The 57,269-nt window shown below is 51.1% G+C and carries 57 protein-coding genes and 1 riboswitch (2 of these 58 running past the window's edge); of the genes, 28 read left to right on the top strand and 29 right to left on the bottom strand.

The window, feature by feature from the left end:
* From ACU8YC_RS03695 to htpX, 4 genes are all read left to right on the top strand, one after another.
* Positions 1-270: the 3' portion of a GAF domain-containing protein gene (locus ACU8YC_RS03695; RefSeq protein WP_151225567.1), read on the top strand. It extends 228 nt beyond the left edge of the window; 270 of the gene's 498 nt are visible here — the last part of the coding sequence; its start codon lies off the left edge, out of view; it ends in the stop codon at positions 268-270.
* A 96-nt stretch (positions 271-366) separates the two neighbouring features.
* The gene (gene proQ / locus ACU8YC_RS03690) at positions 367-1,053 is read left to right on the top strand and encodes an RNA chaperone ProQ (RefSeq protein WP_003833781.1); all 687 of its coding nucleotides are present in this window, start codon (positions 367-369) and stop codon (positions 1,051-1,053) included.
* A gap of 19 nt (positions 1,054-1,072) precedes the next feature.
* Entirely contained in the window at positions 1,073-3,121 is a 2,049-nt protein-coding gene (gene prc / locus ACU8YC_RS03685) for a carboxy terminal-processing peptidase (RefSeq protein WP_151219469.1), read from the top strand.
* A gap of 193 nt (positions 3,122-3,314) precedes the next feature.
* Positions 3,315-4,196 carry a protease HtpX gene (gene htpX, locus ACU8YC_RS03680; protein ID WP_003034964.1) on the top strand — a complete coding sequence of 294 codons (882 nt, stop codon included), beginning with the start codon at positions 3,315-3,317 and terminating at the stop codon, positions 4,194-4,196.
* A 45-nt stretch (positions 4,197-4,241) separates the two neighbouring features.
* On the opposite strand, the gene ACU8YC_RS03675 is transcribed toward htpX, so the two are convergent.
* Complete coding sequence (locus ACU8YC_RS03675; RefSeq protein WP_187252288.1) at positions 4,242-5,615, bottom strand: MFS transporter; 1,374 nt, start codon at positions 5,613-5,615, stop codon at positions 4,242-4,244.
* Positions 5,616-5,790: 175 nt separating this feature from the next.
* Here ACU8YC_RS03675 and kdgR point away from each other — a divergent pair, with 175 nt between their 5' ends.
* Positions 5,791-6,582 carry a DNA-binding transcriptional regulator KdgR gene (gene kdgR / locus ACU8YC_RS03670; RefSeq protein WP_003833778.1) on the top strand — a complete coding sequence of 264 codons (792 nt, stop codon included), beginning with the start codon at positions 5,791-5,793 and terminating at the stop codon, positions 6,580-6,582.
* A gap of 111 nt (positions 6,583-6,693) precedes the next feature.
* Here kdgR and ACU8YC_RS03665 read toward each other — a convergent pair whose 3' ends face one another.
* Complete coding sequence (locus ACU8YC_RS03665; protein WP_003841988.1) at positions 6,694-6,933, bottom strand: YobH family protein; 240 nt, start codon at positions 6,931-6,933, stop codon at positions 6,694-6,696.
* Positions 6,934-7,097: 164 nt separating this feature from the next.
* Here ACU8YC_RS03665 and mgrB point away from each other — a divergent pair, with 164 nt between their 5' ends.
* The 6 genes from mgrB (at position 7,098) to rlmA (ending at position 11,438) form a co-directional block, all read left to right on the top strand.
* Positions 7,098-7,241 (top strand): PhoP/PhoQ regulator MgrB, encoded by a 144-nt coding sequence (gene mgrB / locus ACU8YC_RS03660; protein WP_151219467.1) that lies wholly within the window; start codon positions 7,098-7,100, stop codon positions 7,239-7,241.
* A gap of 74 nt (positions 7,242-7,315) precedes the next feature.
* Entirely contained in the window at positions 7,316-7,600 is a 285-nt protein-coding gene (locus tag ACU8YC_RS03655) for a YebO family protein (protein WP_151219466.1), read from the top strand.
* A 634-nt stretch (positions 7,601-8,234) separates the two neighbouring features.
* Positions 8,235-8,378 (top strand): DUF2627 domain-containing protein, encoded by a 144-nt coding sequence (locus ACU8YC_RS03650; RefSeq protein WP_151219465.1) that lies wholly within the window; start codon positions 8,235-8,237, stop codon positions 8,376-8,378.
* Positions 8,379-8,390: 12 nt separating this feature from the next.
* Entirely contained in the window at positions 8,391-8,600 is a 210-nt protein-coding gene (cspE, locus tag ACU8YC_RS03645; RefSeq protein ID WP_001062678.1) for a transcription antiterminator/RNA stability regulator CspE, read from the top strand.
* Between the two features lie 219 nt (positions 8,601-8,819).
* Positions 8,820-10,565, top strand: a complete 1,746-nt coding sequence (ftsI, locus tag ACU8YC_RS03640) for a peptidoglycan glycosyltransferase FtsI (protein WP_187252289.1) — start codon at positions 8,820-8,822, stop codon at positions 10,563-10,565.
* A gap of 63 nt (positions 10,566-10,628) precedes the next feature.
* Positions 10,629-11,438 (top strand): 23S rRNA (guanine(745)-N(1))-methyltransferase, encoded by an 810-nt coding sequence (rlmA, locus tag ACU8YC_RS03635; protein WP_151219463.1) that lies wholly within the window; start codon positions 10,629-10,631, stop codon positions 11,436-11,438.
* Here the strand turns inward: rlmA and mntP are convergent.
* The 5 genes from mntP to manX form a co-directional block, all read right to left on the bottom strand.
* The gene (gene mntP / locus ACU8YC_RS03630; protein WP_151219462.1) at positions 11,435-12,001 is read right to left on the bottom strand and encodes a manganese efflux pump MntP; all 567 of its coding nucleotides are present in this window, start codon (positions 11,999-12,001) and stop codon (positions 11,435-11,437) included. The two genes, rlmA and mntP, sit on opposite strands and share 4 nt — an antisense overlap.
* Before the next feature lie 130 nt (positions 12,002-12,131).
* A riboswitch (yybP-ykoY riboswitch) is annotated at positions 12,132-12,236 on the bottom strand.
* 197 nt (positions 12,237-12,433) lie between these two features.
* Positions 12,434-12,892 carry a DUF986 family protein gene (locus ACU8YC_RS03625; RefSeq protein ID WP_187252292.1) on the bottom strand — a complete coding sequence of 153 codons (459 nt, stop codon included), beginning with the start codon at positions 12,890-12,892 and terminating at the stop codon, positions 12,434-12,436.
* A 60-nt stretch (positions 12,893-12,952) separates the two neighbouring features.
* Positions 12,953-13,804, bottom strand: coding sequence for a PTS mannose transporter subunit IID (locus ACU8YC_RS03620; protein WP_151219461.1), 852 nt, complete (start codon positions 13,802-13,804; stop codon positions 12,953-12,955).
* 12 nt (positions 13,805-13,816) lie between these two features.
* Positions 13,817-14,617, bottom strand: coding sequence for a PTS mannose transporter subunit IIC (manY, locus tag ACU8YC_RS03615; RefSeq protein ID WP_151219460.1), 801 nt, complete (start codon positions 14,615-14,617; stop codon positions 13,817-13,819).
* A 61-nt stretch (positions 14,618-14,678) separates the two neighbouring features.
* The gene (gene manX, locus ACU8YC_RS03610) at positions 14,679-15,644 is read right to left on the bottom strand and encodes a PTS mannose transporter subunit IIAB (RefSeq protein WP_187252293.1); all 966 of its coding nucleotides are present in this window, start codon (positions 15,642-15,644) and stop codon (positions 14,679-14,681) included.
* Positions 15,645-15,906: 262 nt separating this feature from the next.
* Between manX and ACU8YC_RS03605 the strand changes: the two genes are divergently transcribed.
* Both ACU8YC_RS03605 and yoaE read left to right on the top strand, forming a co-directional pair.
* Positions 15,907-16,116: a protein YoaL gene (locus ACU8YC_RS03605; RefSeq protein ID WP_373276875.1), complete on the top strand. Its 210-nt coding sequence runs from the start codon at positions 15,907-15,909 to the stop codon at positions 16,114-16,116.
* Positions 16,104-17,663 carry a CNNM family cation transport protein YoaE gene (gene yoaE, locus ACU8YC_RS03600; RefSeq protein WP_151225566.1) on the top strand — a complete coding sequence of 520 codons (1,560 nt, stop codon included), beginning with the start codon at positions 16,104-16,106 and terminating at the stop codon, positions 17,661-17,663. Before ACU8YC_RS03605 ends, yoaE begins: the two co-directional genes overlap by 13 nt.
* Before the next feature lie 6 nt (positions 17,664-17,669).
* On the opposite strand, the gene ACU8YC_RS03595 is transcribed toward yoaE, so the two are convergent.
* From ACU8YC_RS03595 to pabB, 4 genes are all read right to left on the bottom strand, one after another.
* Positions 17,670-19,271, bottom strand: coding sequence for an EAL domain-containing protein (locus ACU8YC_RS03595; protein WP_446895009.1), 1,602 nt, complete (start codon positions 19,269-19,271; stop codon positions 17,670-17,672).
* Between the two features lie 130 nt (positions 19,272-19,401).
* On the bottom strand, positions 19,402-20,766 hold the full coding sequence (gene sdaA / locus ACU8YC_RS03590) for an L-serine ammonia-lyase (protein WP_003833765.1): 1,365 nt from the start codon (positions 20,764-20,766) through the stop codon (positions 19,402-19,404).
* A 183-nt stretch (positions 20,767-20,949) separates the two neighbouring features.
* On the bottom strand, positions 20,950-21,528 hold the full coding sequence (locus ACU8YC_RS03585; RefSeq protein ID WP_151219457.1) for a CoA pyrophosphatase: 579 nt from the start codon (positions 21,526-21,528) through the stop codon (positions 20,950-20,952).
* Between the two features lie 3 nt (positions 21,529-21,531).
* Positions 21,532-22,893, bottom strand: coding sequence for an aminodeoxychorismate synthase component 1 (pabB, locus tag ACU8YC_RS03580; RefSeq protein WP_370607477.1), 1,362 nt, complete (start codon positions 22,891-22,893; stop codon positions 21,532-21,534).
* 83 nt (positions 22,894-22,976) lie between these two features.
* On the opposite strand from pabB, the gene ACU8YC_RS03575 reads away from it, so the two are divergent.
* Positions 22,977-23,156, top strand: a complete 180-nt coding sequence (locus tag ACU8YC_RS03575; protein ID WP_003020986.1) for a YoaH family protein — start codon at positions 22,977-22,979, stop codon at positions 23,154-23,156.
* A 6-nt stretch (positions 23,157-23,162) separates the two neighbouring features.
* On the opposite strand, the gene ACU8YC_RS03570 is transcribed toward ACU8YC_RS03575, so the two are convergent.
* Entirely contained in the window at positions 23,163-23,507 is a 345-nt protein-coding gene (locus tag ACU8YC_RS03570) for a RidA family protein (protein WP_151219456.1), read from the bottom strand.
* 141 nt (positions 23,508-23,648) lie between these two features.
* Between ACU8YC_RS03570 and ACU8YC_RS03565 the strand changes: the two genes are divergently transcribed.
* From ACU8YC_RS03565 to rnd, 5 genes are all read left to right on the top strand, one after another.
* Positions 23,649-25,559, top strand: a complete 1,911-nt coding sequence (locus tag ACU8YC_RS03565) for an ATP-dependent DNA helicase (RefSeq protein WP_151219455.1) — start codon at positions 23,649-23,651, stop codon at positions 25,557-25,559.
* A gap of 58 nt (positions 25,560-25,617) precedes the next feature.
* Positions 25,618-26,313 carry a tRNA (adenosine(37)-N6)-threonylcarbamoyltransferase complex dimerization subunit type 1 TsaB gene (gene tsaB / locus ACU8YC_RS03560; protein WP_151219454.1) on the top strand — a complete coding sequence of 232 codons (696 nt, stop codon included), beginning with the start codon at positions 25,618-25,620 and terminating at the stop codon, positions 26,311-26,313.
* A 94-nt stretch (positions 26,314-26,407) separates the two neighbouring features.
* Positions 26,408-26,992 (top strand): Slp family lipoprotein, encoded by a 585-nt coding sequence (locus ACU8YC_RS03555; protein ID WP_151219453.1) that lies wholly within the window; start codon positions 26,408-26,410, stop codon positions 26,990-26,992.
* 204 nt (positions 26,993-27,196) lie between these two features.
* Positions 27,197-28,882: a long-chain-fatty-acid--CoA ligase FadD gene (gene fadD, locus ACU8YC_RS03550; protein ID WP_151225563.1), complete on the top strand. Its 1,686-nt coding sequence runs from the start codon at positions 27,197-27,199 to the stop codon at positions 28,880-28,882.
* Between the two features lie 84 nt (positions 28,883-28,966).
* On the top strand, positions 28,967-30,082 hold the full coding sequence (gene rnd / locus ACU8YC_RS03545; protein ID WP_151219513.1) for a ribonuclease D: 1,116 nt from the start codon (positions 28,967-28,969) through the stop codon (positions 30,080-30,082).
* A gap of 49 nt (positions 30,083-30,131) precedes the next feature.
* Here rnd and ACU8YC_RS03540 read toward each other — a convergent pair whose 3' ends face one another.
* The 4 genes from ACU8YC_RS03540 to ACU8YC_RS03525 all read right to left on the bottom strand — a co-directional run bounded on the left by ACU8YC_RS03540 (position 30,132) and on the right by ACU8YC_RS03525 (position 35,272).
* A complete protein-coding gene (locus ACU8YC_RS03540) occupies positions 30,132-31,097 on the bottom strand; it encodes a PDR/VanB family oxidoreductase (RefSeq protein ID WP_446895008.1) in 966 nt (321 codons plus the stop codon).
* Between the two features lie 70 nt (positions 31,098-31,167).
* Positions 31,168-32,292, bottom strand: coding sequence for a carnitine monooxygenase, oxygenase subunit YeaW (yeaW, locus tag ACU8YC_RS03535; RefSeq protein ID WP_151225561.1), 1,125 nt, complete (start codon positions 32,290-32,292; stop codon positions 31,168-31,170).
* Positions 32,293-32,336: 44 nt separating this feature from the next.
* Positions 32,337-33,938, bottom strand: coding sequence for a BCCT family transporter (locus tag ACU8YC_RS03530; RefSeq protein ID WP_187252301.1), 1,602 nt, complete (start codon positions 33,936-33,938; stop codon positions 32,337-32,339).
* Positions 33,939-34,189: 251 nt separating this feature from the next.
* The gene (locus tag ACU8YC_RS03525) at positions 34,190-35,272 is read right to left on the bottom strand and encodes a tartrate dehydrogenase (RefSeq protein ID WP_446895007.1); all 1,083 of its coding nucleotides are present in this window, start codon (positions 35,270-35,272) and stop codon (positions 34,190-34,192) included.
* 103 nt (positions 35,273-35,375) lie between these two features.
* Here ACU8YC_RS03525 and ACU8YC_RS03520 point away from each other — a divergent pair, with 103 nt between their 5' ends.
* Positions 35,376-36,293 carry a LysR substrate-binding domain-containing protein gene (locus ACU8YC_RS03520; protein ID WP_151225560.1) on the top strand — a complete coding sequence of 306 codons (918 nt, stop codon included), beginning with the start codon at positions 35,376-35,378 and terminating at the stop codon, positions 36,291-36,293.
* Between the two features lie 86 nt (positions 36,294-36,379).
* Here ACU8YC_RS03520 and minE read toward each other — a convergent pair whose 3' ends face one another.
* Genes minE through minC form a run of 3 tightly spaced genes read right to left on the bottom strand, consistent with a single transcriptional unit; the run spans position 36,380 to position 38,193 of the window.
* Entirely contained in the window at positions 36,380-36,646 is a 267-nt protein-coding gene (gene minE / locus ACU8YC_RS03515) for a cell division topological specificity factor MinE (RefSeq protein WP_001185666.1), read from the bottom strand.
* 3 nt (positions 36,647-36,649) lie between these two features.
* Entirely contained in the window at positions 36,650-37,462 is an 813-nt protein-coding gene (gene minD / locus ACU8YC_RS03510) for a septum site-determining protein MinD (protein WP_003020956.1), read from the bottom strand.
* A 23-nt stretch (positions 37,463-37,485) separates the two neighbouring features.
* Positions 37,486-38,193 carry a septum site-determining protein MinC gene (gene minC / locus ACU8YC_RS03505; RefSeq protein WP_187252302.1) on the bottom strand — a complete coding sequence of 236 codons (708 nt, stop codon included), beginning with the start codon at positions 38,191-38,193 and terminating at the stop codon, positions 37,486-37,488.
* Between the two features lie 126 nt (positions 38,194-38,319).
* Here minC and ACU8YC_RS03500 point away from each other — a divergent pair, with 126 nt between their 5' ends.
* The 3 genes from ACU8YC_RS03500 to ACU8YC_RS03490 all read left to right on the top strand — a co-directional run bounded on the left by ACU8YC_RS03500 (position 38,320) and on the right by ACU8YC_RS03490 (position 39,881).
* Positions 38,320-38,613, top strand: coding sequence for a YcgL domain-containing protein (locus ACU8YC_RS03500; protein WP_151219449.1), 294 nt, complete (start codon positions 38,320-38,322; stop codon positions 38,611-38,613).
* Between the two features lie 69 nt (positions 38,614-38,682).
* The gene (locus ACU8YC_RS03495; RefSeq protein ID WP_446895006.1) at positions 38,683-39,342 is read left to right on the top strand and encodes a fumarylacetoacetate hydrolase family protein; all 660 of its coding nucleotides are present in this window, start codon (positions 38,683-38,685) and stop codon (positions 39,340-39,342) included.
* A gap of 92 nt (positions 39,343-39,434) precedes the next feature.
* Positions 39,435-39,881, top strand: coding sequence for a YcgN family cysteine cluster protein (locus ACU8YC_RS03490; RefSeq protein ID WP_151219447.1), 447 nt, complete (start codon positions 39,435-39,437; stop codon positions 39,879-39,881).
* 29 nt (positions 39,882-39,910) lie between these two features.
* Here ACU8YC_RS03490 and ACU8YC_RS03485 read toward each other — a convergent pair whose 3' ends face one another.
* Complete coding sequence (locus ACU8YC_RS03485) at positions 39,911-40,252, bottom strand: DUF1971 domain-containing protein (RefSeq protein WP_187258841.1); 342 nt, start codon at positions 40,250-40,252, stop codon at positions 39,911-39,913.
* Positions 40,253-40,435: 183 nt separating this feature from the next.
* Here ACU8YC_RS03485 and kch point away from each other — a divergent pair, with 183 nt between their 5' ends.
* A complete protein-coding gene (gene kch, locus ACU8YC_RS03480) occupies positions 40,436-41,608 on the top strand; it encodes a voltage-gated potassium channel protein (protein ID WP_151225558.1) in 1,173 nt (390 codons plus the stop codon).
* Positions 41,609-41,750: 142 nt separating this feature from the next.
* Here kch and ACU8YC_RS03475 read toward each other — a convergent pair whose 3' ends face one another.
* From ACU8YC_RS03475 to nhaB, 6 genes are all read right to left on the bottom strand, one after another.
* Positions 41,751-42,464 (bottom strand): MgtC/SapB family protein, encoded by a 714-nt coding sequence (locus ACU8YC_RS03475; RefSeq protein ID WP_187252303.1) that lies wholly within the window; start codon positions 42,462-42,464, stop codon positions 41,751-41,753.
* A 63-nt stretch (positions 42,465-42,527) separates the two neighbouring features.
* Positions 42,528-43,511, bottom strand: coding sequence for a nucleoside hydrolase (locus ACU8YC_RS03470; RefSeq protein ID WP_151225727.1), 984 nt, complete (start codon positions 43,509-43,511; stop codon positions 42,528-42,530).
* A gap of 10 nt (positions 43,512-43,521) precedes the next feature.
* A complete protein-coding gene (locus ACU8YC_RS03465; RefSeq protein ID WP_151219444.1) occupies positions 43,522-44,553 on the bottom strand; it encodes a LacI family DNA-binding transcriptional regulator in 1,032 nt (343 codons plus the stop codon).
* 106 nt (positions 44,554-44,659) lie between these two features.
* Positions 44,660-46,054 carry an MFS transporter gene (locus tag ACU8YC_RS03460; protein ID WP_151219443.1) on the bottom strand — a complete coding sequence of 465 codons (1,395 nt, stop codon included), beginning with the start codon at positions 46,052-46,054 and terminating at the stop codon, positions 44,660-44,662.
* 491 nt (positions 46,055-46,545) lie between these two features.
* Positions 46,546-47,076: a disulfide bond formation protein DsbB gene (dsbB, locus tag ACU8YC_RS03455; RefSeq protein ID WP_151219442.1), complete on the bottom strand. Its 531-nt coding sequence runs from the start codon at positions 47,074-47,076 to the stop codon at positions 46,546-46,548.
* Positions 47,077-47,217: 141 nt separating this feature from the next.
* Positions 47,218-48,762: a Na(+)/H(+) antiporter NhaB gene (gene nhaB, locus ACU8YC_RS03450; protein WP_286544655.1), complete on the bottom strand. Its 1,545-nt coding sequence runs from the start codon at positions 48,760-48,762 to the stop codon at positions 47,218-47,220.
* Positions 48,763-48,998: 236 nt separating this feature from the next.
* Here nhaB and fadR point away from each other — a divergent pair, with 236 nt between their 5' ends.
* Complete coding sequence (gene fadR / locus ACU8YC_RS03445; RefSeq protein WP_252837660.1) at positions 48,999-49,718, top strand: fatty acid metabolism transcriptional regulator FadR; 720 nt, start codon at positions 48,999-49,001, stop codon at positions 49,716-49,718.
* 31 nt (positions 49,719-49,749) lie between these two features.
* Here fadR and ACU8YC_RS03440 read toward each other — a convergent pair whose 3' ends face one another.
* Positions 49,750-51,282 (bottom strand): SpoVR family protein, encoded by a 1,533-nt coding sequence (locus tag ACU8YC_RS03440; protein WP_187252304.1) that lies wholly within the window; start codon positions 51,280-51,282, stop codon positions 49,750-49,752.
* Positions 51,283-51,604: 322 nt separating this feature from the next.
* On the opposite strand from ACU8YC_RS03440, the gene ACU8YC_RS03435 reads away from it, so the two are divergent.
* Positions 51,605-52,903 carry a D-amino acid dehydrogenase gene (locus ACU8YC_RS03435; protein ID WP_043016065.1) on the top strand — a complete coding sequence of 433 codons (1,299 nt, stop codon included), beginning with the start codon at positions 51,605-51,607 and terminating at the stop codon, positions 52,901-52,903.
* A gap of 12 nt (positions 52,904-52,915) precedes the next feature.
* Positions 52,916-53,986: a catabolic alanine racemase DadX gene (gene dadX / locus ACU8YC_RS03430; protein WP_151219439.1), complete on the top strand. Its 1,071-nt coding sequence runs from the start codon at positions 52,916-52,918 to the stop codon at positions 53,984-53,986.
* 104 nt (positions 53,987-54,090) lie between these two features.
* On the opposite strand, the gene ACU8YC_RS03425 is transcribed toward dadX, so the two are convergent.
* Positions 54,091-55,824, bottom strand: a complete 1,734-nt coding sequence (locus tag ACU8YC_RS03425; RefSeq protein ID WP_286544656.1) for a potassium/proton antiporter — start codon at positions 55,822-55,824, stop codon at positions 54,091-54,093.
* A 97-nt stretch (positions 55,825-55,921) separates the two neighbouring features.
* Positions 55,922-56,836: a muramoyltetrapeptide carboxypeptidase gene (gene ldcA / locus ACU8YC_RS03420; protein ID WP_286539811.1), complete on the bottom strand. Its 915-nt coding sequence runs from the start codon at positions 56,834-56,836 to the stop codon at positions 55,922-55,924.
* A 98-nt stretch (positions 56,837-56,934) separates the two neighbouring features.
* Here ldcA and emtA point away from each other — a divergent pair, with 98 nt between their 5' ends.
* Positions 56,935-57,269: the 5' portion of a membrane-bound lytic murein transglycosylase EmtA gene (gene emtA / locus ACU8YC_RS03415; protein WP_151225551.1), read on the top strand. The gene runs 277 nt beyond the window's last position; the window shows 335 of its 612 coding nt (coding positions 1-335); the start codon lies at positions 56,935-56,937; its stop codon lies beyond the right edge, outside the window.

The raw sequence follows: 57,269 nt of genomic DNA, 5'->3' as shown, positions 1-57,269 counted from the left end.
GGTACCGCCGTGGCGCAGAACCAGGTTCAGCGTATTGAGGACGTACATGCTTTTGACGGGCACATCGCCTGCGATGCCGCCAGCAACGCTGAAATCGTCCTGCCAATCACCGTCGACAATCAGATCATCGGCGTGCTGGATATTGATAGCACGGCGTTTGGCCGCTTTACTGAGGAAGATGAACAGGGGCTGCGGACGCTGGTGGCACAGCTTGAAACCGTGCTTGCAACGACGGATTACAAAAAATTCTTTGCGCGCGTCGCAGGATAATCAACGGATAACGTAGCAATTACTGATGACGTCATTATAATGTCGCCTGTTCATGCCTGCGCTTGTTGGCTACGTCCGTTGTAATCAGGAAATTTCATGGAAAATCAACCTAAGTTGAATAGCAGTAAAGAAGTCATCGCGTTTCTGGCCGAACGCTTCCCGCAGTGCTTTAGTGCGGAAGGCGAAGCGCGCCCACTGAAAATTGGCATTTTTCAGGATCTGGTAGAGCGTGTTGAGGGCGAAATGAACCTCAGCAAGACACAGCTCCGTTCAGCCTTACGTCTCTATACTTCAAGCTGGCGCTATCTGTATGGCGTTAAATTGGGCGCAACGCGTGTGGATCTCGACGGCAACCCTTGTGGTGAGCTGGATGAACAGCACGTGGAACATGCTCGCAAACAGCTGGAAGAAGCTAAAGCCCGCGTTCAGGCGCAACGCGCTGAACAACAGGCGAAAAAACGCGAAGCGGCCGCTGCTGCCGGGGAAAAAGAAGACGCACCGCGTCGCGAGCGCAAGCCGCGTCCTGCTCCGCGTCGTAAAGAAGGTGCTGAGCGTAAACCTCGCGCTGAAAAACCAGCAGCAAAAGCACCGCGTGCTCCTCGTGAAGAACAGCATACCCCGGTATCTGATATTTCAGTGCTGACGGTAGGGCAGTCTCTGAAGGTGAAAGCAGGAAATAATGCGATGGATGCCACCGTATTAGAAATCACCAAAGATGGCGTCCGTGTACAGCTGAATTCGGGTATGTCTTTGATTGTACGCGCAGAACACCTGGTGTTCTGAAACGGAGGCCAGGCCTGGCATGAACACTTTTTTTAGGCTTACTGCGTTAGCTGGTCTGCTTGCATTAGCAGGCCAGGCACTTGCTGTGGAAGACATCACGCGTGCCGATCAAATCCCCGTCTTAAAGGAAGAAACCCAGCATGCGACGGTAAGTGAGCGTGTTACATCGCGTTTTACGCGTTCACACTATCGTCAGTTCGATCTGGATCAGGCGTTTTCGGCGAAAATTTTTGACCGCTATTTGAATCTGCTCGACTACAGCCACAACGTGCTGTTGGCGAGCGATATCGAACAGTTTGCAAAGAAGAAAACGGTTCTTGGCGATGAATTGCGTAGCGGCAAGCTGGATGTCTTTTACGACCTCTATAATCTGGCGCAAAAACGCCGATTTGAACGTTATCAGTACGCATTAAGCGTGCTGGCACGGCCAATGGATTTTACCGGTACCGACACGTTTAACCTCGACCGGAGCAAAGCTCCGTGGCCAAAGAGCGAAGCAGAGCTTAACGCGCTGTGGGACAGCAAGGTTAAATTTGACGAACTCAGCCTGAAGCTGACCGGTAAAACCGATGCGGAAATTCGTGAAACGCTGACTCGCCGCTACAAGTCTGCGATTCGCCGTCTGGCGCAGACCAATAGCGAAGATGTGTTTTCTCTGGCGATGACGGCTTTTGCCCGTGAAATCGACCCGCATACTAACTATCTCTCTCCACGCAATACTGAACAGTTCAATACTGAAATGAGCCTGTCTCTGGAAGGTATTGGCGCGGTTCTGCAAATGGATGATGACTACACCGTCATCAATTCCATGGTGGCGGGTGGCCCTGCAGCCAAGAGCAAAGCGATAAGCGTTGGTGACCGTATTGTCGGCGTGGGTCAGACCGGTAAAGGCATGGTCGACGTGATTGGCTGGCGTCTGGATGACGTGGTGGCGCTGATCAAAGGACCGAAAGGCAGCAAAGTGCGCCTTGAAATCCTGCCTGCTGGTAAGGGTACCAAAACGCGCATCGTAACGTTAACGCGTGAACGTATTCGTCTCGAAGACCGCGCTGTGAAAATGTCCGTGAAAACCGTTGGCAAAGAAAAGGTCGGCGTACTGGATATTCCCGGCTTTTATGTTGGCCTGACGGATGACGTCAAAGTTCAGCTGCAGAAGCTGGAAAAACAGAACGTCAGCAGCGTCATCATCGATCTGCGCACCAATGGTGGCGGCGCGCTGACTGAAGCAGTTTCGCTTTCCGGTCTGTTCATTCCATCCGGTCCGGTTGTTCAGGTTCGTGACAATAACGGTAAAGTGCGTGAGGACAGCGATACCGACGGCGTCGTGTATTACAAAGGCCCGCTGGTGGTGTTAGTCGATCGTTTCAGTGCTTCGGCATCAGAAATTTTTGCTGCGGCAATGCAGGATTATGGTCGTGCGCTCATTGTCGGTGAACCGACCTTCGGGAAAGGTACCGTCCAGCAATATCGCTCCCTGAACCGTATTTACGATCAGATGCTGCGTCCGGAATGGCCGGCGCTGGGCTCTGTTCAGTATACGATCCAGAAATTCTACCGTGTCAACGGTGGCAGTACGCAGCGTAAGGGCGTTACGCCGGATATCATCATGCCGACAGGTAATGAAGAAACAGAAACCGGTGAGAAGTTCGAAGATAACGCGTTGCCGTGGGATAGCATTGATGCTGCGACCTACACCAAATCAGAGAATCTGACGCCGTTTGGACCTGAATTGTTGAAAGAGCACAATGCGCGTATCGCCAACGATCCTGAGTTCCAGTACATCATGAAGGATATTGCGCGTTTCAATGCGATGAAGGATAAGCGCAACATCGCTTCTCTGAATTACGCTCAGCGTGAAAAAGAGAATAACGAAGATGACGCAATGCGTCTGGCGCGTATCAACGATCGGTTTAAGCGTGAAGGCAAACCGCCTTTGAAGAAACTGGACGATCTGCCGAAGGATTACCAGGAGCCGGATCCGTACCTGGATGAAACGGTAAAAATCGCGCTTGATCTGGCGCATCTTGAGAAAGAGAAGCCAGCGGAACAGCCCGCAACCCGTCAATAACCTCAAACAGGCACAAGAAATTGTGCCTGTTTTTTTTAACAAACGCATGAAGACGTCAGTCTGATACGATAAAATGTAAAGTTGTGTTTTTCTGGTGACTTAGCACCGATGGATGCTTGAAAATAGCCGTAAGACCCATACGATATGGGTAATCGCATAGTGCGTTTTGTTAAATTGAGGTTAAAAGAAAATTATGATGCGAATCGCGCTCTTCCTGCTGACGAACCTGGCTGTGATGGTCGTTTTCGGGCTGGTATTGAGCCTGACAGGGATTCAGTCAAGCAGCGTTCAAGGCTTGTTGATCATGGCACTGCTGTTTGGTTTTGGTGGTTCCTTCATTTCTCTGCTGATGTCCAAATGGATGGCGTTAAAATCCGTCGGTGGGGAAGTGATCGAACAGCCCCGCAATGAAAGAGAACGCTGGTTGATGAATACGGTAGCGAATCAGGCCCGTCAGGCCGGGATCGCTATGCCGCAGGTCGCAATCTACCATGCGCCAGATATTAACGCATTTGCTACCGGTGCGCGCCGGGATGCTTCGCTGGTGGCTGTGAGTACTGGCCTGTTGCAAAACATGAGCCCTGATGAAGCCGAAGCCGTTATCGCGCATGAGATCAGCCACATTGCCAATGGTGATATGGTGACCATGACGCTCATTCAGGGGGTTGTAAACACCTTCGTTATCTTTATCTCACGTATTCTGGCGCAAATTGCCGCTGGCTTTATGGGTGGAAACCGTGATGAGGGTGAGGGTAGCAACGGTAACCCGTTGATCTACTTTGCGGTGGCGACGGTGCTGGAACTGGTGTTTGGTATTCTGGCGAGCATCATTACCATGTGGTTCTCACGTCATCGTGAATTCCATGCGGATGCCGGTTCTGCAAAATTGGTAGGGCGTGAGAAAATGATCGCCGCGCTGCAGCGTCTGAAAACCAGCTATGAGCCGCAGGAAGCGACCAGCATGATGGCGTTTTGCATCAACGGCAAATCCAAGTCGTTGAGTGAGCTGTTTATGACTCACCCGCCGTTGGATAAACGTATTGAAGCGCTGCGCAGTGGAGAATATCTGAAATAATCTGCAGCAGACTAACTGAAGAGCGCGTCGACAGACGCGCTTTTTTTATGCCTGAATTCGCGGTTGCGTAATACGCAGGCCGCTCACGATGGCTGCCAGCGAGGCCAGAATGCCAGCTGTTATCAGCGAGACGTGCGTTCCGCTGTCACCGAATTGGTTGAGCATTAGTGCGACCAGCGCGGCCCCTGTACTTTGACCTAGTAAGCGCGCCGTCCCCAGCATACCGCTTGCCCCACCGCTGCGTTCACGCGGCGCGGAGGTGATGATAGTGTGGTTGTTCGGTGACTGAAACAAGCCAAAGCCCGCGCCGCACAAAATCATTGGCCAGATGATATTAAAATCAGAGGGCGAAGTGGGTAGCAGTACCAGCGAAAACAAACCGCTCGCCATCACTGCCATGCCCAGCGCACCCAATAGTCCGGCGTGAACGCGTTCAATCAGATATCCCGCGAGAGGAGCCATCACCATGGTTGCCAGTGGCCATGGCGTCAACAGCAGACCCGTTTCGACTTCGCTGCGCCCGAGTACCGTTTGCATAAAAAAGGGCAAGGAAACTAATGCCAGCATTTGCGCGCTGAAAGAACAGATTGAGGTACAAATCGAGAGTGAAAACAGCGGAATGCGTAGCAGATCAACCGGCAATAAGGGTACTGGCAAGGCGAGCTGACGGCGGATAAAGAAAAAACCTACAACGATCAGTGCCACAATCTCAGCACCAATCAGTTTTAGCGACTGTCCTTGTGCAAAACCGCTGAGGGCGGTGATCAGCAAACCAAACGTTAAGGCATTCATCACTGCACTCGGCAGGTCAAAGCGTGGTTTATTGCTGCGGGACGCATTGGGGGGTAAAAAGCGCATAGCCAGCAGCAGTGCGATTATTCCCAACGGGACGTTAATCAGAAACAGCCATTTCCACGAGGCGATAGAGAGAATTGCCGCGGCAATAGTTGGACCCGCTGCCGAGGAGACTGCAACAATAAAGGAGTTAATACCCATCCCACGCCCAAGCTGATGCTGTGGGTAAATGAGTCGGATCAATGCCGTATTCACGCTCATTAGCGCCGCGCCGCCAAAACCCTGGGCGATGCGCGCCAGCGTCAGCATGTGTAACGAATCAGACAAGGCACAGAATAGCGATGCCAGCAAGAACACGACCAGACCACACTTATAAATGCGTCGGTAACCAAACATATCGCCTAAAAAAGAGAGTGACAGAAGCGAAACGACGATAGCAATTTGATAGGCGTTCACGATCCATATTGAGCTTGCTGGTGAGGCCTGAAGATCGGCGGCGATAGTTGGCAGGGCTACGTTTGCTATTGCGCCGTCGAGTACTGCCATAGAAATCCCAATTACAATGGTTAAAATTGCGCCATATCGCTGGGGCAATGGCAGACCATCGGCCTGAATTTTTTCCATAGAAAATCAATATTGTCGGTATTTATGAAGAGAATAATGATTTTAGCATTGATATTCAGGCGTTAGGTCGCAGATTTGTAACTAAGTAAGCAAAGAGCGATTGCGAGTGGGGGGACGTGAAATTATAATAAAAACCGGTTCTGATTTTTATAAAACACTCGCAATGAGGTGGTAAATGGCTATCGCAGATCTGGATAAGCAACCCGATTCTGTATCTTCCGTGCTGAAAGTTTTTGGCATTCTGCAGGCGCTGGGTGAAGAGCGCGAGATTGGTATTACCGAGTTGTCGCAACGCGTCATGATGTCGAAAAGCACCGTTTATCGCTTTTTGCAGACCATGAAAACGCTGGGTTATGTGGCACAAGAAGGAGAGTCTGAGAAATACTCTCTGACCCTGAAATTATTCGAGCTAGGCGCGCGCGCGTTGCAAAACGTTGATCTTATCCGTAGCGCTGACATTCAGATGCGCGAACTTTCACGCCTGACCAAAGAGACAGTTCACCTCGGTGCGCTGGATGAAGACAGCATCGTCTACATTCATAAAATCGATTCCATGTACAATCTGCGCATGTATTCTCGCGTTGGTCGTCGTAATCCGCTATACAGTACAGCTATTGGTAAAGTTCTGCTGGCATGGCGTGACCGCGATGAAGTGAAGCAGATTCTGGATGGTATTGAGTACAAACGCAGCACCGATCGTACCATTACGAATACCGATGAATTACTGGTACTGCTGGATAAAGTACGTGAGCAAGGTTATGGCGAAGATAACGAAGAACAGGAAGAAGGCCTGCGTTGCATCGGCGTACCAGTGTTTGACCGTTTCGGCGTGGTTATTGCGGGCCTGAGTATTTCATTCCCAACGCTGCGTTTCTCTGAAGAACGTTTACACGAGTATGTGGCAATGCTGCATACGGCGGCGCGCAAGATTTCAGAACAAATGGGCTATAACGACTATCCGTTCTGAACTGACGTCATCGCTAATGACAAAACCCCTGGTATTTTGTACCAGGGGTTTTTTATGAAAAATTATAACGTGAGTTGGCACAAATAACGTTGTGAACGAATTGTTGCTATATTAGCCGTTGTCGATAATAACCGTGCTTTTCCTTAACAGAGGACAATCCGACAGGCCAATGATACCGCTATCAGTGTGGACGTACTGTGCGGTGCTGGTGCCGCGAGCGGTCAGATATTGGCATTGCAGGCCCAGACCCGCAGCATTCTCCTTACTTCCAATCAAGATACCGTAGCCGCTCAGTAATAAACCGATCCAAACCAGAGCTAACAACACAATAGCGCGGATAATCAGACGCATTACAACCTCTTATCTTTTTTCGTTGTTATTAGATTAGCCTGTACACGGTATGAAACAAGTCAATCATTCCTAAAAAGATTGAATGCCGATACAGTTAACGCTGGGTTTAGGTAACGCATGATAATTTATAGACATAAGATGTAGGATTGAAGAGTGGAGCTGGAGTGAAAAAGATTCGCTGGGTAGTGCTGATTGTTGTTGTACTGGTATGCATACTGATGTGGGCGCAGGTGCTCAACATCATGTGCGATCAGGACGTACAATTTTTCAGCGGTATTTGTGCCATTAATAAGTTTATTCCCTGGTAAGCGCATTTTCGCAACAGTTGATTACCTTCTTGTGCGGCAGTGGTAAACTATGCCGTCTACATTGAGGTGGTGAAATGAACGAAGTTTTGAATTCAGGCGCGTTGAGTTTTGCGTCTTTAGCGGTATCAGTGGTGGTTTTGATTGTCGGGCTTGTTCTATGGTTTTTCATCAATCGGGCAAGTTCGCGTACCAACGAGCAGATTGAGCTGCTTGAAGCATTGTTAGATCAGCAAAAAAGACAGAACGCTTTACTCCGTCGACTTTGTGAAGCTAACGAACCCGAGAAAGTAGCAGAGCCTGCTGCACTGACTGCCAGGCAAGAAGACGATGACATCATCCGCCTGGTAGCCGAGCGGTAAATAAGTATGACAGGGTGAGGTACTGCGGATGTTGCTTCCAGTTACTTCATCCTGTCTTAAGCGTGTCAGATTTTTTTCTTCTGTCTCCGACGTGTAATTAGCGGCGGACTGACATGGACTCCCAGTATTTTCAGAGACTCCGCCTAATTAATATCTTATCCCTGGCCTGATCTAAATATAATATCCCATACGTTAAAAATATGATTATGTCATTTTTGTGATAATGATCGTTTTATTAGCAGCGAAACGTTTCTCTTACTTTTTTTGTGCCTTGTCATCATTCTTTCATTATTTTGGTGCAAAACAAGAAGACGGATCCCATTTCTACGCTTGTGATATTTTATGCATTACTAAGCATAAAAAATGATATAGGGCAGAACCCGTTACAGATAACCTGGAACAACCGAAGCTATTGAGCTATGGTAGAAATGTCTCTGCAATGGTGCCAACCATGCGGGGTAAGGGGAGAGGCACGTGAATATATCTCTACTCGGCCTGGCGCATAACTGTGCAGTTGCTGTTTGATGAAAGACAGGATTTGTGCGACCGATCGAGACACGTTTAAAAATGGCTTGCCATTATTAACGTTGTATGTGATAACACGTTTTGGGTTAAACGAGGTACAGTTCTGTTTATGTGTGGCATTTTCAGTAAAGAAGTCCTGAGTAAACACGTTGACGTTGAATACCGCTTCTCTGCCGAACCTTATATTAGTGCCTCAAGCAGTAATGTCTCAGTTTTATCTATGTTACGCCCGCGGGCGAAGAAAATACTCTAAGGAATTTTGCAAATGGCAAAGATTAAAGGTCAAGTTAAGTGGTTCAACGAGTCTAAAGGTTTTGGTTTCATTACTCCGGCTGATGGCAGCAAAGACGTGTTTGTACACTTCTCCGCTATCCAGGGTAACGGCTTCAAAACTCTGGCTGAAGGCCAGAACGTTGAGTTCGAAATTCAGGACGGCCAGAAAGGTCCGGCTGCTGTTAACGTAACAGCTATCTGATCGACACCACTGATTTGAAGCGCTTTTGCGCCTCCATCTCAGATATAAAGCCTCGCTTCTGCGGGGCTTTTTAATTCAGATTACGTCAAAATATTACTGAATGCCCTTCCATTAGCGCTTTGTTGCAAAGGCGTGATGTTCGTAGCATAGTTTTCCCCGCATTCTTACGTCATTTCTCGTTAAATCAGACACCTGAAAAACTATCTTGCTGGAGATTGGGTGAAAAAGAAAAACGACGGCGATGCGCGCAATTTTACTCCCGTACGTTTTGCCCTGCTTTGCGTGGCAATATTATTGAGTCTTGGATTGCTGCTCGGTCGGGTTGCGTGGCTGCAAATAGTCACGCCGACGAATCTGGTAAAACAGGAAGACATGCGTTCGTTACGTGAAGTGTCGATTGCCTCTCCACGCGGAATGATCACCGACAGAGAAGGGCGGCCGCTGGCGGTAAGCGTTCCGGTTAACGCTGTCTGGGCCGATCCGAAGACGATTGTCAGCAAAGGTGGTGTTGGCTATAACGAACGCTGGCAGGCATTAGCTAAGACCCTGCATATTTCGCTCGCCACGCTGGCTGAACGTGTTAACAGCAATCCAACTGGCCGCTTTATCTATCTTGCGCGCCAGATCTCTCCTCAGCAGGCGCAGTGGATCGATGATCTTAATCTCCCGGGTATCAATTTGCGCGAAGAGTCGCGTCGATTCTATCCCGCCGGGCATGTTGCGGCCAATTTGATTGGCTTTACCAATATTGATGGTCAGGGAATTGAAGGCCTGGAGAAAAGCTTTAACAGCCAGTTGATGGGCAAACCTGGCTCCCGCCTGGTACGGAAAGATAAATTTGGCCATGTCATCGAAAATATCACCGAAGTGATGCCGGTGCCGGCGCACGAATTACAGCTCAGTATTGATGAACGTTTGCAGACAGTTACTGAAGATGCGCTGGACAATGCCGTAACATGGAATAAAGCGGAATCTGGAGCTGCGGTGTTGGTCAATATTGCCACCGGCGAAATACTCTCCATGGCAAGCTTTCCCGACTTCAATCCCAATAACCGTGATGGTGCGGTGCTGGATGATTTTCGCAACCGTGCAATTAGCGACACTTTTGAACCCGGTTCAACTGTTAAACCGCTGGTGATCATGACTGCACTGCAGCAAGGGATTGTGCAGCCTGATAGCGTCATTGATACACATCCTTTTAATCTGGATGGACATCGCATCCGCGATGTCGGGTTTTACCCTGAGTTATCGCTGACCGGGATTTTGCAGAAATCGAGCGATACCGGTGTATCACACCTCTCGCTGGCTATGCCGATCCAGAAACTACTGGATACCTATAAACGCTTTGGCTTTGGCGATCCTACCGGACTGGGGTTAACCGGGGAAAGTAGCGGTTTAATGCCGCAACGTCGCTACTGGAGCGATTTGGATCGGGCCACCTTTGCATTTGGCTACGGGCTAATGGTGACGCCGCTCCAGTTGGCGCATGTTTATGCCACCATCGGCAGTTTTGGTATTTACCGCCCCCTTTCTATTACGCGTATCGATCCGCCAGTAATAGGTACGCGGGTGATGCCGGAGGCGTTGGTTCACCAGGTTGAACATATGATGGAGAGCGTCGCGCTACCCGGCGGCGGGGGAACCAAAGCTGCGGTTAGAGATTATCGCGTAGCGGTTAAGACCGGAACGGCAAAGAAAATTGGTGATGACGGTAAATATGTCGACAAATACGTGGCTTATACGGCAGGCGTTGCGCCAGCGAGCGATCCAAAATTTGCGCTGGTAGTGGTGATTAATAACCCGCAAAACGGCGCTTACTACGGGGGAGCCGTTTCCGCGCCAGTGTTCAGTCAGATAATGGGCGATGTCCTGCGTCTGGAAAATGTAAAGCCGGATGGCATGCCGGCCAACTCCGATCATTTGGTGGTGATGCACGCCAGCAACGTAAACTCACCGTCGCTGTAAGTTATTTTCCCTGGGCGCAATTCGCGTTACACTTGCGCCCTTAAGTCACCTGCCGGAGTTGTCATGTCGTTTTCCTGTCCTCTTTGCCACCAGCCTCTTACTCAAGCGAATAACAGTTTTGTCTGTCCCGGGCGGCACCAGTTTGACGTGGCGAAAGAAGGGTATGTTAACTTACTGCCGGTTCAGCATAAGCGGTCGCGGGATCCAGGCGATAGCGCTGAAATGATGCAGGCGCGCCGGGCATTTCTTGATGCTGGCCACTATCAGCCGCTGCGCGATGCGATTGTGAATGTGCTTAAAGAGAAGTCGAATTCCGAAGATGCAGTGATCCTGGATATTGGCTGTGGGGAAGGGTATTACACCCATGCGTTTGCCGATGCGCTGGCGGGCTGTACAACCTTTGGTCTTGATGTCTCCAAAGCAGCAATTAAAGCTGCGGCGCGACGTTATCCTCAGGTGACCTTTTGTGTTGCCTCCAGCCACCGTTTGCCATTTGCCGACGAATCAATGGATGCCATCATCAGGATCTACGCCCCCTGCAAAGCACAGGAGCTGGCTCGAGTGGTTAAACCGGGTGGCTGGGTAATTACCGCCACGCCGGGCCCGCGTCATTTAATGGAGCTGAAAGGACTGATTTATGATGAGGTGCGGCTGCATGCGCCACACACTGAGCAGCTTGATGGTTTTGCCCTGCAACAGAGTATTGCACTGGGATATCAAATGCAGCTCAAAGGCAGTGAGGCTGTGGCATTGCTGCAGATGACGCCGTTCGCCTGGCGGGCAAAGCCGGAGGTGTGGGAAGCCTTAACGGGGAAAACACAGTTTGATTGCCAGACAGACTTTAGTATTCATGTCTGGCAGCGACTGAGTTAACCGTGAAAGTGTGCCCAGAGGATCTGGGCACCGATACCAATCAGTACCACCCCGCCCAAAATTTCAGCTCGTTTGCCCAGCATCGGGCCAATGAAACGACCGATCATCATGCCGAGTGTGGACATAATCAACGTGGCACAGCCGATGGCCAGCGCTGTGGCAATAATGTTGACCTGCAGGAAAGCCAGACCCACCCCGACGGCCATTGCGTCGAGACTGGTGGCGATGGCGGTGGTGACCAGCAGCCAGAAACCGTGACGGCGTTGCGGCTCTTCATCTTCATCACTGTTATCGCGAAAACCTTCGATTATCATTCGCCCACCTAAAAACATCAGCAGAATGAAGGCGATCCAGTGGTTCCACTCCAGCACAAATTTGCTGGCGAGCATCCCCATGCCCCAGCCAATCAATGGCGTGAGCGTTTCAACTGCGCCGAAAATAAGGCCAGTACGCAGTGCTTCAGAAAATTTGGGTTTATGCAGGGAGGCACCTTTGCCAATTGATGCAGCAAAAGCATCCATCGACATGCCGAAAGCGAGAAGAACGGTAGCGGTAAGATTCATAACAGCGTCCTGACCGGGGTATCCATAAAACACATCACTGCCCCCAGTAACCATGCATACAAGCTGGAATCACTGTAAATACAGCGCCATTCAAATATGCATTGCAGTTGATGTGCCTATGGTCTCGCCTGACTGAACCTGTAAGTTCAGTCCGTACGTGCCACGTTTTTCAACGAGTATGTTGACACGTACATTTCCGGAATCTGGAAATCGGCTACTCCCCAACGACGGGCGCAACCTTAACATATTTTTAGAATATAAAACAAGAAATGCAGAAATAATATTTTGACTCTAATTGAAAACGATTTTCATTTAGATTTATTTATAGATAAAACGTTAAAATTAATAACATTACTGATGATGAAATATAGCCTTAGCTATGTTTGTTTTTGCATTGATATATAAAAACATAGTTCAGACTATATTCATAACTCATTGATTTGAAATTAAAAGTTTATATATATTTTCGAGATCGTCTATATTTCGTACGCGAATAAGTAATCTTCGATGTTCTAATTGCATCACCAGTACACCGTCTTCAGATAAATTCATTTCTTTAATGCGATTATATTCAATCCAGACATTGGCGAAGAAAAAGCCTTTTTGCTTAAAGATGATTTTTGGCGTACGGATCCAGAACAGATACAACCCCATCAATATCAGTGCGCATAATAACCATGTGGTAAATTGTGCGCCGTGGCTGGTGATGTTGTTATAGATAAGAATAGCTACCAAGCCAAGGAAGATAACGCCGTCGACTCTGCTGCGAGGAAGCAGGACGACAGTAAGCAGAGTGGGGCCATTGCGTCGGGGCATGATGAACTGATCGTAAATGGCATACGCCAGCAGCGACAAGATAAAAAGAACCAGCACCAGGTCCGTGATAGTCATGAATCCTCAACCCTCTAAATAGAAAAACCGGGGGCAAGCCCCCGGTGATGTACAACAGTCTTACAGGCCGAGCAGGCCGACAGCGTAGCCCGCGATACCGATGACGAAGAAGCCAATGATGATCCACAGCGGGTTCACTTTCTTACGCAGCAGCCACATACAGGCGAACGTCAGCAGCAACGGAACCAGGCCCGGCATCAGCTGGTCAAGGATTGTCTGCACGGTGGTGACGCGAGTCTGGCCATCCTGACCGGTGATAGTGGAAACCACCAGCGGGATGTTGACGTGCGTCCATTTGTTAACCAATGCCCCCATGACAAACAGGCCGAGAATTGACGCCCCCTCAGTCAGTTTCTGCAGGAAGCCGCCGCCCATATCTTTAACGATATCGACACCTTTACGGTAACCGTACGCCACTCCGTAATAAAGGGTCGCGAGACGTACCAGGTTAAACAGAACAAAGAAGAGCAATGGTCCAAGCAGGCTGCCGCTCATCGCGATACCTGCGCCGAGCGCGGCGAAGACCGGACGTACGGTACCCCAGAAGATCGGGTCACCCACGCCTGCCAGCGGCCCCATCAGACCAACTTTGATACCGTTGATAGCACCATCGTCAATCTCTGCACCGTTTGCACGCTGCTCCTCCATCGCCAACGTTACGCCCAGTACCGGGGCCGCTACGTACGGATGGGTGTTAAAGAATTCCAGATGACGCTTAATAGCTTGCTTACGCGCGTCGTTGTTTTCCGGGTACAAACGGCGGATCGCCGGTATCATGGAGAAACAAAAACCCAGCGCCTGCATACGTTCGAAGTTCCATGAACCCTGAAACAGGTTAGAACGAAGGAACACGCCACGAATATCACTCTGGGTGAGTTTTTTCTCGGTGGTAGTTTTAGTCATATCAACCATTTCGCTCACCTGTTAGTCCAGTTCGTTATCGAGATCGTTATTGCCAGCTGCTTGCGCAGGTGCACCGGCTACGCGGTTATATTTCGGGCTCAACTGAATGTAGAGGATGGCCATTACTGCGCCAATCACACCCAGAGCAACCAGGTTGAAGTTAGTAAATGCCGCGGTGACGAAGCCGAGGTAGAAGAACGGCATCAGGTAGCCTGCGCGCATCATGTTGATGACCATTGCATAACCAACCACTACGATCATACCGCCTGCGATGTTCAGACCACCGGTAACAACTTCCGGAATGGCGTTCAACATGCCCTGAACTTCACTGGTACCGACGGAGATAGCCACGATTACCGCAGGGATTGCAACGCGCATTGCCTGAAGGAACAGGGAGGAGACGTGTATCCAGGATAGCGCCGTCAGGTTGCCGCTTTCGGCCGCCTTATCCGCCGCGTGCTGGAACGCTACGGTGATGGTACGAACGATAATGGTCAGAACCTGGCCTGCTGCTGCCAGAGGAATAGCCAGTGCGATACCCGCACCAATGCTTTGATGACCCGCGATGACCAGAACGGTAGAGATAATTGAGGCCAGTGCGGCATCAGGTGCAACCGCAGCACCGATGTTCATCCAGCCCAGGGCGATCATTTCCAGGGTACCACCGATGATAATACCGGTTTTCATATCCCCGAGAACGGCACCAATCAGCGTACAGGCCACCAACGGACGGTGGAACTGAAATTCATCGAGTACCGACTCCATACCCGCGATACATGCGACGATGAACACCAGCACAATCTGAAGAGTGGTAATCTCCATTGTACTTCTCCTATTGCTTATACAGACTTAAGTGTGAGAGCTAAAGATTCAACCAGAGCGTTTATTTTTCCGCTTTGGCAATCAGATCCATCATTTTCAGTTTCTGATCGGTGGAGACCTTACGGGCTTCCAGCTCAATACCACGCGCGTTTAATTTTTTAAACGCTTCGATATCTTTTTCATCAACAGAAATAGCGTTGTTTACCTGGGTTTTACCCTGATGGAAAGCCATACCACCAATGTTAACGGAGGTAATTTTCACGCCACCTTCAACGATACGTTCTACGTCGGTCGGGTTGGTGAACAACAACATCACACGCTCGCCTGCATATTTGGGGTTGTTGTAGACGCGGATCATTTTTGCGACATCAACCACATGTGCTGTTACACCCGGAGGTGCTACCTGAGTCAGCAGCGTTTTACGCACGGTATCGGCAGCAACTTCATCACTGACGACGATAATGCGTGTAACGTTGGTTTCTTTGGTCCAGCGCGTTGCCACCTGACCATGGATTAAACGGTCATCAATACGCGCCAGGCCGATCTGCATATAATCGTTCGGGCCCATCGGTTTGGCAGGCGCTGCTGCTTTTGGCGCTGCGACCGGAGCAGGAGCGGCTTTTTCCACCGGTTTTGCTTTCAACGCTTTCACGCCTTCGCTACCGGTTTCAACGGCCAGTGCCACTAATTCATCGAAGCTGGGGTTGTCATCACGCGCCATGAAGGTCTCAACCAGCATGGGAATGTTCACACCGGCGATGACTTCGTAATGCTCTTTATCGACGACAATGCGGCTCGCAGCGTTGAACGGGCTGCCTCCCCATGTGTCAACGAGAAACAGCACGCCTTTACTGGTATCGAGTTTTGCCAACTGAGCGTTGTACTTTTCGATCAGCGTTTCAGCATTTTCGCCTGGAACGAAATCGATCCAGCCGACGTTTTCCTGCTCGCCTAAAAGCATTTCTGCTGTTTTAAGTAACTGCTCTGCAGCCCAACCATGTGTGCCTATAACAATAGCAATGGTCACTTGCTACCTCCTTTATTATCGTTAACACATCAACGTGAAGATGTATTTGAATCGTCGTCCGCAATCGAATCGATTCAGATAAGGGTTACAAAGAAAAGCTTATGATTTTCGTGAATTATTTTAGATATCGAAAAAAATATTTTATGTGATGAAGATCCGTAATTTAACTTCCGATGAAAAGAAATTTCGAAGGGCAAAATATCTCCGAAACAACTTATTGCAAAGGAAGGTAAATCTTTGCTAAAAACCGATTGTCTCTGTTATGTTTAGCATCTGTTTAATTACTCAGGAGTATAGGGCAGTAGCCCACCATATGGATCGTCACCGACGTCATTTCACCATCAGGCCGCGTTGCGCCTGTCAAATTGGCACTTTTTGCCACAAATTTTCTCTGCATATCGCTTTAACGCCTGAGATTCTCAGCGCGCAGTTTGGTCATTCCTTAAGCAGGAGCTTGTCATGGAATTATTAATGGACCCGCAGATTTGGGTGGGTTTGCTCACGCTTGTCGTTCTCGAAATTGTTCTGGGTATTGATAACCTGGTCTTCATTGCGATCCTGGCTGATAAGCTGCCGCCAAAACAGCGAGATAAAGCGCGATTAATCGGTCTGTCACTGGCGCTGATTATGCGTTTGGGCTTGTTGTCCGTCATTTCGTGGATGGTGACGCTAACTAAGCCGCTGTTCACGGTAATGGACTATGCGTTCTCGGGGCGCGATCTGATTATGCTGCTGGGGGGTATATTCCTCTTGTTCAAGGCTACGACAGAGCTGCATGAGCGGCTGGAAAACCGTGAACATGATACTGGCCAGACAAAAGGATATGCGAGTTTTTGGGTTGTTGTAACACAGATTGTCATCCTCGATGCGGTGTTCTCGCTGGATGCCGTAATTACGGCGGTCGGTATGGTCAACCATCTGCCAGTGATGATGGCGGCGGTAGTGATTGCTATGGCCGTGATGCTGCTCGCTTCCAAGCCGCTGACACGATTTGTGAACCAACACCCGACGGTGGTGGTGCTGTGTCTGAGCTTCCTGTTAATGATCGGTCTGAGTCTGGTTGCCGAAGGGTTTGGCTTCCATATTCCGAAAGGCTATCTGTATGCGGCGATTGGCTTCTCAATCATCATTGAGCTGTTTAACCAGATTGCCCGTCGTAACTTTATTCGCCACCAGTCGGCGCTGCCGCTGCGCGCGCGCACTGCCGATGCAATCCTGCGTCTGATGGGCGGTAAACGTCAGGCCAGCGCACAGATGGAATCCGACAATCCGGTGCCGGTTCCCGTACCGGAAGGCGCATTTGTGGAAGAAGAACGCTATATGATCAACGGCGTCCTTTCTTTGGCGTCGCGTTCATTACGCGGCATTATGACCCCGCGTGGCGAAATTAGCTGGGTTGATGCAGACCTGAGCGTGGCGGAAATTCGCGAGCAGTTGCTCTCTTCACCACACAGTCTGTTCCCGGTATGTCGTGGCGAACTGGATGAAATCATCGGGATCGTGCGTGCTAAAGAGCTGCTGGTGGCGCTGGAAGACGGTGTAGATGTGGCGGCCATTGCCTCTGCATCCCCGGCTATCGTCGTCCCGGAAACGCTGGACCCGATTAATTTGTTAGGCGTTCTGCGTCGCGCCCGCGGTAGTTTCGTCATCGTTACTAACGAGTTTGGCGTCGTGCAGGGTCTGGTGACGCCGCTGGACGTATTAGAAGCGATCGCCGGTGAATTCCCGGATGCCGATGAAACGCCTGAAATTATTGCTGATGCAGGCGGTTGGTTGGTGAAAGGGGGAACCGATCTGCATGCGTTGCAACAGGCGCTGGACGTGGATACGTTAGTGAATGAAGATGAAGACATTGCCACGGTGGCTGGTTTAGTCATTGCGGCTAACGGTCATATTCCACGCGTAGGTGATGTTATCGAGGTTGCACCGTTGAGCATCACGATTGTCGAAGCGAATGACTATCGTGTGGATTTAGTTCGCATTGTTAAAGAACAACCCGTTCACGACGAAGACGAGTAATCGGGTTTAGCGAAACGGCATGACGGGCATACTGTGTCGCCCGTTATGCCGGGTGGGCGGCGGCGTGCTGCCCGCCAGCCATTCAGGAAAATCGCGCAGCGGCATTGGCTTTGCATACAAATAACCTTGCAATAATTGTACGCCATGTCGGCGTAAATGCTGCGCCTGGGCCTGTGTTTCAACGCCTTCCGCTACCAGTTCGATATTCAGTTTTTTCCCCAACGCGATAATGATGTCTGTGACGGTTGAGTTCACGGCGTCTGTTCCGATTGCCGAAGTAAATGATTTATCAATCTTCAGCACATCCGGCCGAAGTTTTTCCAGCCAGGAGAGCGAGCTGTTGCCGGTGCCAAAATCATCAATCGCCAGTTTTACGCCAAGCCGATTTAACTCACGCACGATCCGATAATCCACATCAAGTAACGCATCGCGTTCGGTAAGTTCGATAACTAACTGTTGGATAGGGTGTTGGCTGAACCAATACTGGTTGAGATCTTTTAGCAGCATACCGTGACGAAAATGACTGGCGGCGACATTAATCCCAACATGAAACTGGCTGCTCATCGGGAAGACGTGCCGCTGCTGAATGGTTTCTGCGATGACATGACGGGTCAATGGCACAATCAGATTGTGCTCTTCAGCGATGGGAATGAATACTTCGGGAGCAATCCAACCCTGGCGCGGGTTATTCCAGCGTAAAAGGATTTCCACTCCCGTACATTGCTGGGTTTGGGCATTAAGTAGTGGTTGGCAAAACAGCTCGAATTCGCGTGCGGCAAGGGCCAGATTTATCTCCCTGGAGAAGCTCATTCTGCTGGCGGTCGCCAGCCATGCCAGGTACCCCACTAATAAACTCAGGATCACCGCCAGCGGCAGTTGTGTTGGCAGATGTTTGATAGCCAGTTCGCTGGCGCCTGGACCGGTGATGCTGATGGTATAGGGGAAATGTTGCGATGAGAGCTGGTAGCGTTTTTCATTATTCAGTTCAGGGAGCGTATCAACAACACCTTGTCCATAGAGCAAATGGCGATTACCGACGGTTAAGCTGGCATTAGTAATGTACGGCGGTTGAGGTTCAAGCAGCATGGACGACAATAAATCAATATTCACGATTTCCAGCACACCATCTTCGCCATCGGCAGATGAGGGATACCACTGCGTCAGAATCGGGCTGCCCTTAATCAACGAATGGTCGGTAGTCAGCAGCAGTTGTGGCTCCCGGCTGGGTAATTCAGGCTCCAGTTGACGAACTGGCACATTGCGATAACCAAAAATGCTGGAGCAATAGAGGATCCCGCGTTGAATCAGATTAATAGAACGCACTGTCTGTAGTCTGGCGGCGTGCTTACTCAGGGGTAAACGCGCTACTGAGCAGGGAAGTCCAATCAACGGCAGCAGCACATCGCGTCCGGCCTGTAAGGGTAAAAGCACGTCATCCAATTCTTCAACGGCGTGGTTGGCAAAGGTAAGGATATTGCGATGATTTAAATTACGCTCCGAAATAAATCGGACAGCTAATGTAAGGATGAGCGTCAGTAGTGCACAAACAGTGCAGACGATTAAGCGATTCCGGCGATAGTTTTTAATGATCCGTTGTGCTGTTTGCATGCGGGCTGCCCGATAAGCCGTTGGTCACAGAAGCCAACAGCAACAGAGCAAGTGTAGTGGGGAAAATTACAGTAGACGAGGGTGAGGGGGGAAATTCGCCCATCCGTCGCAGATGGGCGAAAATTAAGTATTAGTCACATTGGACTTTGATTGCCAGACCTCCACGTGATGTTTCGCGGTATTTGGCGTTCATGTCTTTACCTGTTTCGTACATAGTTTCAATGACTTTATCCAGCGAGACACGCGGCGCGCTGGTGCGGCGCATTGCCATACGCGCAGCGTTGATCGCCTTCACGGAAGCAATGGCGTTACGTTCAATGCACGGAACCTGTACCTGACCGGCAACTGGATCACAGGTTAAGCCGAGATTATGCTCCATGCCGATTTCGGCAGCTACACAGACCTGCTCAGGGCTTGCACCTAACAGTTCAGCCAGACCCGCGGCAGCCATGGAGCAGGCTACGCCAACTTCCCCCTGGCACCCCACTTCAGCACCGGAGATTGACGCATTCATTTTGTACAACGCGCCAATCGCGCCGGCAGCCAGGAAATAACGGGTATAGATATCCGGGCTGACGGACTCGATGAAATGATCGTAATAGGCCAGTACTGCAGGCACGATACCGCAAGCACCGTTGGTTGGTGCAGTTACAACGCGACCACCTGCGGCGTTTTCTTCGTTAACCGCCAACGCGAACATGTTCACCCAGTCGATCACGTTCATCGGATCGTTGGAGAGCTTATCGCTGGAAACCAGCATACGACGCAGGGCGGAAGCACGGCGTGGAACGCGCAGCGGACCCGGCAGCACGCCTTCAGTGTTCATGCCGCGATCAATACAAGCCTGCATGGTCTGCCAGACGTGGCCAAAGTACTCTTCAATCTCTTTTTTACTGTGCAGTGCGAGTTCGTTCTGCATCGCCATGCCAGAGAGAGACAGGCCGGTGCTGTTGCAGTATTCCAGCATTTCAGTAGCGGATTTGAACGGATAAGGCACGCTGACCTCGCCCGCGGCATCCTGACCAAAATGTTCTTCATCAACGATGAATCCACCGCCGATTGAGTAGTAAGTTTTGCTGTAAATGACGGTTTCGCCATTGTAAGCATGGATCTGCATCCCGTTTTCATGCAGCGGCAGGTTACCGTTGTGAAAACGCATCCCGTCATTCTGCGGGAAATCCACTTCGTGCTGACCCTGCGCAAGCAGCAGACGTCCACGCGTTTCTACGTCGCGGATAAATCCGGGGATGCTGTCAATATCCACGGTAGCAGGCTCATTGCCCGCCAGACCCATAATAATGGCGATATCGGTGTGGTGACCTTTACCCGTGAGCGACAGTGAACCATACACGTCGACGGCGACACGAGTAACGCTGTCCAGTAATCCTTTTTCGACCAGGTCATCGACGAACTGTTTACCCGCCTTCATAGGCCCTACGGTATGGGAAGATGAGGGACCAATCCCCACCTTAAACATGTCGAATAGACTAATCACGATATTACTCCTACAGGGCGACTGGGGTTTCCAGTAACGATGTTATAACTGCGCATAGTGTAAGAGGGAACGCGGCGATCGGCTTAACTATTCACATGAATTAAACTAATAGATAACCGCGGTTTTGCTAATGTTGTGACCTGAGTTTCAAGTTGTCTATGGAGTGCGTAAAGATAAGTATAGTCATGGCTTGACGCCAATTTGCAGCGCCAGCTCACGAATTATTCCGGCGGTCATTCCCCAGACAAAATATTGTTCATACCAGGAAAGCCAAACACGATGTGAATCGCCGCGACGGTAGATATCCAACGGGTGATAACGTCCTAAATGCAGGGCCTGCGCCAGCGGCATTTCGAACACCGCAGACACTTCATCCTCACTGGCGCGATACGGTAAATTTGGCGGGATAATACCTACCACTGGCGTGACCTGGAATCCGGTAACGCTGTCGACCGGTGGCAGCACGCCAATCACCTCAACGCAAGAAGGTGGGATCGCCACTTCTTCCTGCGCTTCACGAAGGGCGGCGGCAATCAATGAGGCATCGCTACTATCCACCGCACCGCCGGGAAAGGCGACTTGTCCGGCGTGCTTACGCAGGTGAACGGATCGCTGGGTTAACAGTAATCCCGGTTGTGCACGACGCACGACAGGGATCAGTACGGCAGCCTGGCGCTGGTTTAACGCGGCATGATTGACCTGCGGGCGCAGGAGTTGGAAGCGCGATAAAAAGTCATCAAGCGTCAGGTTGCTGTATTCCACGTCTCAGTTCTCCAGTTGGTGCAAAATACGATTCACTTTATCAAACGTTTCCTGATACTCCGCGTCTTCCTGACTGTCTGCCACAATACCACCGCCTGCGGAGCAATAAATTTTTCCGTTTGTGGCCGTCAGCGTGCGAATGGTGATACTGGTATCCATATTGCCGCAAAAGCTCAGATAACCAATGCTGCCGCACCAGGCGTTGCGTCTTTGCGGCTCCAGTTCGTCGATAATTTCCATCGCCCGCACTTTCGGCGCGCCGGTGATGGAGCCGCCAGGGAAGGCGGCGCGAAGCAGGTCGGTGGCATGCAATGACTCTGGCAAGCGCGCGGTAATAGTGCTGACCAGATGATGAACGGCAGGGAAAGGTTCGACCACAAACAGCTGCGGAACCTGTACCGAACCCGGTGTGGCAACGCGACCAATATCGTTACGCATCAAATCAACGATCATCAGGTTTTCCGCGCGATCTTTCGGTGAATTTGCCAGTCGCTGGGCCTGCTCACGATCGGCGTTGATATCTTCAAGCCTTGGCAGCGTACCTTTAATCGGACGCGTCTGGATGTGCTGGTTCTCCAGCAGAATAAAACGTTCTGGTGAAAGGCTGAGGATTGCGCCTTCCTCAAGACGAATAAACGCGCTAAACGGGGCGCGGTTGGCGTGATTGAGTTTGACGAATGCCTGCCACTCATCGCCCTGATAATGCGCCTGAAACCGCTGGGCAAGGTTGACTTGATAACAGTCGCCGCTGTGAAGGTATCCCTGCACCTGGCGGAATTTCTCGCCGTACTGAGCGCGGCTCATATTGGACTGCCATGCCGAGGTCAATGTAAATGACTCGCTGGTTGGCGGTTGTTGTGCATCGAGCCATTTCAGCCGCGCATCGACATCGGTATGGCTAAGCAGAGACACAGTCTGCAACTGATGATCGACAATCAGTGCCCAGTCGTAAATGCCTATCGCCATATCCGGCAGCGCAATATCGCATTCGGCAATAGAGGGCAGTGATTCAAAGCGTCGGCCAAGATCGTAGCCAAACAGACCTAACGCCCCGCCCTGAAACGGCAGGTCCGGGTGATAATCTGGATGAATCTTGCGTGTGTTGAGCACGGAGTGTAATACCGTCATCGGATCATCATGCGTGCGCACGAAGGTGCGACCGTCCCGCACAACGGTCTCCTCAGCCAGCGTAACCAACGTAGCGATGGGATCCGCCACCAGAATATCAAAGCGGTTATGTGGATGGTCGGCATGACCAGAATGCAACAGCATCGCCCAGGGCAGATGGCTTAAGGTCGAAAAATAGCGTTCAGCGGCGTCCTGACGCCAGGGTAATGTGATTATTGCGGGAGATAACGTCTTCATCAGTCCTGACTCGTTGCTACTCTACTGGCTAACTGCCCGGTAGCATGAAATAATAAGCGCAGACAATTTAGCAGGAGTTAACAATGTTTGCAGGTTTACCTTCACTCAGTCATGAGCAGCAGCAAAAAGCAGTAGAGCGCATTCAGGAACTGATGTCGCAAGGGATGAGCAGCGGACAAGCTATTGCTCTGGTCGCTGAAGAGTTACGCGCCAGTCACACCGGCGAACGGATCGTGGCGCGTTTTGAAGATGAAGATGAGTAACGCCGCTTATACCGCAGCGATAATCTTGATCTCAACTTTGTATTTCGGGTTCATTAACCCGGCCTGAACGGTACAACGTACCGGCGCGTGACCCGCAACAACCCACGCGTCCCAGGCTTTGTTCATGGCAGCAAAATCACTTTTGTCTGCCAGGAATAGAGTGGCATCAAGGATACGTGACTTGTCGCTGCCCTGTTTTTCCAGCACCGCATCAATTTGCGTCAGCGTATTTGCCGTTTGCTCAAAAGCGTCTGCATCCAGATTCTCCGGCACGCCAGTGTAATACAGCGTGTTGTTGTGGATAACCACGTCGGACCAACGCGCTTCGGCATCAATGCGCACAATCGTCATAAATCATTCCTCATTTACGTTTTTTCATAATGGCTTTGGGGTGCGCCAAGACTGCCATAATGTTGTGCCCACGTCACCTCTTCAACTGGCGAAAGACCCGCTGGCCTGACATAATCCCTGTTCAAATGAACAGGGGGCAGTGTGACGGACGATTTTGCAGCAGACGGTCAGTTAGCTAAAGCGATACCAGGTTTTAAACCGCGTGAACCACAGCGGCAGATGGCCTTCGCCGTCAGTCATGCTATCGAAAAATCACAGCCGCTGGTTGTCGAAGCCGGAACCGGAACGGGTAAAACCTATGCCTATCTTGCCCCTGCACTACGCGCCGGAAAGAAGGTGATTGTCTCCACAGGCTCGAAAGCGTTGCAGGATCAGCTATACAGCCGCGATTTACCCACCGTGGCAAAAGCCCTGGCGTTCACCGGAAAACTGGCGTTGCTGAAAGGGCGTTCAAACTATCTGTGCCTTGAGCGTCTCGAACAACAGGCGCTGGCAGGCGGTGATCTGCCGGTACAAACCTTAAGTGACGTCATTTTGCTACGCTCGTGGTCAAATCAAACCCTTGATGGCGACATCAGCACCTGCGTCAGCGTGGCGGAAGATTCTCAGGCCTGGCCGCTGGTGACCAGCACAAACGATAATTGTCTTGGTAGCGACTGTCCGCTATATAAAGAGTGCTTTGTCGTTAAAGCGCGCAAGAAGGCGATGGAAGCGGATGTCGTTGTGGTGAACCATCATCTGTTTCTCGCTGATATGGTGGTGAAAGAGAGTGGGTTTGGCGAACTGATCCCGGAAGCAGAGGTGATGATCTTCGATGAAGCGCACCAGTTACCGGATATCGCCAGTCAGTACTTTGGTCAGTCGCTTTCCAGTCGCCAGCTGCTGGATCTGGCGAAAGACATCACCATTGCCTATCGCACCGAGCTGAAAGACACTCAGCAGTTGCAAAAATGCGCCGACCGACTGGCGCAAAGCGCTCAGGACTTCCGCTTGCAGTTGGGCGAACCGGGCTATCGCGGAAACCTGCGGGAACTGCTGGCCGACCAGCGCGTGCAGCGCGCATTTCTGTTGCTCGATGACACGCTTGAGCTGTGTTATGACGTGGCGAAACTGTCTCTCGGACGTTCGGCCTTGCTGGATGCCGCGTTTGAACGTGCCACGCTTTACCGTGCTCGGCTGAAGCGTCTGAAAGAGATCAACCAGCCGGGCTTCAGCTACTGGTATGAATGTACCTCCCGTCATTTCACTCTCGCGCTGACGCCGCTCACGGTGGCGGATAAATTCAAAGAAGTGATGGAGCAAAAACCGGGGTGCTGGATTTTTACCTCCGCGACGCTGTCGGTAAACGATGATCTCCATCATTTCACCGCGCGGCTGGGTATTAACGATGCCGAGTCGATGCTGTTGCCGAGTCCTTTTGATTATACCCGCCAGGCGCTGCTGTGCGTGCCGCGTAATCTCCCGCAAACTAACCAGCCGGGGGCTGCGCGGCAGTTGGCGTCCATGCTGCGTCCCATTATCGAGGCGAACAACGGTCGCTGTTTTATGCTGTGTACTTCACACGCGATGATGCGCGATCTGGCGGAACAATTCCGCGCCACCATGACGCTTCCCGTGTTGCTGCAGGGGGAAACCAGTAAAGGGCAACTGTTACAGCAGTTTGTCAGCGCAGGTAATGCGTTACTGGTTGCCACCAGCAGCTTCTGGGAAGGGGTAGACGTGCGTGGCGATACGCTGTCGCTGGTGATTATCGATAAACTGCCGTTCACCTCACCGGATGACCCGCTGTTAAAGGCGCGAATGGAAGACTGCCGATTGCGCGGTGGCGATCCGTTTGAAGACGTTCAGTTGCCGGATGCGGTCATCACCCTGAAACAGGGCGTGGGGCGTCTGATTCGTGACGCTGACGATCGCGGTGTACTGGTGATTTGCGACAATCGTCTGGTGATGCGGCCTTACGGTGCCACTTTCCTGGCGAGCCTTCCGCCTGCACCGCGTACACGTGATATTGCTCGCGCTGTTCGCTTTCTTGCCGTACCAACGACTGAGTAATTTGTTACGGAGTGTGGTAAGATGCGCGCCAAATTTATTGATTTGATCACAAACACTCATGCGAATTCTGGCTATCGATACCGCCACAGAGGCGTGCTCTGTTGCCCTGTGGAATGACGGTACTATCAAGGCTCATTTCGAGCTTTGCCCACGAGAACACACCCAACGAATTTTACCGATGGTCGAGGAAATCCTGGCCGCTGGCGATCTCACGTTAACCGACATCGACGCCCTGGCGTTTGGTCGCGGTCCCGGTAGTTTCACCGGCGTCCGTATTGGGATTGGCATTGCTCAGGGGCTGGCGTTAGGCGCGAATTTACCGATGATCGGCGTCTCCACTCTTGCGACAATGGCGCAGGGAGCCTGGCGTAAATCGGGAGCTACCCGCGTACTGGCCGCGATCGACGCGCGAATGGGCGAAGTCTACTGGGCCGAATACCAGCGTGATGAGAACGGTAACTGGCACGGTGAAGAAACCGAAGCGGTGTTAACCCCTGAGCAGGTACATGAGCGTTTATTGCAGTTGTCTGGCGAGTGGGTAACGGTCGGAACGGGCTGGCCTGCCTGGCCTCAACTCGGTAAAGACAGTGGTCTGACACTCAGCGACGGTGACGTATTGCTTCCTGCGGCTGAAGATATGCTGCCTGTCGCCACGCAAATGCTGGCTGCCGGTAAGACCGTGGCGGTTGAACATGCTGAACCGGTTTATTTACGTAACACCGTGGCGTGGAAGAAACTTCCCGGTAAAGAATGAATCTTAGTAGTACATCCCCGGTTAATTTTCATCGACGTCAGTGCACAGCATTGTGAACAGGCCGGGGCAGAAGCTAAGAAAAGGGAGTCGTAATATGGCGGTGCAAAAGCAGTTATTGAAAGGTGTGTTGGCGGGCGCGTTAGCGTTAATGCTAAGCGGCTGCGTCACCATCCCGGACGCGATTAAAGGTTCGAGTCCTACGCCGCAGCAGGATCTGGTGCGGGTGATGAATGCGCCGCAGCTGTATGTCGGACAGGAAGCGCGTTTCGGCGGTAAAGTGGTCAATATTCTGAACCAGCAGGGGAAATCCCGTCTGGAAATTGCCACGGTTCCTCTTGATAGCGGGGCGCGCCCAGTGCTGGGTGAAGCCTCACGCGGGCGGATTTATGCTGATGTAAATGGCTTTCTCGACCCGGTGGATTTCCGCGGGCAACTGGTCACCGTCGTGGGTCCGATTAGCGGCACAGTGGACGGAAAAATCGGCAATACCCCGTATAAATTCATGCTGATGCAGGTAACTGGCTATAAACGCTGGCATATTACTCAGCAAATTGTGATGCCGCCTCAGCCGATCGACCCGTGGTTCTACGGTGCGCGTGGCTGGCCTTACGGTGGCTATGGCGGATGGGGATGGTACAATCCCGGTCCGGCACAGGTTCAGACCATAGTAACTGAGTAACTCTTTGTTTTATTAGTAAAAGAAACAGCGGCTCGTCCGCTGTTTCTGCATTAACGTGGATATAAGAAAAATAAATAGTGACGTGCTTCGCAACCTTGTCGTTGTGTAATAAACAAACTGGTACGCTGAGTTAATATTATGTTAACAGTTTGTTTATTGCCTGGGGTTGTGATGACGACGAATACGCATTTTAGAGGTGATGTATTGAAAAAGGTTTGGCTTAACCGTTATCCCGCTGGTGTTCCTGCGGAGATCAATCCTGACCGTTATCAATCCCTGGTGGAACTCTTTGAACACTCAGTAAGACGGTATGCCGATCAGCCCGCGTTTGTAAACATGGGGGAGGTGATGACCTTCCGCAAGCTTGAAGAGCGTAGCCGGGCGTTCGCAGCCTATTTGCAACAAGGCCTCGGGCTGAAAAAGGGCGATCGCGTCGCGCTGATGATGCCGAATCTGCTGCAATATCCGGTCGCACTGTTTGGGATTTTACGTGCTGGCATGATTGTCGTGAACGTGAACCCGCTGTACACGCCTCGCGAGCTGGAACATCAGCTTAACGACAGCGGCGCGGCGGCCATTGTCATCGTCTCTAACTTTGCCCACACGCTGGAAAAGGTGGTCGACAAAACGTCGGTGCAACACGTGATCCTGACGCGCATGGGCGATCAGCTGTCGACCGCTAAAGGGACGCTGGTTAACTTTGTCGTCAAGTATATCAAGCGCCTGGTGCCGAAATATCACCTGCCGGATGCCATTTCGTTTCGCAGTGCGCTACAAAACGGTTATCGCATGCAGTATGTGAAGCCCGAAGTAGTTGCGGAAGATCTGGCGTTCCTACAATACACTGGCGGGACAACTGGCGTGGCGAAAGGTGCGATGCTCACGCATCGCAACATGCTGGCTAACCTTGAGCAGGTTAATGCCACCTATGGTCCGTTGCTGCATCCGGGCAAAGAGCTGGTGGTAACAGCCCTACCGCTGTATCACATTTTTGCGCTGACGATGAACTGCCTGTTATTTATTGAGCTGGGTGGTCAAAACCTGCTGATTACCAACCCGCGCGATATACCCGGACTGGTAAAAGAGCTGGCGAAATATCCGTTCACTGCGATGACCGGCGTCAACACGCTGTTTAACGCACTGCTGAATAACAAAGAGTTCCAGCAACTGGACTTCTCATCACTGCACCTTTCCGCAGGCGGCGGGATGCCAGTTCAACAGGCAGTAGCTGAACGTTGGGTTAAGCTGACGGGGCAGTATCTGCTGGAAGGTTATGGCCTGACGGAGTGCGCTCCGCTGGTGAGCGTCAACCCTCACGATATCGATTACCATAGCGGCAGTATTGGGTTACCAGTTCCTTCCACCGAGGTTAAACTGGTGGATGACGATGACAACGAAGTGCCGCCGGGAGAGCCTGGCGAACTGTGCGTGAAAGGTCCGCAGGTGATGCTGGGGTACTGGCAGCGACCAGACGCCACTGACGAAATCGTCAAAGACGGCTGGCTGCATACCGGCGATATTGCGGTGATGGATGATGAAGGCTTCCTGCGTATTGTCGATCGTAAGAAAGATATGATCCTGGTGTCCGGCTTTAATGTCTATCCGAACGAAATTGAAGACGTGGTGATGCAACATCCTGGTGTGCAGGAAGTGGCTGCCGTTGGCGTTCCATCAGGCAGCAGCGGTGAAGCGGTGAAAATTTTTGTGGTGAAGAAAGACGCCTCGTTAACCGATGACGCGCTGGTCACTTTCTGCCGTCGTCACTTGACGGGCTATAAAGTACCGAAGCTGGTGGAATTTCGAGATGAGTTGCCGAAATCTAACGTCGGTAAAATTTTGCGACGAGAATTACGTGACGAAGCGCGCGCCAAAGTGGACAATAAAGGCTGAGCGTTAAGTCAGCCAGCAGAAAACGCCGGGTAATCCGGCGTTTTTTTTGCCGCAAACCAAAGAGAGCACGATTTGAATTACCAAATGATCACCACGGACGACGCGTTGGCCACGCTGTGTGAAGCCGTCCGTGAATTTCCGGCGATAGCCCTGGATACCGAATTTGTTCGCACACGCACCTATTATCCGCAGTTGGGGCTGATCCAACTGTTTGATGGCAAACACGTTGCTCTGATTGACCCTCAGGGGATCACCGACTGGTCGCCGCTGCGCGATATTCTGCGTGATACCGCCATCACCAAATTCCTGCATGCCGGCAGTGAAGACCTGGAAGTGTTTCTCAACGCTTTCGGCGAACTTCCTCAGCCGTTGATTGATACACAAATCCTCGCCGCTTTTTGCGGTCGTCCGCTGTCGTGGGGCTTCGCCTCAATGGTGGAAGAGTTTACGGGCGTGGCGCTCGACAAAAGCGAATCCCGCACCGACTGGCTGGCCAGACCATTGACCGAGCGTCAGTGCGAATACGCGGCAGCTGACGTCTGGTATCTGTTACCGATCACCACCACGCTGATGGCTGAAACCGAAGCCAGCGGCTGGCTGCCAGCCGCGCTGGATGAATGTCGCTTAATGCAGCAGCGTCGCCAGGAGATTCTGGCGCCTGAAGACGCCTGGCGCGACATCACCAACGCGTGGCAATTGCGCACCCGTCAGCTGGCCTGTCTGCAACTGCTTGCCGACTGGCGGCTGCGTAAAGCGCGCGAGCGCGATTTGGCGGTAAACTTCGTGGTGCGTGAAGAGCATCTGTGGGCGGTGGCCCGTTATATGCCGGGCAGTCTGGGCGAACTGGATAGTCTGGGGCTTTCCGGGAGCGAAATTCGCTTCCACGGCAAGACGCTGATCTCCATGGTCGAAAAAGCTCAGGCCTTACCGGAAGAGTCGCTGCCGGAGCCGCTGCTGAATTTGATGGATATGCCTGGCTATCGCAAGGCGTTCAAAGCCATTAAGGCGCTGGTTGCTGAAGTGAGTGCGGAACATAATCTTAGCGTCGAGCTGCTTGCTTCGCGTCGCCAGATTAACCAGTTGCTCAACTGGCACTGGAAATTAAAGCCGCAGCAGTCTCTTCCGGAACTGATTTCCGGTTGGCGTGGCGAACTGATGTCCGATCGTCTTAACGCGCTGCTGCAGGAATATCCGCAGTAAGTCACCAGACTTGCCGGGTCGCGCCATGGTTGACCCGGCCTGCATAACGCTACAAATCCAGCACCAGGCGTTTACTTTTCGCGCGCGAACAGCAGATGAGCATACTTTGCTGGCTGGCTTTTTCGTCGTCGCTGAAATATTGATCGCGGTGATCGGCTTCCCCTTCAAGAATCGTTGTTTCACATGTGCCGCAAACGCCTTCCCGGCACAGGCACTCCACGCGTGCGGCTTTGTTATGTTCGATAACCTGCAAAATGGTCATCTCTTCCGGGACCACAAATTCGCGCCCGGAACGCGCCAGAACCAGGGTGAAGGCGTCACCGCTTTTGTCTTCCGCGGCGAATTGTTCAAAATGTAGCGTATTGTTGTCCACCCCGAAGCGGGAAGCGGCTTCTCTGACGGCATCGTTGAGAACCGCAGGGCCACAGGTGTAGATATGCGTGCCGGGTTCAACATCGGCCAGCAGGCGCGCTAAATCAAGACGTGTACCTGCGCTTGACAAGTGCAGATGAATGCGAGCGGCACTCGGGTGCTGCACGAGTTCGTCATGAAACGCGCAGTTATCCCGGCCAGGAGAACAATAGTGCAATTGCCATTGCGCCTGAGCATGCACAAGCTCCGGGATCTGCGATAAAAACGGTGTGATCCCAATGCCTCCGGCAATCAACAGATGTTTTTGTGCCTGAGGGGCGAGGGCGAAGAGATTGTTTGGTGTGGAGATCGTGAGCGTATCGCCGGGTTTCACGTTTTGATGCAGATAGCGTGAGCCGCCTTTGGACGCCTCCTCCAGCCTTACGGCGATTTGATAAGCGCGCGTATCGCGTGGCGAACTTATCAACGAGTACGCATTGCTGTACAGGTTATCGCCATCTTGCATTTGCACAATAATATGGCTGCCTCCCGTAAACGCAGGCAATGGTTCATCTGAGGTCGCCGTTAAGGTGAAGCGCTTTACCTGCGCGGTAATTGTCTCAATCCGGCTAACGCGGACGTCTCGCATTTGATACTCTGACATTGCGGCACTCCCTAAAAAATCCGTCCGGCGCGGAGCAACGATGCGCCGGAACCTGTCGTTACAGCCCTGGTTATTCCTGAAACACCTGGGCAACCAGATTATGGAAATGGGCAATGCCATGTTCGGAGATACCGCTGCCGCTGGTGTCCGCCATAATGCGTCCCTGACCGCGATAACCCCGCGATTTCAACCCTTTTTGTACGCTTTCAACCAGACGCAAATCTTCCGGGCGAAAGACATTGCGATACCATTCGATCAGTTGTTTCTGTTCCTCGGTCAGCTCTTCGTTGGTGAAGTAGATGTCATAGTTTTGCAGCGTCGTTTCCGCATCCACCGGGAATTCGTAGATCACGGTCATCATACCTTTGATTGGCGTGACGTTGAGCATAGTGCAAGGCCACAGCCAGAAACCGTGGAAGGCGGCATCAACACCTTCTTCGAACTTGAATGACTGCTCCGAAGGTTTGGCGAAACCATATTGCAGCGTCCAGTTGCCGTGCATGGTGTGCCAGTAACGGTCAACCTGAACCGAGTCGGAAAAACCAGGGTGAGCAGGGCCGCAGTGGTAGCACTCCAGATAGTTATCGACAATATTCTTCCAGTTGGCCGGAGTTCGGGTCGTAAAGCGTGCAGCCAGTTTCAGGTCGTGTACGTCAGGGCAGGCTTCGATAACTTTGTCTGCAAGACCTGGGAGTTGTTCTTCCACGCTGCCCGCGTTCGGGTCCATATTGATAAATACGAATCCGGCATATTCTTCCAGACGTACCGGGGTGAGGTGCGCTTTCTCGCTGTCGAAGTTGGCGACGTTTTCGCAGTTACGCGCGTGCGCCAGATTGCCGTCAAGTTTGAACGCCCAGGCGTGGTAAGGGCAGGTAATCACATTTTTCGCTTTGCCTTCGCCGCTTAATAACTGGTGACCACGATGCGGGCAGACGTTGTAGAATGCGCGCAGTACGTTGTCGCGCCCACGTACCAGCACGATGTTCTCACCAATGACTTCGCGGGTTACATAGTCATTAGGTTTCGCCAGTTCGCTACTGTGGGCGACGCAAATCCAGCTTTTAGCAAACACCTTTTCTTGTTCGTGCTCGAAAGCCTGATGGTCGGTATAGAACCGGGCCGGGATAGTCCATGCGTCCTGTGGGTTGGCACAGAAATTTTGCGGCAGAATAAACTCAGGGTTCAGATTGCTCATTGGAATACCTTTAATTTGTGAGTAAGAGGATTTTGTACTGGCGCTTAATTGTCGCCTTTGAGTAGTGTCCCGGCCGGTGGCGCAACGGGGAGGGTAACGGGTACTTCAGGAAGATGACTTTCAATTTGATGCGCAGGAATATGGGCATAGTCCTGCCGTACCCAGCGAAGAAAACCGCCAACTTTCACCAACAGGATGGCGAGGAAGGGAAGCGCAGTCAGAACCACCGTGGTCTTCATGGTTTCCAGGGACGCGCCGGTGAATAGAATCGATAACGGAATCAGCGTGATGACCACACACCAGAACAAACGTAAGCTACGGTCTGGATCGTCGCCCTCCTGCAGGTTGCGCGTGCTGGTAGCTGCCATGGTATAGGCGACGGCATCCATGTGCGAGGCGAGGAAGATAATCATAATCGCCAGATACGCCACCAGGAACAATTTCCCGGCAGGCAACGACATCAACACTTGCTGTACGGCCGTTTCACCACCCAACGTCGCCATTACCTGCGGCACGTCTATTACGCCGTTTACAAACTGATGAATAGAGTAGCTTTCCATCACACCAAAGAAGAACCAGCAACCGACGGTACTCCCCAGGATTAATGCCCAGATAACCTCTTTAATTTTGCGACCGCGGGACACGCGTGTGACAAACATCGCGACGCCCGGGGTGTAGGAGATCCACCACAGCCAGTAAAATACTGTCCAGTTACGAGTGAACTCACCGTTGCCGAGTGGGTCGGTGAACAGGCTCATCTGCAAAAAGTTTTGTGTCGTCAGTCCAATCGCGTTGATGATGTTGTTGGTGATGAACTCGGTCGGGCCAACAATCAGCACCAACAGCGGCAGTAAAAACGCGCCCCAGCCGACCATTTTGCTCAGACGTTGCAAACCGTTGTTGATGCCAATCCAGGAGCTCAGGCAGAAAATGCCGCCAGAGAACAGGATCACAAACGCCTGCACCGTGAAGTTATCCGGTAAACCCGTCAGGGCTGACAAACCGCGGGTAAAGGTGGCTGCGGTGACGACAAGGGAGATGGTTAATGCGCCAACGGTGGCGATCAGGAACATCAGGTCAACCACACGTCCCCACACGCCCTGCGGATGCACACCCGTGATGGCGGCGATAATTCCCGACAGGCTCAGCCCTTTGTTTTTACGCACATGAAAGTGGTAGGCCATGGTTAATGAGGCCAGCGTGTAGGTCGCCCAGGCGCTGATCCCCCAATGAAAAAAGGAGTAAGGCAGACTGAATTCCAATGCTTTTTGCGAGTGTGGCGCAATATTGAGACCTGGGGTCTGGTAATAATAGGCCCACTCGGCTACGCCCCAGTAGAGCGTGGAGGAGCCTAATCCAGCACAAATAAACATAAACAGCCAGGACAGCGTGCTGTATTCCGCTTTGCCTTCTCCGAGACGAATATTGCCGTATTTGCTGGTGGCCAGCCAGACCACCAACCCCATGGCCATGAGAACGAGGATTTGTACGGCGGAACCCAGCATTCGGGTCACGCCGTTAAAAATGGTATTTGCAACTTGCGCAGACTGCTGAGGGAAGAGACTAAGTGTGGCGGCGATAAAAAGAATAGCCACCAGGCTGATGGCTATCAGCGGCACGTCTTTTTTCTTTACGTTGCTCAACATGGGATCTCCTGGGCACGGTTGCCCGCGTTTGGCATTAGCCTGTCGTTGTTATCATGCTGTAGGGAATTAGCGACCTTGTATTTAACAATTTAATTATTTGTTCTTTACATAAATTAAACAATTGCCCAATGCGTGAAGCAATAAAACACGGAATGGAAATAATAAAAGGTGAATTGACGCAGGTTATTGGCTTCGTAAAAAGCATAAAAAAACCGCGTCAGTGACGCGGCTCATATTTCGTGGTTTGACCTCTAACGCAGTGCCCGACAGATGGCCTCAGCAACCTGTTGTGTGGTGGCGCTGCCTTTCATATCCGGCGTTTTTGGGCCGCTGGCGATGACCTGCTCAATCGCCGCCAGAATGCCGTCGTGGGCGGCTTTATATTTGGCATCACCGTTGCCAAGGAAGTCCAGCATCATGGCACCAGCCCAGATAGTGGCAATAGGATTGGCAATGTTTTTGCCGTAAATATCGGGGGCTGAACCGTGTACCGGCTCGAACAGGGAGGGGAAGGTGCGCTCCGGGTTTAAGTTGGCAGAAGGCGCAATACCAATCGTTCCGGTACAGGCCGGACCGAGATCGGAAAGGATATCGCCAAACAGGTTGGAGGCGACCACAACATCAAAACGCTCTGGCTGCATCACAAAGCGAGCGCACAGTATATCGATATGCTGTTTATCCCAGCGGATCTCGGGATAGTTAGCCGCCATGGCTTCAACGCGCTCGTCCCAGTATGGCATGCTGATAGCCAGGCCATTGGATTTGGTCGCCGAGGTCAGGGTCTTACGCGGGCGGTTTTGCGCCAGCTCGAAAGCGTAACGCAATATACGATCCACGCCACGACGAGTGAAGACCGATTCCTGAATAACCATCTCGTGTTCGGTTCCTTCGCTCACGCGTCCGCCGAGCGAAGAGTATTCTCCCTCGGTGTTCTCGCGTACCACGTAAAAATCAATGTCGCCAGGCTGCTTACCTGCCAGCGGGCAAGGGACGCCCGGAAACAGACGCACCGGACGCAGGTTGACGTACTGGTCGAATTCGCGTCGAAACTTAAGCAGCGATCCCCATAATGAGATGTGATCCGGGACAGTGTCCGGCCAGCCAACGGCGCCAAAATAGATAGCATCAAAGGATTGTAGTTGCTCATGCCAGTCATCGGGCATCATCTTTCCATGATGGGTATAGTACTCGCAGCTGGCCCATTCCATTTGCTCAAAGCTGAGCGACAAACCCCAGCGCTCGGCGGCTGCTTGTAACACATGAATGCCTTCAGGCAGGACTTCTTTACCAATGCCATCTCCGGGGATAGCGGCAATACGACAGGTTTTCTTCATAGCAGCTCTCACTTGTACGCCATCAAAATTGACTTTCCCCTTATCCTATAATTGACTGATTAATAGTTAATCCCCCTAACTGGTGAAACATAAAACACAGATCATGAATAATCTGCCGCTGCTAAATGATTTACGCGTCTTTATGCTGGTTGCTCGTCGAGCAGGATTTGCCGCCGTTGCCGAAGAGCTGGGCGTATCACCTGCCTTTATCAGTAAGCGAGTTGCTCTATTGGAGCAGACGCTGAATGTAGTGCTGCTGCACCGGACTACTCGGCGCGTAACCATCACGGAAGAGGGGGAGCGGATCTACGAATGGGCTCAGCGGATCCTGCAGGACGTTGATCAGATGATGGATGAACTGTCTGATGCCAGGCAGATCCCACAGGGAATGTTACGAATTATCAGTAGCTTTGGTTTTGGCCGCCGGGTGGTGGCTCCGGCGCTGTCTGCGCTGGCAAAAGAGTACCCGCAGTTAGAACTGAGGTTCGATGTTGAAGACCGCCTGGTGGATATGGTGAATGAGGGGGTCGATCTTGATATTCGTATCGGTGATGATATCGCACCTAACCTGATTGCCCGCAAACTGGCGACTAACTACCGTATTTTGTGCGCCTCGCCAGAGTTTGTGGCACAGCATGGGACGCCGAAACAACTAACCGATCTCGCCACTTTTCCCTGTCTGGTCATTAAAGAGCGCGACCATCCGTTTGGTATCTGGCAAATGCGTAATAAAGAGGGCGCTCACTCCATTAAGGTGACAGGGCCTCTGTCGTCTAACCATGGTGAAGTGGTACATCAGTGGTGTCTTGATGGTCAGGGAATTGCTTTACGTTCCTGGTGGGATGTTTGTGACAATATAGCCAGCGGACATCTGGTGCATATATTGCCAGAGTATTATCAACCCGCCAATATTTGGGCAGTTTATGTTTCTCGGCTGGCGACATCGGCAAAAATCCGTATTACCGTTGAATATTTGCGCCGCTATTTTTCCGAAAACTACCCAAAGTTTACGTTGGAATAAATGCGCAACATGTTGGCAAGAAACTGAAAATAAAAAGGCAGAATAATCTGCCTTTTTTGCAACCATGACTGTACTGAGCAAAGCGGTTATTTAGACTCTTCGGCTTCAGGTAATGTCACGTTAAGTTCGAGGATAGAAATATCGCCGTCTTTTTGCTCAAGCTGTACCGTGACCATTTCAGGATCAATTTGTACATACTTGCAGATAACCTCGAGAATATCTTTCCTCAGTTGCGGTAAATAATGTGGCTCGGCGTCACTACGACGACGTTCCGCAACAATAATCTGCAGTCGCTCTTTAGCGATGTTCGCTGTGCTCTTTTTCCGCGAGAGAAAAAAATCCAGTAATGCCATAACTTATCCTCCGAACAGGCGTTTGAGGAAACCTTTCTTCTCTTCTTCAATGAAGCGGAAAGGACGTTCTTCTCCCAACAGACGGTCTACGGTATCAGCATAGGCTTTACCGGCATCAGCATTGATGTCGAGAATAACCGGCTCACCCTGGTTAGACGCGCGCAGGACTGACTGATCTTCAGGAATCACGCCAACCAACTTGATTCGCAGAATTTCCAGTACGTCTTCCATGCTCAGCATGTCACCTTTATTTACGCGCCCAGGGTTGTAGCGCGTCAGCAACAAATGCTCTTTAATCGGATCTTCACCGTTTTCCGCACGACGAGATTTCGACGCCAGAATACCCAGAATACGGTCAGAGTCACGTACAGAGGAGACTTCCGGGTTAGTGGTGATAATCGCTTCATCGGCAAAATACAGGGCCATCAGCGCGCCGGTTTCAATACCCGCCGGGGAGTCGCAGACGATGAAGTCAAATTCCATCGTTTTCAGGTCGTCCAGAACTTTCGCGACGCCTTCACGCGTCAGCGCGTCTTTATCACGAGTCTGTGAGGCCGGAAGAATAAAGAGATTTTCGGTACGCTTATCTTTGATTAACGCCTGATTTAACGACGCATCGCCCTGAATAACGTTGACGAAGTCGTAAACGACGCGGCGTTCACAACCCATAATCAGATCGAGGTTACGCAGGCCGATATCAAAATCAATAACGACAGTTTTCTTTCCCTTCTGGGCCAAACCTGTAGCGATGGCCGCGCTGGAGGTGGTTTTGCCAACGCCCCCTTTACCCGAAGTAACAACAATAATGCGTGCCATAGAAATTCCTTGTTAAAAAGGGATCAATTCAACGGTTGAACTGTCAAAGCGTTTTCTGCTAATTGCAGACGTGCCGCTTTGCCATAAAATTCTGCTGGGATTTTATCACTCAGCCAATAAACACCTGCGATAGACACCAGTTCTGCCGTCAGATGGGTACAAAAAATTTGTGCTTCCCGATCGCCGCTTGCACCTGCCAGCGCACGGCCTCTCATCATGCCATAAACATGAATATTGCCATCAGCGATAAGCTCTGCGCCCGCACTGACGTGGCTTGTAACAATCAGATCACATTGTGGAGCATAAATGCGCTGACCGGAACGAACCGGCACATTTATTAATCGTGTTTTTGTGATGGGAGTAACGTTTTGCGGCGCTGCGACGGGGGGCGAAGCCTCAATGGGAGCTGAACGAATCGCTTTTTCTTTACCTTCAGTCAGTAAAGGAAGACCCATTTCGTCGATTTCAGCTTTGAGTCTGGCGTCTTTGCATCCGCTAACGCCGATAATGCGCAATCCGGTAGACGCGACAACTTTCTGCAGCGCTGGCCAGTTTACCGGGCTTTCAAGACCACTCACGTTAACTACGACGGGAGCATGTTTTAAAAAAGCCGGTGCCTGCGCGATTTTGTCTTCCAACGCCTGACGAATAACCTCGGGTTCTGCTTCATGTAAATGAACCACTGATAAGGTGAAGCTACTGCCTTTAAGCTCGATTGGCGTGTTTGACATCCTGGCCTTACTCAATTTGCTATTTATCATCCCCAGCGCGGGGTGATATTCCGAAGACTATAAGGCATGTTATAGTCAGTATTATATTGAGGCAAGCCACCATTCCGTGAATTCAGAGTAAAAGATATGTTTTGTGTGATCTACCGAAGCAGCAAACGTGACCAGACCTATTTATATGTCGAAAAAAAAGACGATTTTTCACGCGTTCCTGAAGAACTGATGAAAGGATTTGGTCAACCGACGCTGGCAATGATGTTGCCGCTTGATGGCCGTAAAAAACTGGTTAATGCCGATCTTGAAAAAGTAAAACAGGCCTTAACCGAGCAGGGCTATTATTTACAAATACCACCGCCGCCAGAAGATTTACTCAAACAGCATCTGGCCACGGCAAAACAAAATATACCAGACGCTAAAGGCTAAACTGCATCCGGCAGCAGCACGTTCCATCGATGCAGTACCTGAAATCTATGACTACGTTAGGGGAAAGTAATGTATCAACATCACAACTGGCATGGTGCTCTGCTGGATTATCCGGTGAGTAAGGTGGTTTGCGTGGGCAGTAACTATGCCAAACACATCCAGGAAATGGGCAGTGCGACGCCGGAAGAACCGGTTCTGTTTATTAAACCGGAAACCGCGCTGTGTGATTTACGCCAGCCGCTGGTGATCCCATCCGATATGGGGGCGGTTCACCATGAGGTTGAGCTGGCCGTACTGATTGGCGCGACCTTGCGTCAGGCGACCGAAGAACATGTGCGTAAAGCCATCGCTGGCTATGGCGTAGCGCTGGATCTGACTCTGCGCGATATTCAGGGGAAAATGAAGAAAGCGGGGCAGCCGTGGGAAAAAGCGAAAGGTTTTGATAACTCTTGTCCGCTGTCGGGGTTTATTCCGGTGGCGGAGTTTAACGGCGATCCGCAGGATACGATGCTCGGGTTGAAGGTAAACGGCGAACAGCGCCAGCATGGCTCCACGGCGGAGATGATCCATCACATCGTTCCTTTGATTGCCTATATGAGCCGTTTCTTTACTCTCAAAGCGGGCGATGTTGTGCTTACGGGAACGCCAGCAGGCGTCGGGCCGCTGCATAATGGTGACGAACTGGAAGTCAACTTCAACGGTTATACGTTATCCACCCGCGTACTGTAAATCCTCATTGCCGCCTTTTCGGGCGGCAAAACTTGCATCAGCGTGCCAGACTGGTTATAAGGTGCAACCTGATTTTTGATGTGGACATCCCGATGAGCGAATTACCTTTCTGGCAAAGTAAAACCCTTGATGAAATGACCGACGCCGAATGGGAGTCGTTGTGCGACGGCTGCGGACAGTGCTGTCTGCACAAGTTGATGGATGAAGACACCGATGAAATTTACTTCACCAACGTTGCCTGTAAGCAGCTCAATATCAAAACTTGCCAGTGCCGTAACTATGAGCGTCGCTTCGAGTATGAACCTGATTGCATCAAACTCACGCGTGATAATCTGCCCACTTTTGAATGGTTGCCGATGACTTGCGCTTATCGTCTGCTCGCTGAAGGGAAAGGGCTGCCGGAGTGGCATCCGCTGCTGACGGGTTCAAAAGCGGCGATGCACGGTGAACGTATTTCAGTCCGTCATATAGCGGTGAAAGAATCGGAAGTGCGTGACTGGCAGGATCATATCCTGAACAAACCATCATGGGCGGACTAAGCCGCCCATCGACTAACCGGCGTTGAGGGTTAAGACTTTTTCGCCTGATACATCTCATCGGAGTGGTTATCATCTTCCACCCAGAAGTTAATGTTGAATTGCGCATCGTCGCTTAATTCAACGCGATGCCAGTACTGCGGTGGACTGGTCGCAAATTGACCGGCATTAATCACCACTTTCACTTCAGGCACTTTTGCGTCTTCATTAGCAAAGCCATAATACGTTACCGTACCTTCCATCACGCAGAGCTGTCCAAAGACGCCCTCTGCGGTGTTGTGGTGAGACAACAGTGCTGCCGGGACGTTATCTTTGGTGAAGAAGGGAGTAGAGCGTTTTACTTTCCAGGTTGCCGGGATGCGTAAATGGGACATAAGACATCTCCTTAATGTGGCATCTATAAGATGCATTAAATATACATCTTATAGATGCCAGCAAGCAATGTCCAAGCGCTGTTTTTCATTGCATAGGCGGTTAGAAAAAGGAGCTTGTGCTTGAGATGAAGGTCTGCTTGGCATACCCTCCATTCTCATTTTTGAGGTTTTCTGGAGATTTCGATGAAAACACTTTCTACCAGACTCAAATTTTTGTCTGTTTTCCTTACACCCAACTTGTGGCTTGCGACGCTGACGCTGTTTATTGGCAGCGTATTTCTCAGGCCACTCTTGACTCAGGTCTGGCATTTTTTGTTGCAGTCCACCGGACAGTTTTCTGGCTGGAAAGAGATTATCTCCACATTAGGGTTATTAACGCTACCGCAGGTGATGCTTGGCATTGCGATAGTGCTCATGAGTATCGGACTTTTTTTGCGTGCCAGAGTGGCATGGACGTTTACAATAATTCTTCTTATTGCCATAAGTCTTTTCAGCTTTTTAATGCCGAACAGTTCTTATCATATTGGGTTGCTGTCGGTAGTGGACTGTCTTTTTCTAATTTGGTTCTGGCGTGTTTTTAACCAGTCCAGCTTGGCTGCTGGAACACTGTTCGCGTTAGTGAGCTTCGTTTCGCTACTGCTTTATGCACTTTGTGGGTCACTCTATTTAGGAGAGGAGTTCAGGCCAGTAATAAGTGAGTTATCTGATGCGCTGTATTTTTCAACAGTAAGCATGTCCACTGTGGGTTATGGAGATATTGTTCCGGTAACATCGACTGCCCGACTATTTACAGTATCGATCATTATTCTCGGCATCACCGTCTTCGCGACTTCGATCAGTGCTATAATCGGTCCAATGCTCGGAGGGAACCTCCGGCGTATGATTAAAGGAAGAATTTCACACGTGATGCGTAAAAACCATATCATTATTATTGGCACTACCCCGCTTGCTGTCAGTGTTTATCATGGGCTTTGCGAACAAAATGAGAAGGTCACCGTAATAGTGCCTCCGGGCATTCCTCATAACTATCCAGAAAATGCTGACGTGATTGTTGGTGATCCATCTGATAATAAAGCGCTCAATAGTGCTGAAGCCGATAAGGCACGCTATATACTGGTTTTGCGCGATGATGACTCAGACAATGCTTTTATTGTGCTGGCGGCTAAAGAACTGGTCGGTAGTACAACAAAAATAATTGCTCTGGTGAATTCTGATGCGAACCTCAGCAAAATGAAACGAGTTCAGCCTGATATTATTTTTTCTTTACAAACACTTGCAAGAGAAATGCTGTTGCGGAAATTGAATGGTGAAAAAACAGACAACGCGAATCTTATGGATTTGCTTTTTCAGGAGTGAATATCTGCTACAAAAGCCAGGGCGCTTCCCTTCGTCGCGTTGTTTACTGTCAATCAGGGGGTAATTTTACTCGTTTTCCAGCCGGGTAACTTTTGATACCGCCTTTAACTTTAATCTGGTTTCTCGACCCTGTACAAAATAATTAGTGCTCCAGCGCGATAGCATAAACATGATCAATGGCAGACAGATTGCCGTAAAGTTCAGGTAAAGTTATTTTCTTCCTGATTATCACCTTAAGATTAACTTCGATTTTCCTCTTTTTTAGATCGCGAATAGTGATGTTCTCAATAACATTTTTTTGCTGATGAATACTGTCAATCAGCGTTTGTAGCCCCGATTTATCATCCAGGACAATTCGAATTTTAACTTTACCTGGTGACTGGTTTCGGGTTTGTAAAAAGATGACGAAATAGCTAAGTTTTATTGCCAGAAGGAATAATCCTGTTGCAAGTATGGCATGGAGATAAAAGCCAGCCCCACATGTAATTCCTATACCAGCAGAAGCCCAAACGATTGCTGCTGTCGTCAATCCGGATATCGCATCATCATGGCGATGCAGGATAACTCCTGCTCCCAGAAAGCCTACACCACTGATGACTTGAGCGGCAAGCCGCATAGGGTCGCTACGTATATTCATCGATATCTCAGCGTAATATTCGGCTGACTGAATCGAAACGATGGTCAGCACACAGCTGGCGACGGATATTATCACGCACGTTTTAAACCCGACTGGCTTCCCTTTTGATTCTCTTTCAAGTCCGAGGACTCCTCCCAGAAAAAAAGCGGCACATATTTTACATAACGTAATTACAAGGGATTCTCCTTCAGCAGATAAGAGGAGTGCCAACGCATTCATTTTTCCTCCGGAACAATATGAGCTTATATACTGTGCTAATACATTCTTTCCTGTTTCGGCATGCTACACATGATAGCGATGGATATAGTGTTCAATCAGTGAAAGAAGTTTTTGGTTATCAACAGACTGAAGAATTTCTATCATTACTCCTTTGGGCTCAGGTATTCCCACGTCGAGACGTAATGTGTTACGTCCATAGCGACAGGTCATACCGCGGGTCAGTCCTTCAAGCGAGACATCCAGAAAGTCTTCTGTGGTTGTAGCGAGAGAGGAGTCAAGCAGCCAGGCGACTGTCAGCACATCGTGTATCCAGCATCCGGGCAGATTTCGGGTGCGCATAGAATACGTAATCCATGGACGGATAGTTTGCTCCAGATAACGACCCAGAACGTTTTCTGCCGAAGCCAGACGATCTAAATCAGCATGGAGCATCTGCGTTTTTGTTGTGACATCCATAGGAACTAATGTTACTGGCGCTCCGCTGGTCAGCACGGCATGGGCTGCTTCTGGATCCAAACCAAAATTGGTGTCTTTCATATACCCTGGAACGTTAAACACACCGCCCATAATCACAATCTTTTTTACCGCATGAATAAGCTGCGGATAGAGTTGCAGCGCAATAGCCACATTAGTAAGCGGACCCGTTGCAATCAGAGTTATCTCGCCGGGGTTGTGACATATCAGCTCACCGATCGCTTCAGGCGCAATAGGTTTGGCGTGGCGAGATGCCTGAGGAGTGGGAACATCTTCCCAGAGTTGGCGTAAGCCAAAGTGCTCCACACCATGATCGAGCTTTTCTCTCCATGGCAAAGGATCTTCTCTGAGTGCACGTGAGGCGCCACAATAGACAGGGATTGGGACATCCAGTCTTTTTACGAGGTCTTTGGCTACAGCATATCCAACCTCAACCGGTGTATTTCCGGCTACGGTGGTGATCATTTCCAGAGAGATTTGCGGTGCGGCAATGGCGAGTGCCAGCGCGAGGCCATCATCGATATTGGCACCGGGAATCCCATTACCTGGATCGCAATCGATAATCACACGCATAGATTCACGTTTATCTGGTTTCGGATTGTACTTCATGTCCCTGGCAGCCACACGACTCTCCCACTTGTAAAAAAAACTCAAATTCAATGCGGCGAACTTCTCCATTCCAGTTTTTCAACATATCGATTGCCGCCCGGGCCATTTTGTCTACCGGTTGTCGAACGGCGGTTAGGGAAGGTACGTTGTAAGCCGATTCCTGTGTTGCGTTAAAGCAGACCAAAGCCACATCTTGTGGAACGTGGAGCCCTTGTTCTGCCAGTGCCCGTAAGCACCCAAGCGCTTGCTGCTCATTGGTAGCGAACAGCGCGCGTGGAGGCACTCCTTGTAACATGCGTTTCGTCGCCTCGTAGCCTCCGGCACGGGTATAGTTAGTCGAAAAGATCCAGGAGGGATTGACAGAGAGCGAGGATTCCTCCAATGCTAACTGCCATCCTTTGATACGATCCTGCGTGTTCAACATTTCACGTGGACCACAAATTATGCCAATGTCACGGTAACCGTGATCAATAAGATGTTGTGTGACCTGTCTGGCTGCTAGCTGTTCATCTACCTGAATCACACTCACATTCAGACTGGGATCTACACGATCCAACATGACACAAGGCGTACCGCTATCCTGAATCAGCTCAATATAGGGATGCCGATCTACACTGGTATAGATAAGTCCATCAACCTGACGATTCAGCATATTATTAATCAATTCTCGTTCACGTCCGCTATTATCACCCGCATCACCAAGCAGAAGCACCTTGCCATCAGCAAATGCCTCATGTTGCAGGGCGTGTGCCATTGAGGCAATAAACGGGTTCGATATGTCAGGAGCAATGAGCCCGTAAGTATGTGTACTGCCTGAAGCGAGGGCTCGCGCTATACCATTGGGTCGATATCCCGTCTTTTTTATGGCCTGCAATACGCGTTGTCGGGTCGCTTCGGCCACCGGACGCGGACCATTATTAATAACGTAGCTCACTACAGCGACAGACGTTCCTGCTTCTTTCGCGACATCGGAGCGGGTTACACGTTGTGAATGTGATTGAGTCATAAGGCACCAACCTGATTTTGTTCAGAGTGTTCGTTTTGCCAGCCAGCATAAGGTGTTATGACCCAAAAATCTTTGGTAAAGAACGCGCATCCCACGCTCTCAGGTCTCAAATCGCATCCTCCGGCAGGTTGAGATCGCGACCGCGCGTTTCCGGAGCGAAGAAAGTCGTCACTAGTCCAATAGCAGCCATGAGCGAAAAATAGAGGGCAATAGGCCACCAGTGGCCGTAAAACGAGAGTAACGCTGAGGCGACGAGTGGGGCCGTACCGCCAGACATAATGGATCCCAGCTCTTTTGCGAAAGCCATTTTGGTATAACGGTTGGTTACACCAAACAGTTCAACTCCCCATGCCGCCTGAACCCCAAAAATTCCCAGGGAAGCGAGTCCCATTCCCGTAATAATTGTTGGGATAACAATCCACGGCTCGCGGGAATCCAGCAACATGAATGCCGGGAATGCATACAGGATAAGCAACAGACAAAACCAACGATAGGTGATACGTCTCCCAAACCGATCAGAAAGCCAACCTGCCAGTGGAATAATGGCAAACCCCAGAATTGAAGCGATAAAAACCGCCAAAGTGGGGACCGATTTATCAACCATCAGCACTTTGGCAACATAGCCAATAATGAATCCTTGTGCCAGGTAGGAGGGACCATTTTCGCCGATACGCAATCCGACCATAGTCCAGAACGCACGGGTGCGTTGCCAGAAACTACGTGTGTCGTGCTGCTGCATCTCCTCACCTTTACGAAGCGCATTCTCTCGTTCGGCCTGCAGGAGTGCTTTTTGACGTTCAAATACCGGCGTTTCACGCATATGACGCCGTATAAAGAGGGCGGTGGCGGCGATAAGGAAACTACAAAGAAAAGGAATACGCCACCCCCAACTTAATAAGGTGTCTTTATCCATTTGCAGCACGATGAGCCAAACTAATGAGGCCAACAACGTACCGCTATTTGAACCCAGGGCGATAATCGAAGAGACCAGACCGCGGCGTTTAACAGGGGCATATTCACCGAGCATGACGGTGCCGCCTGACAATTCTGCACCGGCGCCCAGCCCTTGGGAAAATCGTAAAATAACCAGACACACCGGCGCCCAAACGCCAATTTGCGCGTAGCTGGGAATTAAACCGATCAACATGGTTGATACGCCCATTAGCCCGATAGTGATAACCATCACAATTTTTCGGCCATGACGATCGCCGATCCAGCCGAATAACAGCGCGCCGATGGGACGGGCGATAAACCCAACGGAATAGGCTGCGAAGCTGGATAACAGCGCCATAACAGGCGTTGCTTCGGGAAAAAAGATGTCGCCAAATATAATGCCAGCCGCGAGGCCATACAGAGCGAAATCGGCATATTCCATTGTTGTGCCCAGCCAACAAGATAATGCCGCTCGCCAGAATTCGCGGCGTCCTTCAGGTGTTTCCAACCGTTGCTGTGCGGCTTGCTGACCGTCAGTTACGGGTACAGAGGATGAATGCGTGTTCATAAGAACTCCTTGACGTTATCTGCCAATAATTGCGCGCGCTTTAACTTTATCTATTCTACTCGGGTAGATATTGCATTTTTACTGCAGATTAATAGATCTACTCGGGTAGATAAACTAGTAGAAAGATTCCAAATTGAGGGGTAGATCACTTATAACGGAGAATTGTTACAGAAAATTGATCATCGGCATTCGATGCAGCGCGAGTTTTACCGGGCTAGCCGTTGCGGGGGAAAGTTACTCTCAACGACGTATTAGTATGCCGAGCTTAAGCTCTTCGCTTGAATCAGATTGTAAGCCGTTGTTGAACTCGTGCTGACTGATTGCAGCAAACTCATACGAAAGCCATTACGACGACATATTCTCTTAACCGGTAAAAAAAAGCTCACAACGGTGACATTGTGAGCTTTCTGTACCTAAGATGGACGTCTTACGGATGTTTTATATTACAGTGCGTTAAACCAACGTTTAACGCTCCCGAATGCGCGTCTCTGTTAGCGACCGAAGAGGTCACGTTTTTTCGGTTTAAACGGCTGCGCTATGACTACCAGCACGGCGACCACCAGGTAGGCGGCGAAGATCCCCAACAGCCACTGCGGCATTTCCAGGGTTAAAAAAGACCACTGGCGTTCAGCACAGTCGCCGGAGGCTAAAAACACTTGCGGAAGCCATTTGTCCAGCGGCAGCCAGCTCGGGAAGCGGGCGGCAAAATCACAGGTCATAAACGGTGAAGGATAAAGCTGAATCATGGTGTGTTCATACGCCAACTGAAACCCGCGCCAGGCGCTGTAAATCCAGATAACCATCGCCACATAGCGCAGCGGCGTTTTTGGCGCGATAGCCCCTACCAGTCCCGCTCCCATTACACCGAATAATGCACTACGTTCGTAGATACACAACACGCACGGTTTTAGCAGCATGACGTGCTGGAACCAAAGCGCGACGAGCTCCAGCGCAAAGGCGGTTAACGCCAACAATAACCATGCTCCACGACCTCGGGAGCACTGGTTTAAAAATCGCAACATAATCATTTCCCTGCAACATGCGTAGAGACCGCAGTTTAAACCAATTCAACTTATGCGCCACTAGCGGTAATTGAAAATTTGCGTAATCGGATATTTATCATGCAAAAAGTCAAACCGGGCAGTGATTTGCCCGGTTAATTGTTATGAAAGTGTAGCTAACCAGCCCGTTTGGGCCATCCACTCGGTCACCGGAACAAGTGTGAACTCTACGCAAAGCAGACCGACGAGTGTCAGAACAAGGGTATAAGGGAGAGCCATCCACACCATGCGGCCATAAGACAGGCGAATCAACGGTGCCAGCGCGGAGGTCAGCAGGAACAGGAATGCCGCCTGGCCGTTTGGCGTGGCCACGGAAGGCAGGTTGGTCCCGGTATTGATCGCCACCGCTAACAGTTCATATTGATTGAGGCTGATAGTTCCCTGTTCCAGCGCGGCTTTGGCCTCGTTAATGTAAATTGTGCCGACAAATACGTTATCAGAAATAGAAGACAGCAGGCCGTTGAAGAGGTAGAACAGCGTCAGTTGGGCATGTTCGGAGGATTGTAAAACAAACTGAATGATTGGCGAGAAAAGCTGTTGATCGATAATAACCGCAACAATTGAGAAGAACACAGTCAACAGGGCGGTGAAAGGCAGCGATTCGGTAAACGCTTTACCAATCGCATGTTCGTCAGTAACGCCAGTCAACGAGGTTGCCAGAATAATCACCGATAAACCAATTAATCCGACTTCCGCCAGATGCAGGGCCAGAGCAATCACCAGCCAGACACCAATAATCGCCTGGATAATCAGTTTGATTTTGTCCTGGCGAGTACGTTGCTTACGGCTCTGATCGTCAAACTGTTGCAGAACGTCACGCACGGTCTCCGGCAACGTATCGCCATAGCCAAACCAACGCAACTTCTCAACCAGCACACAGGTTAGCAGGCCGCAAATCAGCACCGGGACGGTGACCGGCGACATGCGCAGGAAGAAGTCACCAAAATGCCAGCCAGCTGCTTTGGCGATAATCAGGTTTTGCGGTTCGCCGACCATGGTCATCACGCCGCCTAACGCCGTACCGACACCCGCATGCATCATCAAACTGCGCAGAAAACCACGGAACTGCTCAAGAACGACCTTATGGTGCTGATCGATATGGCTGTCATCAAGCATATTATTGTCTTCCGTGCGGGAAGAGGCGACACGATGGTAGATACCATAAAAACCGACCGCTACGCTGATCACCACGGCCACGACGGTCAGCGCATCAAGAAATGCCGAGAGAAAGGCGGCGGCAACGCAAAATGCCAGTGACAGCAACGCCTTAGAGCGAATAGTGAGCAGCAAACGGGTGAAAATAAACAGCAGAAGCTGCTTCATAAAGTAGATGCCAGCCACCATAAACATCAGCAGCAAAAGCACTTCAAGGTTAGCGGCAACCTCTTCACGCACATGTGTAGCGCTGGTCATGCCAATCATGACTGCTTCTATGGCTAACAACCCGCCCGGCAGCAGCGGGTAGCATTTTAGCGCCATCGCCAGCGTAAAAATGAACTCGGCTACCAACAGCCAGCCCGCAATGAAGGGATTAATGAAGAAAATAATCGGGTTAACGACTAAGAAGATGAGTAGTGCAAGTTTGTACCAGTCAGGTGATTGACCTAAAAAATTGCGCCACATAGCGCGGCCCCATGATAGCTCCATGGTGATTTCCCTACCTTTAAAAATGAAATCATGTTTTTATGTTTGACCGCAAAGCTTAGCGGGAGGAGGGAGTACAGGCAAGCTATTCACGTGACGGGCAAGCCTGGTTGTACTTCAGCGTTATCTGGAAAATGAAGCCTTGATCCACTTTTTCTTCATTGCGTCAGCTATCAGCTATGTGACCCGTCTGGTATGATAACTGTAACTATGTTTTGCTGTGTAATGGAATTATCACTATGGTCATTAAGGCGCAAAGCCCGGCGGGGTTCGCGGAAGAGTACATCATTGAAAGTATCTGGAATAACCGCTTCCCACCTGGCACTATTTTGCCCGCTGAACGTGAACTCTCTGAACTTATTGGAGTGACACGTACCACGTTACGCGAGGTATTACAGCGTCTGGCGCGGGACGGTTGGTTGACCATTCAACACGGCAAACCGACGAAGGTGAATAACTTCTGGGAAACTTCGGGGCTGAATATCCTTGAAACGTTGGCGCGTCTCGATCATGAAAGTGTGCCGCAGCTGATCGATAATCTGCTGTCTGTGCGTACCAATATTTCGACAATCTTTATTCGCACCGCGTTTCGCCAGCATCCTGATAAAGCGCAGGAGGTCCTGGCAACGGCAAATCAGGTTGCCGACCACGCTGACGCCTTTGCCGATCTGGATTACAACATCTTTCGTGGACTGGCATTTGCCTCCGGCAACCCGATCTATGGTTTGATTCTCAATGGCATGAAAGGATTGTATACCCGCATTGGCCGTCATTACTTCGCCAATCCGGAGGCGCGCGCGCTGGCGCTGAGCTTCTACCGTAAGCTGTCAGAACTTTGTGAGCAAGGTGCTCATGAGCAGGTATATGATACGGTGCGTCGCTATGGTCACGATAGTGGCGAGATTTGGCATCGTATGCAGAAGAACTTGCCGGGCGACTTAGCCATTCAGGGCCGCTAATTAGAAACCCCTCATTTGAGGGGTTTTATTATTACAGACCGTTCATCCTCGGCGGGCAACGCTCCAGCAGCTCCACGCTGCCATCTTCATTCTGCTGCTCCAGCATCACGTCAAAACCCCATAACCGGTGCACATGCTTAAGCACCTCTTTGCGTCCTTTATCCAGCGGAGCACGGTTATGCGGAATATAGCGCAAGGTGAGGGAGCGGTCACCGCGTAGATCGACATTCCAGATTTGAATATTCGGCTCCAGGTTGCTCAGGTTATATTGCGACGACAACCGGTTACGAATTTCACGATACCCTTCCTCGTTATGAATCGCGGAAATCTCCAGATAGTTATGACGATCGTCATCCAGTACGGTGAACAGGCGGAAATCACGCATCACCTTCGGGGACAGGAACTGACTGATAAAACTTTCATCTTTGAAATCGCGCATCGCGAAATGCAGGGTTTCCAGCCAGTCGGATCCGGCTATATTTGGGAACCAGTATTTGTCCTCTTCGGTTGGCGACTGGCAAATACGTTTGATATCCTGGAACATGGCAAAACCGAGGGCATAAGGATTTATTCCGCTATACCACGGACTGTTGTATGGCGGTTGGAACACTACGTTGGTATGGCTATGCAGAAACTCCAGCATAAACCGTTCCGTGACTTTACCTTCATCATAAAGGTGGTTCAGGATGGTGTAATGCCAGAAAGTAGCCCAACCTTCGTTCATCACCTGTGTTTGTTTCTGCGGATAAAAATATTGGCTGACCTTGCGCACAATGCGCAGCACTTCGCGTTGCCAGGACTCCAGCAGCGGGGCGTTCTTCTCCATGAAGTACAGCAGGTTTTCCTGTGGCTCAGAGGGATAACGCCGGGCTTCCGCCACGCTTTTCTCTTCCTCTTTCTTCGGCAGCGTGCGCCACAACATATTCACCTGGCTTTGCAGATACTCTTCACGGCTTTTTTGCCGGGCTTTTTCTTCCTGTAGGGAGATTTTTTGCGGGCGTTTGTAACGGTCAACGCCGTAATTCATCAACGCATGACAGGAGTCGAGGAGCTTTTCGACTTCATCCACGCCATAGCGTTCTTCGCACTGGGTAATATAGTTTCGCGCGAAGATCAGGTAATCGACGATGGAACTGGCATCCGTCCAGCTACGGAACAGGTAGTTGTTTTTGAAAAAGGAGTTATGTCCATAGCAGGCATGCGCCATCACCAGCGCCTGCATGGTAATGGTGTTCTCCTCCATCAGATACGCGATACACGGATTGGAGTTAATAACAATCTCATAGGCCAGCCCCTGCTGACCATGCTTATACAAGCGTTCGGTTTCAATAAACTTTTTACCAAACGACCAGTGAGGATAGTTGATCGGCATCCCAACGCTGGAATACGCGTCCATCATCTGTTCGGAGGTGATCACCTCGATTTGGTGCGGGTAGGTATCCAGTCTGTAGAGTTTCGCCACGCGGTCTATTTCCGCCAGATAGACATCCAGCAGATCAAACGTCCAGTCGGGTCCATCGCTTAACCGTGTGCTGTCCTTGTTCATGGAATCAATCGTAGCCATTCGCGCACCCTCATTGTTGGCGGCACTCTCTGTCTGGAGTACCTCATTTCAAGCATAGAACATGGTGTTAAAAAACGTGCTGTGGCAGAAATTTTTTCTTTGCGATTTCACGTTAGCGAGGCGTCGAAAAATGGCATGGTTGCAAAATTTTATGCTGGATAAAAATAACGCGCAGCAGGAGATGCCAAAGCAAAGAGTTCCGCGCTGTTACCGCTATATGTGAGATAAGTCACCATAAAAAAGCCATATGTTGAATAATATTTTCAACTGAGTTATCAAGATGTAATTAGATGATTGTTCTTTTACTGTTAACGGAGTGGCTATGCGAGTTGTCATACTGGGAAGTGGTGTCGTTGGCGTGACCAGCGCCTGGTACTTAAGTCAGGCTGGACACGATGTCACCGTCATTGATCGTGAGCCCGGTCCGGCACTGGAAACCAGTGCGGCGAACGCGGGGCAAATCTCTCCAGGTTATGCAGCACCATGGGCGGCGCCAGGCGTACCGCTTAAAGCAATTAAATGGATGTTTCAGCGCCATGCTCCGCTGGCCGTTCGCCTCGACGGGACGCAGTTCCAGTTGAAATGGATGTGGCAAATGCTGCGCAACTGCGACACCAGCCACTACATGGAAAACAAGGGGCGGATGGTGCGCCTGGCTGAATACAGCCGTGATTGCCTGAAAGCGCTGCGTGCCTCTACCGGTATCGAGTACGAAGGACGTCAGGGCGGAACGTTACAGCTGTTCCGTACCGCTCAACAGTATGAGAACGCCACCCGCGACATCGCCGTGCTCGAAGATGCGGGCGTACCCTATCAGCTCCTGGAAGCAAGCCGCCTGGCGGAAGTCGAACCGGCGCTGGCGGAAGTCGCGCACAAGCTGACCGGCGGTCTGCGTTTACCGAATGACGAAACCGGTGACTGCCAGCTGTTTACCCAGCGTCTGGCGCTGATGGCGGAGCAGGCGGGCGTTAAGTTTCGTTTTAACACCCCGGTCGATAAGCTACTGAGCGATGGCGAGCAGATTTATGGCGTTCAGTGTGGCGAAGAGATAGTCAAAGCCGATGCCTATGTGATGGCGTTTGGCTCCTATTCCACGGCGATGCTGAAAGGGATCGTTGACATTCCGGTCTATCCGCTGAAGGGCTATTCTTTGACCATTCCGGTGGCGCAAGATGACGGTGCTCCGGTTTCAACTATCCTTGATGAAACCTACAAAATCGCCATTACCCGCTTTGATAACCGTATTCGCGTTGGCGGCATGGCGGAGATTGTGGGCTTCAATACTGAATTGCTACAACCCCGTCGTGAAACGCTGGAGATGGTTGTACGCGATCTCTTTCCACGCGGTGGGCATGTGGAACAGGCGACCTTCTGGACCGGGCTGCGTCCGATGACCCCGGACGGTACACCGGTGGTCGGGCGAACCCGTTTCAAGAATTTGCTGCTTAACACCGGGCACGGCACCCTGGGCTGGACAATGGCCTGCGGTTCGGGTCAGTTGCTCAGCGACATTCTCTCCGGTCGCACGCCGGCTATTCCTTACGACGATCTGAGCGTGGCGCGTTACAGTCCGGGGTTTACTCCGTCTCGTCCACGACATTTACATGGCGCACATAACTGATAAGGACGTGAGATGACCCGCCCGATACTGGCCAGCATTGACCTGCAGGCGTTGAAACAAAACCTGACCATTACCCGCCAGGCAGCGCCGGACGCCCGCGTCTGGTCGGTGGTGAAAGCTAATGCCTACGGACACGGCATTGAACGTGTCTGGAATGCGCTGGGCACCACCGACGGTTTTGCCATGCTCAATCTTGAGGAAGCGATAACCCTGCGTGAACGAGGATGGAAAGGCCCGATACTTATGCTGGAGGGCTTTTTCCACGCCGATGATCTGATCGTGTATGACAAATATCGTCTGACCACCTGCGTGCACAGTAACTGGCAGCTAAAAGCGTTGCAGAATGCGCGCCTCAACGCGCCGCTGGATGTTTACCTGAAGGTGAACAGTGGTATGAACCGGCTGGGTTTCTTACCAGAGAGAGTATCAACAGTCTGGCAACAGCTGCGGGCAATGCCCAATGTCGGCGAAATGACATTAATGTCGCACTTTGCTGATGCGGAGCACCCGGAGGGGATCCAGGACGCCATGACGCGCATTGCCCGTGCGACAGAAGGGCTGGAATGCAAACGGTCGCTGTCCAATTCGGCCGCCACGCTGTGGCACCCTGAAGCGCATTACGATTGGGTTCGCCCTGGTATTATTTTGTACGGTGCATCGCCGTCGGGGCAATGGCGGGACATTGCCAATACCGGCCTCAAACCGGTAATGACCCTGAGCAGCGAGATAATCGGCATACAGACGTTGAAAGCCGGAGATCGGGTGGGCTACGGTGGACGCTATACCGCCAGCGGCGAGCAGCGTATTGGCATTGTGGCGACTGGCTATGCAGACGGTTATCCGCGCCATGCTCCAAGCGGAACGCCGGTGCTGGTGGATGGCGTTCGCACCGGTACGGTTGGAACGGTTTCAATGGATATGCTGGCGGTAGACCTGACGCCGTGCCCGCAGGCGGGGATAGGGACCCCAGTGGAGCTGTGGGGCAAAGAGATTAAAATTGACGACGTGGCCACTTCTGCCGGAACGGTGGGCTATGAGTTGATGTGTTCTCTGGCGCTGCGCGTACCGGTTGTGACAGTGTAATGTTTGCGGTGTGCCTGATGGCTCTGCACTGATTAGGCCTATGGAGTCATTGCATTTCATAGGCCGGGTAAGGCGGCGCCGCCACCCGGCAAAAAACATCCACGTTACTCATCTTCATCTTCAGCCACGCGAACACCAACTTTCAGCACTGCATTGTCTTCTTTCTCAGCTACAGTCCAGATCATGCCAGCAAATTCAACCTGGTCACCAACGACTGGCGCGGCGCCAAGCAGATGCTGGACAATTTCACCGAGTGTTTGCTGCTTATCGCGATACTCTGTGCCATCTTCCAGGCCATAAATCAGCGCCACATCGGCATATTTCGCGCTGGCTTCGAGAATGAAATCACCGAAGAAACGCTGATCTAACGACACCGGCGGCGACTGGCTGAACAGCTTGCCGAGAGCAGGGAGATCGCGTTCACGGCCAATGACACACAGAACGTCGCCTTCACGCAGGCGGGTACTGCCTGAAGGGTGAAACAGCACGTTGTCACGAAACAGGGCGGCAATTCGCGTCTCTTCTGGCATATGCAAGTCGCGCAGCGCGGCGCCTACACACCACTTATCCGCGCTGAGCTGGTAAACAAACTGCTCCCAGGGATTGTCCGGATGAATATCCAGACCAATGCGCGAAACGGGCCAGCCAACGGGAGGAACCACCACTTTGGCTTTTTTAGCCGCCCACGAAAGCGACGTTCCCTGAAACAGCAGCGAGATCAGTACCACGAAGAACGCGACGTTAAAAAACAGGCGCGCGTTTTCCAGGCCCGCCATCATTGGGAAGACGGCGAGGATGATCGGCACCGCGCCGCGCAAACCCACCCAACTGATGAAAATGCGCTCGCGCAGATTAAAGCCACGAAACGGCAGCAGTCCGGCAAAGACCGAAAGCGGGCGGGCAAGGAATATCATCCACGCAGACAAAATCAGCGCAGGGATTGCGATAGGTAGCAGGTCCGACGGCGTAACCAGTAGTCCAAGCACCAGGAACATGGCGATTTGCGCCAGCCAGGCCAAACCGTCGAAGTTTTGCAGAATGCCAAACCGGTTGCGGATTGGGCGATTACCCAGCAGAAAACCACACAGATAAACCGCCAGAATACCGCTGCCTTCCAGCGCGGTAGTCAGGGCAAAAATCAGGATCCCGCCGCTTAATGCCAGCAGCGGATAAAGCCCGGCAGGCAGTGAAATACGGTTAATCATTTGCTGAAGCAGGTAGCCGCCGCCGAGACCCAGTATGATGCCTAAGCCAAACTGCTGGATTATATGTACCGCAAACATCCAGCTTAAACCGGTCTCGTGATTTTGGATCATGGCGATAAGCGTAATGGTTAAAAACACCGCCATCGGGTCGTTACTACCGGATTCAATTTCCAGCGTCGAGCCCACACGTTCGTTGAGTCCTTTGCCGCCGAGCAGGGAGAAGACCGCTGCGGCATCGGTTGAGCCGACAATCGCGCCAATCAGCAGCCCTTCAATGAGATCCAGATGAAACAGCCATGCCGCCATAATGCCAGTGAGACCAGAGGTGATCAGCACACCCACGGTCGCCAGCGATAATGCCGGGCCCAAAGCGACGCGAAAAGAGCTGGCCTGGGTGCGCATCCCGCCATCAAGCAGGATAACCGCCAGCGCCAGGTTACTCACCATGTAGGCAAAAGGGTAGTTATCGAAAGGAATACCGCCCACGCCGTCGACGCCCGCCAACATACCGATAGCGAGAAATATCACCAGAATAGGGATACCAAGACGTGATGAAAATGAACTGAGTAAGATACTGCAGGTGACGAGAACGGAACCCAAAATAAAAAGGCTAATAATTGCTGCGGCATCCAACGTTCGGTTACTCCTGAATTACGCTGTTTCGTATTAACAAACCCTAACATAATAACGACAGAAACAGCGTTTAACTTAGCCCTGTTAGCCGCTTTTTTTACGATTTAAGTATCGGATGCCCACTTAAGGTGAGCTGAGTGCTGTTTTTATCATTTTTCAGCACCGCATTCGCCCCCAACGGTAGGGTTACGGTACGTTGTTCATGGCCAAAATCGAGGCCGCTGATTAATGGAACGGACAATCTGGCGCGCAGAAAATCACAAACTGAATCAAGATTGTAACCCGCGTCGTAATCATTAGGCGCGCTGCCGCTAAAACTGCCGAGAATAATCGCGTTTTGCCGGGCCAGTATGCCTGCGTGATACAATTGCAGCAGCATGCGCTCGATGCGAAACGGATGCTCGTTAATGTCTTCCAGTACCAAAATGCCGTTTTCGATAGCCGGCATCCACGGCGTACCCATCAGCGAAATGATCATCGCCAGATTTCCGCCCCATAGCGTCCCTTCAGTCGCACACTCGGGGCCGTTACCCTGCCATTCGAGGGTAAATTGGGCATTGCGTAAAGCTTGCCAGAAATGGAGCTCGGTAAAGGGGTTCATCTCTTCGGCGCCGAAATTAGCCGCCAGCATCGGGCCGCTGAAGCTAATCACATTACCCTGCGCCAGTAGACCACACTGGATCGCCGTAAAATCGCTGTGCCCACACAGCAGCAATGGGTTTTGTTGCTGGCGAGCCGCAAGTGCCTGCCAGTCAATATCTGCCAGCAAACGGCTCGCGCCATAGCCGCCACGTACCGCCATCACAATGGTATCAGGCGATTTCAGATTTACGAGCGAGTTTAAATCAGCCAAACGCTCTGCTTCTGTACCTGCAAAACGCTGACAGCGGCGCGCAATGACCGCTGTATTATCGACCTGATGACCGGCCTCAGTAAGACGCGCAAGCCCACGTAAGGCAGCCTGCTGGTTGATACAGTAGCCCGACGGGGCAATTAAGTGAAACCGGGACATGGCATTTCCTTGCTACAACTAAAACCAAATGTATATCATGCCGCGTAGGTATGTCGTTGTCACCTCAGCGACAGGTTCCGGCTATAAGGATAGATGACGTGAAATTGAGATGGTTTGCTTTTTTGGTTGTATTACTTGCGGGCTGTAGTTCAAAACAGGATTACAAAAATCCGCCATGGAATGCTGAAGTTCCGGTTAAACGCGCAATGCAATGGATGCCGATCAGTGAAAAAGCCGGAGCGGCCTGGGGTGTCAGTCCACAATTGATTACCGCCATTATCGCCATTGAATCAGGCGGTAACCCGAATGCGGTCAGTAAGTCTAATGCGATTGGTCTGATGCAGTTAAAAGCCTCGACTTCAGGCCGCGATGTTTATCGTCGTATGGGGTGGAGCGGAGAGCCGTCGACCAGCGAGTTGAAAAATCCAGAGCG

The organism is Citrobacter sp. VF227 (genome assembly GCF_052950715.1).
This window is presented reverse-complemented; position numbering and strand designations above follow the sequence as displayed.

Bases quoted from the DNA above. Each gene is read 5' to 3' on its own strand.
- kch (WP_151225558.1), top strand. From the start codon at position 40,436: ATGAAAACACTTTCTACCAGACTCAAATTTTTGTCTGTTTTCCTTACA.
- ACU8YC_RS03575 (WP_003020986.1), top strand. From the start codon at position 22,977: ATGTTTGCAGGTTTACCTTCACTCAGTCATGAGCAGCAGCAAAAAGCA.
- ACU8YC_RS03475 (WP_187252303.1), bottom strand. From the start codon at position 42,464: ATGAATGCGTTGGCACTCCTCTTATCTGCTGAAGGAGAATCCCTTGTA.
- ACU8YC_RS03495 (WP_446895006.1), top strand. From the start codon at position 38,683: ATGTATCAACATCACAACTGGCATGGTGCTCTGCTGGATTATCCGGTG.
- cspE (WP_001062678.1), top strand. From the start codon at position 8,391: ATGGCAAAGATTAAAGGTCAAGTTAAGTGGTTCAACGAGTCTAAAGGT.
- ACU8YC_RS03460 (WP_151219443.1), bottom strand. From the start codon at position 46,054: ATGAACACGCATTCATCCTCTGTACCCGTAACTGACGGTCAGCAAGCC.
- mntP (WP_151219462.1), bottom strand. From the start codon at position 12,001: ATGAATCTTACCGCTACCGTTCTTCTCGCTTTCGGCATGTCGATGGAT.
- minD (WP_003020956.1), bottom strand. From the start codon at position 37,462: ATGGCACGCATTATTGTTGTTACTTCGGGTAAAGGGGGCGTTGGCAAA.
- fadR (WP_252837660.1), top strand. From the start codon at position 48,999: ATGGTCATTAAGGCGCAAAGCCCGGCGGGGTTCGCGGAAGAGTACATC.
- ACU8YC_RS03440 (WP_187252304.1), bottom strand. From the start codon at position 51,282: ATGGCTACGATTGATTCCATGAACAAGGACAGCACACGGTTAAGCGAT.
- ACU8YC_RS03595 (WP_446895009.1), bottom strand. From the start codon at position 19,271: ATGCAAACAGCACAACGGATCATTAAAAACTATCGCCGGAATCGCTTA.
- dadX (WP_151219439.1), top strand. From the start codon at position 52,916: ATGACCCGCCCGATACTGGCCAGCATTGACCTGCAGGCGTTGAAACAA.
- rlmA (WP_151219463.1), top strand. From the start codon at position 10,629: ATGTCGTTTTCCTGTCCTCTTTGCCACCAGCCTCTTACTCAAGCGAAT.
- pabB (WP_370607477.1), bottom strand. From the start codon at position 22,893: ATGAAGACGTTATCTCCCGCAATAATCACATTACCCTGGCGTCAGGAC.
- dsbB (WP_151219442.1), bottom strand. From the start codon at position 47,076: ATGTTGCGATTTTTAAACCAGTGCTCCCGAGGTCGTGGAGCATGGTTA.
- ACU8YC_RS03605 (WP_373276875.1), top strand. From the start codon at position 15,907: ATGTTTAGCATCTGTTTAATTACTCAGGAGTATAGGGCAGTAGCCCAC.
- ACU8YC_RS03485 (WP_187258841.1), bottom strand. From the start codon at position 40,252: ATGTCCCATTTACGCATCCCGGCAACCTGGAAAGTAAAACGCTCTACT.
- ACU8YC_RS03570 (WP_151219456.1), bottom strand. From the start codon at position 23,507: ATGACGATTGTGCGCATTGATGCCGAAGCGCGTTGGTCCGACGTGGTT.
- kdgR (WP_003833778.1), top strand. From the start codon at position 5,791: ATGGCTATCGCAGATCTGGATAAGCAACCCGATTCTGTATCTTCCGTG.
- minC (WP_187252302.1), bottom strand. From the start codon at position 38,193: ATGTCAAACACGCCAATCGAGCTTAAAGGCAGTAGCTTCACCTTATCA.
- yeaW (WP_151225561.1), bottom strand. From the start codon at position 32,292: ATGAGCAATCTGAACCCTGAGTTTATTCTGCCGCAAAATTTCTGTGCC.
- ACU8YC_RS03555 (WP_151219453.1), top strand. From the start codon at position 26,408: ATGGCGGTGCAAAAGCAGTTATTGAAAGGTGTGTTGGCGGGCGCGTTA.
- ACU8YC_RS03520 (WP_151225560.1), top strand. From the start codon at position 35,376: ATGAATAATCTGCCGCTGCTAAATGATTTACGCGTCTTTATGCTGGTT.
- ldcA (WP_286539811.1), bottom strand. From the start codon at position 56,836: ATGTCCCGGTTTCACTTAATTGCCCCGTCGGGCTACTGTATCAACCAG.
- rnd (WP_151219513.1), top strand. From the start codon at position 28,967: ATGATCACCACGGACGACGCGTTGGCCACGCTGTGTGAAGCCGTCCGT.
- ACU8YC_RS03655 (WP_151219466.1), top strand. From the start codon at position 7,316: ATGAACGAAGTTTTGAATTCAGGCGCGTTGAGTTTTGCGTCTTTAGCG.
- manY (WP_151219460.1), bottom strand. From the start codon at position 14,617: ATGGAGATTACCACTCTTCAGATTGTGCTGGTGTTCATCGTCGCATGT.
- tsaB (WP_151219454.1), top strand. From the start codon at position 25,618: ATGCGAATTCTGGCTATCGATACCGCCACAGAGGCGTGCTCTGTTGCC.
- ACU8YC_RS03490 (WP_151219447.1), top strand. From the start codon at position 39,435: ATGAGCGAATTACCTTTCTGGCAAAGTAAAACCCTTGATGAAATGACC.
- ACU8YC_RS03525 (WP_446895007.1), bottom strand. From the start codon at position 35,272: ATGAAGAAAACCTGTCGTATTGCCGCTATCCCCGGAGATGGCATTGGT.
- nhaB (WP_286544655.1), bottom strand. From the start codon at position 48,762: ATGGAGCTATCATGGGGCCGCGCTATGTGGCGCAATTTTTTAGGTCAA.
- htpX (WP_003034964.1), top strand. From the start codon at position 3,315: ATGATGCGAATCGCGCTCTTCCTGCTGACGAACCTGGCTGTGATGGTC.
- ACU8YC_RS03665 (WP_003841988.1), bottom strand. From the start codon at position 6,933: ATGCGTCTGATTATCCGCGCTATTGTGTTGTTAGCTCTGGTTTGGATC.
- ACU8YC_RS03530 (WP_187252301.1), bottom strand. From the start codon at position 33,938: ATGTTGAGCAACGTAAAGAAAAAAGACGTGCCGCTGATAGCCATCAGC.
- ACU8YC_RS03435 (WP_043016065.1), top strand. From the start codon at position 51,605: ATGCGAGTTGTCATACTGGGAAGTGGTGTCGTTGGCGTGACCAGCGCC.
- yoaE (WP_151225566.1), top strand. From the start codon at position 16,104: ATGGAATTATTAATGGACCCGCAGATTTGGGTGGGTTTGCTCACGCTT.
- ACU8YC_RS03470 (WP_151225727.1), bottom strand. From the start codon at position 43,511: ATGCGTGTGATTATCGATTGCGATCCAGGTAATGGGATTCCCGGTGCC.
- ACU8YC_RS03625 (WP_187252292.1), bottom strand. From the start codon at position 12,892: ATGACTATCACGGACCTGGTGCTGGTTCTTTTTATCTTGTCGCTGCTG.
- proQ (WP_003833781.1), top strand. From the start codon at position 367: ATGGAAAATCAACCTAAGTTGAATAGCAGTAAAGAAGTCATCGCGTTT.
- ACU8YC_RS03620 (WP_151219461.1), bottom strand. From the start codon at position 13,804: ATGGTTGATATGACTAAAACTACCACCGAGAAAAAACTCACCCAGAGT.
- ACU8YC_RS03650 (WP_151219465.1), top strand. From the start codon at position 8,235: ATGTGTGGCATTTTCAGTAAAGAAGTCCTGAGTAAACACGTTGACGTT.
- ACU8YC_RS03540 (WP_446895008.1), bottom strand. From the start codon at position 31,097: ATGTCAGAGTATCAAATGCGAGACGTCCGCGTTAGCCGGATTGAGACA.
- ACU8YC_RS03465 (WP_151219444.1), bottom strand. From the start codon at position 44,553: ATGACTCAATCACATTCACAACGTGTAACCCGCTCCGATGTCGCGAAA.
- ACU8YC_RS03500 (WP_151219449.1), top strand. From the start codon at position 38,320: ATGTTTTGTGTGATCTACCGAAGCAGCAAACGTGACCAGACCTATTTA.
- ACU8YC_RS03675 (WP_187252288.1), bottom strand. From the start codon at position 5,615: ATGGAAAAAATTCAGGCCGATGGTCTGCCATTGCCCCAGCGATATGGC.
- minE (WP_001185666.1), bottom strand. From the start codon at position 36,646: ATGGCATTACTGGATTTTTTTCTCTCGCGGAAAAAGAGCACAGCGAAC.
- prc (WP_151219469.1), top strand. From the start codon at position 1,073: ATGAACACTTTTTTTAGGCTTACTGCGTTAGCTGGTCTGCTTGCATTA.